The 55,909-nt window shown below is 70.0% G+C and carries 58 protein-coding genes and 2 pseudogenes (2 of these 60 only partly in view); 16 read left to right on the top strand and 44 right to left on the bottom strand.

The genetic code is table 11. The features are described from left to right. Positions 1 to 367, bottom strand: the 5' portion of a protein-coding gene (locus ACFFQA_RS18400; RefSeq protein WP_377853366.1) for a tartrate dehydrogenase. Its footprint begins 698 nt before the window's first position; 367 of the gene's 1,065 nt are visible here — the first part of the coding sequence; it begins with the start codon at positions 365 to 367; its stop codon lies off the left edge, out of view. Further along, positions 364 to 1,827, bottom strand: a complete 1,464-nt coding sequence (locus tag ACFFQA_RS18395) for an NAD-dependent succinate-semialdehyde dehydrogenase (RefSeq protein ID WP_377853364.1) — start codon at positions 1,825 to 1,827, stop codon at positions 364 to 366. Before ACFFQA_RS18395 ends, ACFFQA_RS18400 begins: the two co-directional genes overlap by 4 nt. Before the next feature lie 107 nt (positions 1,828 to 1,934). Here ACFFQA_RS18395 and ACFFQA_RS18390 point away from each other — a divergent pair, with 107 nt between their 5' ends. Beyond that, a complete protein-coding gene (locus tag ACFFQA_RS18390; RefSeq protein ID WP_377853362.1) occupies positions 1,935 to 3,191 on the top strand; it encodes an aspartate aminotransferase family protein in 1,257 nt (418 codons plus the stop codon). Positions 3,192 to 3,204: 13 nt separating this feature from the next. Next, positions 3,205 to 3,702, top strand: coding sequence for a DUF3830 family protein (locus tag ACFFQA_RS18385; protein WP_377853360.1), 498 nt, complete (start codon positions 3,205 to 3,207; stop codon positions 3,700 to 3,702). A 79-nt stretch (positions 3,703 to 3,781) separates the two neighbouring features. Here the strand turns inward: ACFFQA_RS18385 and ACFFQA_RS18380 are convergent, their stop codons facing one another. From ACFFQA_RS18380 to ACFFQA_RS18370, 3 genes are read right to left on the bottom strand one after another with little or no spacing between them, the layout of a single operon-like run. Then, on the bottom strand, positions 3,782 to 4,471 hold the full coding sequence (locus tag ACFFQA_RS18380; RefSeq protein WP_377853358.1) for a GntR family transcriptional regulator: 690 nt from the start codon (positions 4,469 to 4,471) through the stop codon (positions 3,782 to 3,784). Next, positions 4,471 to 5,190: a maleate cis-trans isomerase family protein gene (locus ACFFQA_RS18375; protein WP_377853356.1), complete on the bottom strand. Its 720-nt coding sequence runs from the start codon at positions 5,188 to 5,190 to the stop codon at positions 4,471 to 4,473. Before ACFFQA_RS18375 ends, ACFFQA_RS18380 begins: the two co-directional genes overlap by 1 nt. A gap of 42 nt (positions 5,191 to 5,232) precedes the next feature. Next, a complete protein-coding gene (locus ACFFQA_RS18370; protein WP_446681684.1) occupies positions 5,233 to 5,994 on the bottom strand; it encodes a maleate cis-trans isomerase family protein in 762 nt (253 codons plus the stop codon). Positions 5,995 to 6,116: 122 nt separating this feature from the next. Between ACFFQA_RS18370 and ACFFQA_RS18365 the strand changes: the two genes are divergently transcribed. Beyond that, positions 6,117 to 7,034: a D-2-hydroxyacid dehydrogenase gene (locus ACFFQA_RS18365; protein WP_377853426.1), complete on the top strand. Its 918-nt coding sequence runs from the start codon at positions 6,117 to 6,119 to the stop codon at positions 7,032 to 7,034. A gap of 8 nt (positions 7,035 to 7,042) precedes the next feature. Then, on the top strand, positions 7,043 to 8,428 hold the full coding sequence (locus tag ACFFQA_RS18360) for an amidase (protein WP_377853352.1): 1,386 nt from the start codon (positions 7,043 to 7,045) through the stop codon (positions 8,426 to 8,428). A gap of 2 nt (positions 8,429 to 8,430) precedes the next feature. Here ACFFQA_RS18360 and ACFFQA_RS18355 read toward each other — a convergent pair whose 3' ends face one another. Together ACFFQA_RS18355 and ACFFQA_RS18350 are read right to left on the bottom strand one after the other, a co-directional pair. Further along, positions 8,431 to 9,948 (bottom strand): succinic semialdehyde dehydrogenase, encoded by a 1,518-nt coding sequence (locus tag ACFFQA_RS18355; protein ID WP_377853350.1) that lies wholly within the window; start codon positions 9,946 to 9,948, stop codon positions 8,431 to 8,433. Positions 9,949 to 9,958: 10 nt separating this feature from the next. Continuing rightward, positions 9,959 to 10,732 carry an enoyl-CoA hydratase-related protein gene (locus tag ACFFQA_RS18350; RefSeq protein ID WP_377853348.1) on the bottom strand — a complete coding sequence of 258 codons (774 nt, stop codon included), beginning with the start codon at positions 10,730 to 10,732 and terminating at the stop codon, positions 9,959 to 9,961. Between the two features lie 69 nt (positions 10,733 to 10,801). Between ACFFQA_RS18350 and ACFFQA_RS18345 the strand changes: the two genes are divergently transcribed. Beyond that, entirely contained in the window at positions 10,802 to 11,398 is a 597-nt protein-coding gene (locus ACFFQA_RS18345; protein ID WP_377853346.1) for a LysE family translocator, read from the top strand. Positions 11,399 to 11,663: 265 nt separating this feature from the next. On the opposite strand, the gene ACFFQA_RS18340 is transcribed toward ACFFQA_RS18345, so the two are convergent. After that, a complete protein-coding gene (locus tag ACFFQA_RS18340; RefSeq protein ID WP_377853344.1) occupies positions 11,664 to 12,614 on the bottom strand; it encodes a GlxA family transcriptional regulator in 951 nt (316 codons plus the stop codon). Between the two features lie 71 nt (positions 12,615 to 12,685). Between ACFFQA_RS18340 and ACFFQA_RS18335 the strand changes: the two genes are divergently transcribed. Continuing rightward, positions 12,686 to 13,231, top strand: a complete 546-nt coding sequence (locus ACFFQA_RS18335; RefSeq protein ID WP_377853342.1) for a cysteine hydrolase family protein — start codon at positions 12,686 to 12,688, stop codon at positions 13,229 to 13,231. Between the two features lie 66 nt (positions 13,232 to 13,297). Here ACFFQA_RS18335 and ehuA read toward each other — a convergent pair whose 3' ends face one another. The 7 genes from ehuA to murA form a co-directional block, all read right to left on the bottom strand. Then, positions 13,298 to 14,113, bottom strand: a complete 816-nt coding sequence (gene ehuA / locus ACFFQA_RS18330) for an ectoine/hydroxyectoine ABC transporter ATP-binding protein EhuA (protein ID WP_377853340.1) — start codon at positions 14,111 to 14,113, stop codon at positions 13,298 to 13,300. A 28-nt stretch (positions 14,114 to 14,141) separates the two neighbouring features. Then, positions 14,142 to 14,807: an ectoine/hydroxyectoine ABC transporter permease subunit EhuD gene (ehuD, locus tag ACFFQA_RS18325; protein ID WP_377853339.1), complete on the bottom strand. Its 666-nt coding sequence runs from the start codon at positions 14,805 to 14,807 to the stop codon at positions 14,142 to 14,144. Beyond that, entirely contained in the window at positions 14,804 to 15,493 is a 690-nt protein-coding gene (gene ehuC, locus ACFFQA_RS18320) for an ectoine/hydroxyectoine ABC transporter permease subunit EhuC (protein ID WP_377853337.1), read from the bottom strand. Before ehuC ends, ehuD begins: the two co-directional genes overlap by 4 nt. A gap of 22 nt (positions 15,494 to 15,515) precedes the next feature. Next, entirely contained in the window at positions 15,516 to 16,421 is a 906-nt protein-coding gene (ehuB, locus tag ACFFQA_RS18315; RefSeq protein WP_377853335.1) for an ectoine/hydroxyectoine ABC transporter substrate-binding protein EhuB, read from the bottom strand. Between the two features lie 193 nt (positions 16,422 to 16,614). Next, the gene (locus tag ACFFQA_RS18310; RefSeq protein ID WP_377853333.1) at positions 16,615 to 18,639 is read right to left on the bottom strand and encodes an ethylmalonyl-CoA mutase; all 2,025 of its coding nucleotides are present in this window, start codon (positions 18,637 to 18,639) and stop codon (positions 16,615 to 16,617) included. A 128-nt stretch (positions 18,640 to 18,767) separates the two neighbouring features. Next, positions 18,768 to 19,517: a type 1 glutamine amidotransferase domain-containing protein gene (locus ACFFQA_RS18305; protein WP_377853331.1), complete on the bottom strand. Its 750-nt coding sequence runs from the start codon at positions 19,515 to 19,517 to the stop codon at positions 18,768 to 18,770. Positions 19,518 to 19,524: 7 nt separating this feature from the next. Continuing rightward, positions 19,525 to 20,802 (bottom strand): UDP-N-acetylglucosamine 1-carboxyvinyltransferase, encoded by a 1,278-nt coding sequence (gene murA / locus ACFFQA_RS18300; protein WP_377853329.1) that lies wholly within the window; start codon positions 20,800 to 20,802, stop codon positions 19,525 to 19,527. Positions 20,803 to 20,858: 56 nt separating this feature from the next. On the opposite strand from murA, the gene ACFFQA_RS18295 reads away from it, so the two are divergent. Beyond that, positions 20,859 to 21,458, top strand: a complete 600-nt coding sequence (locus tag ACFFQA_RS18295; RefSeq protein WP_377853327.1) for a cob(I)yrinic acid a,c-diamide adenosyltransferase — start codon at positions 20,859 to 20,861, stop codon at positions 21,456 to 21,458. 130 nt (positions 21,459 to 21,588) lie between these two features. Then, entirely contained in the window at positions 21,589 to 21,867 is a 279-nt protein-coding gene (locus ACFFQA_RS18290) for a hypothetical protein (protein WP_377853325.1), read from the top strand. Positions 21,868 to 21,885: 18 nt separating this feature from the next. On the opposite strand, the gene ACFFQA_RS18285 is transcribed toward ACFFQA_RS18290, so the two are convergent. From ACFFQA_RS18285 to ACFFQA_RS18270, 4 genes and pseudogenes are all read right to left on the bottom strand, one after another. Next, entirely contained in the window at positions 21,886 to 22,206 is a 321-nt protein-coding gene (locus ACFFQA_RS18285; RefSeq protein ID WP_377853323.1) for a DUF4143 domain-containing protein, read from the bottom strand. An 88-nt stretch (positions 22,207 to 22,294) separates the two neighbouring features. Next, a pseudogene (locus ACFFQA_RS18280) lies at positions 22,295 to 22,582 on the bottom strand (DUF8612 domain-containing protein); the annotation flags it as partial. Positions 22,583 to 22,670: 88 nt separating this feature from the next. Next, positions 22,671 to 23,099 carry a DUF2550 domain-containing protein gene (locus ACFFQA_RS18275; protein ID WP_377853321.1) on the bottom strand — a complete coding sequence of 143 codons (429 nt, stop codon included), beginning with the start codon at positions 23,097 to 23,099 and terminating at the stop codon, positions 22,671 to 22,673. A gap of 28 nt (positions 23,100 to 23,127) precedes the next feature. Next, positions 23,128 to 23,493 carry a F0F1 ATP synthase subunit epsilon gene (locus tag ACFFQA_RS18270; RefSeq protein WP_377853319.1) on the bottom strand — a complete coding sequence of 122 codons (366 nt, stop codon included), beginning with the start codon at positions 23,491 to 23,493 and terminating at the stop codon, positions 23,128 to 23,130. 113 nt (positions 23,494 to 23,606) lie between these two features. Between ACFFQA_RS18270 and ACFFQA_RS18265 the strand changes: the two genes are divergently transcribed. Then, positions 23,607 to 24,122, top strand: coding sequence for a SigE family RNA polymerase sigma factor (locus ACFFQA_RS18265; protein WP_377853317.1), 516 nt, complete (start codon positions 23,607 to 23,609; stop codon positions 24,120 to 24,122). Further along, a complete protein-coding gene (locus tag ACFFQA_RS18260) occupies positions 24,119 to 25,537 on the top strand; it encodes a hypothetical protein (protein WP_377853315.1) in 1,419 nt (472 codons plus the stop codon). Before ACFFQA_RS18265 ends, ACFFQA_RS18260 begins: the two co-directional genes overlap by 4 nt. A 95-nt stretch (positions 25,538 to 25,632) precedes the next feature. Here ACFFQA_RS18260 and atpD read toward each other — a convergent pair whose 3' ends face one another. From atpD to rpmE, 16 genes are all read right to left on the bottom strand, one after another. Continuing rightward, on the bottom strand, positions 25,633 to 27,066 hold the full coding sequence (gene atpD / locus ACFFQA_RS18255; protein WP_377853313.1) for a F0F1 ATP synthase subunit beta: 1,434 nt from the start codon (positions 27,064 to 27,066) through the stop codon (positions 25,633 to 25,635). Further along, positions 27,059 to 27,967, bottom strand: coding sequence for a F0F1 ATP synthase subunit gamma (locus ACFFQA_RS18250; protein WP_377853311.1), 909 nt, complete (start codon positions 27,965 to 27,967; stop codon positions 27,059 to 27,061). Before ACFFQA_RS18250 ends, atpD begins: the two co-directional genes overlap by 8 nt. Before the next feature lie 11 nt (positions 27,968 to 27,978). Continuing rightward, positions 27,979 to 29,625, bottom strand: coding sequence for a F0F1 ATP synthase subunit alpha (gene atpA / locus ACFFQA_RS18245; protein ID WP_377853309.1), 1,647 nt, complete (start codon positions 29,623 to 29,625; stop codon positions 27,979 to 27,981). A gap of 84 nt (positions 29,626 to 29,709) precedes the next feature. After that, positions 29,710 to 30,537 (bottom strand): F0F1 ATP synthase subunit delta, encoded by an 828-nt coding sequence (locus tag ACFFQA_RS18240; RefSeq protein ID WP_377853307.1) that lies wholly within the window; start codon positions 30,535 to 30,537, stop codon positions 29,710 to 29,712. An 8-nt stretch (positions 30,538 to 30,545) separates the two neighbouring features. Then, the gene (locus tag ACFFQA_RS18235; RefSeq protein WP_377853305.1) at positions 30,546 to 31,088 is read right to left on the bottom strand and encodes a F0F1 ATP synthase subunit B; all 543 of its coding nucleotides are present in this window, start codon (positions 31,086 to 31,088) and stop codon (positions 30,546 to 30,548) included. Positions 31,089 to 31,125: 37 nt separating this feature from the next. Then, complete coding sequence (atpE, locus tag ACFFQA_RS18230; protein ID WP_377853303.1) at positions 31,126 to 31,353, bottom strand: ATP synthase F0 subunit C; 228 nt, start codon at positions 31,351 to 31,353, stop codon at positions 31,126 to 31,128. A 69-nt stretch (positions 31,354 to 31,422) separates the two neighbouring features. Beyond that, positions 31,423 to 32,214 carry a F0F1 ATP synthase subunit A gene (gene atpB, locus ACFFQA_RS18225; protein WP_377853301.1) on the bottom strand — a complete coding sequence of 264 codons (792 nt, stop codon included), beginning with the start codon at positions 32,212 to 32,214 and terminating at the stop codon, positions 31,423 to 31,425. A gap of 36 nt (positions 32,215 to 32,250) precedes the next feature. Beyond that, entirely contained in the window at positions 32,251 to 32,460 is a 210-nt protein-coding gene (locus ACFFQA_RS18220) for an AtpZ/AtpI family protein (RefSeq protein WP_377853299.1), read from the bottom strand. 48 nt (positions 32,461 to 32,508) lie between these two features. Beyond that, complete coding sequence (locus ACFFQA_RS18215) at positions 32,509 to 32,970, bottom strand: Cg1360 family ATP-synthase-associated protein (RefSeq protein WP_377853297.1); 462 nt, start codon at positions 32,968 to 32,970, stop codon at positions 32,509 to 32,511. A 42-nt stretch (positions 32,971 to 33,012) separates the two neighbouring features. Then, entirely contained in the window at positions 33,013 to 34,176 is a 1,164-nt protein-coding gene (locus ACFFQA_RS18210) for a glycosyltransferase family 4 protein (protein WP_377853296.1), read from the bottom strand. 9 nt (positions 34,177 to 34,185) lie between these two features. Then, positions 34,186 to 35,466 (bottom strand): serine hydroxymethyltransferase, encoded by a 1,281-nt coding sequence (gene glyA, locus ACFFQA_RS18205; RefSeq protein ID WP_377853294.1) that lies wholly within the window; start codon positions 35,464 to 35,466, stop codon positions 34,186 to 34,188. A gap of 45 nt (positions 35,467 to 35,511) precedes the next feature. Next, positions 35,512 to 36,171, bottom strand: a complete 660-nt coding sequence (locus ACFFQA_RS18200; RefSeq protein ID WP_377853292.1) for an L-threonylcarbamoyladenylate synthase — start codon at positions 36,169 to 36,171, stop codon at positions 35,512 to 35,514. Between the two features lie 72 nt (positions 36,172 to 36,243). Then, the gene (locus tag ACFFQA_RS18195; protein WP_377853290.1) at positions 36,244 to 37,149 is read right to left on the bottom strand and encodes an endonuclease domain-containing protein; all 906 of its coding nucleotides are present in this window, start codon (positions 37,147 to 37,149) and stop codon (positions 36,244 to 36,246) included. 84 nt (positions 37,150 to 37,233) lie between these two features. Beyond that, the gene (gene prmC, locus ACFFQA_RS18190) at positions 37,234 to 38,094 is read right to left on the bottom strand and encodes a peptide chain release factor N(5)-glutamine methyltransferase (protein WP_377853424.1); all 861 of its coding nucleotides are present in this window, start codon (positions 38,092 to 38,094) and stop codon (positions 37,234 to 37,236) included. Between the two features lie 52 nt (positions 38,095 to 38,146). Beyond that, positions 38,147 to 39,223 (bottom strand): peptide chain release factor 1, encoded by a 1,077-nt coding sequence (prfA, locus tag ACFFQA_RS18185; protein ID WP_377853288.1) that lies wholly within the window; start codon positions 39,221 to 39,223, stop codon positions 38,147 to 38,149. 106 nt (positions 39,224 to 39,329) lie between these two features. Further along, positions 39,330 to 39,542, bottom strand: coding sequence for a 50S ribosomal protein L31 (gene rpmE / locus ACFFQA_RS18180; protein WP_377853286.1), 213 nt, complete (start codon positions 39,540 to 39,542; stop codon positions 39,330 to 39,332). Between the two features lie 232 nt (positions 39,543 to 39,774). Between rpmE and ACFFQA_RS18175 the strand changes: the two genes are divergently transcribed. Next, positions 39,775 to 40,176, top strand: a complete 402-nt coding sequence (locus tag ACFFQA_RS18175; protein ID WP_377853284.1) for a hypothetical protein — start codon at positions 39,775 to 39,777, stop codon at positions 40,174 to 40,176. Positions 40,177 to 40,433: 257 nt separating this feature from the next. On the opposite strand, the gene ACFFQA_RS18170 is transcribed toward ACFFQA_RS18175, so the two are convergent. The 8 genes from ACFFQA_RS18170 to argS form a co-directional block, all read right to left on the bottom strand. Beyond that, positions 40,434 to 41,135 carry a response regulator gene (locus tag ACFFQA_RS18170; RefSeq protein ID WP_377853282.1) on the bottom strand — a complete coding sequence of 234 codons (702 nt, stop codon included), beginning with the start codon at positions 41,133 to 41,135 and terminating at the stop codon, positions 40,434 to 40,436. Between the two features lie 12 nt (positions 41,136 to 41,147). Further along, a complete protein-coding gene (locus tag ACFFQA_RS18165; RefSeq protein ID WP_377853280.1) occupies positions 41,148 to 42,305 on the bottom strand; it encodes a sensor histidine kinase in 1,158 nt (385 codons plus the stop codon). Positions 42,306 to 42,636: 331 nt separating this feature from the next. Then, a complete protein-coding gene (gene rho, locus ACFFQA_RS18160) occupies positions 42,637 to 44,676 on the bottom strand; it encodes a transcription termination factor Rho (RefSeq protein WP_377853278.1) in 2,040 nt (679 codons plus the stop codon). Between the two features lie 427 nt (positions 44,677 to 45,103). Continuing rightward, positions 45,104 to 45,985 carry a homoserine kinase gene (thrB, locus tag ACFFQA_RS18155; protein ID WP_377853276.1) on the bottom strand — a complete coding sequence of 294 codons (882 nt, stop codon included), beginning with the start codon at positions 45,983 to 45,985 and terminating at the stop codon, positions 45,104 to 45,106. 5 nt (positions 45,986 to 45,990) lie between these two features. Next, on the bottom strand, positions 45,991 to 47,070 hold the full coding sequence (gene thrC, locus ACFFQA_RS18150) for a threonine synthase (RefSeq protein ID WP_377853274.1): 1,080 nt from the start codon (positions 47,068 to 47,070) through the stop codon (positions 45,991 to 45,993). Continuing rightward, a complete protein-coding gene (locus tag ACFFQA_RS18145; RefSeq protein WP_377853272.1) occupies positions 47,067 to 48,380 on the bottom strand; it encodes a homoserine dehydrogenase in 1,314 nt (437 codons plus the stop codon). Before ACFFQA_RS18145 ends, thrC begins: the two co-directional genes overlap by 4 nt. A 1-nt stretch (position 48,381) precedes the next feature. After that, positions 48,382 to 49,800 (bottom strand): diaminopimelate decarboxylase, encoded by a 1,419-nt coding sequence (gene lysA / locus ACFFQA_RS18140; RefSeq protein ID WP_377853270.1) that lies wholly within the window; start codon positions 49,798 to 49,800, stop codon positions 48,382 to 48,384. Continuing rightward, on the bottom strand, positions 49,797 to 51,458 hold the full coding sequence (gene argS, locus ACFFQA_RS18135) for an arginine--tRNA ligase (protein ID WP_377853268.1): 1,662 nt from the start codon (positions 51,456 to 51,458) through the stop codon (positions 49,797 to 49,799). Before argS ends, lysA begins: the two co-directional genes overlap by 4 nt. A 169-nt stretch (positions 51,459 to 51,627) precedes the next feature. Between argS and ACFFQA_RS18130 the strand changes: the two genes are divergently transcribed. From ACFFQA_RS18130 to rho (ACFFQA_RS18120), 3 genes and pseudogenes are all read left to right on the top strand, one after another. Further along, complete coding sequence (locus ACFFQA_RS18130) at positions 51,628 to 52,482, top strand: thioredoxin-like domain-containing protein (RefSeq protein ID WP_377853266.1); 855 nt, start codon at positions 51,628 to 51,630, stop codon at positions 52,480 to 52,482. Continuing rightward, positions 52,475 to 53,209 carry a DUF305 domain-containing protein gene (locus tag ACFFQA_RS18125; RefSeq protein WP_377853264.1) on the top strand — a complete coding sequence of 245 codons (735 nt, stop codon included), beginning with the start codon at positions 52,475 to 52,477 and terminating at the stop codon, positions 53,207 to 53,209. The genes ACFFQA_RS18130 and ACFFQA_RS18125 overlap by 8 nt, the downstream gene beginning before the upstream one ends. A 338-nt stretch (positions 53,210 to 53,547) precedes the next feature. Beyond that, positions 53,548 to 54,630, top strand: a pseudogene (rho, locus tag ACFFQA_RS18120) (transcription termination factor Rho); the annotation flags it as partial. 81 nt (positions 54,631 to 54,711) lie between these two features. Here rho (ACFFQA_RS18120) and ACFFQA_RS18115 read toward each other — a convergent pair. Beyond that, complete coding sequence (locus tag ACFFQA_RS18115) at positions 54,712 to 55,041, bottom strand: cupin domain-containing protein (RefSeq protein WP_377853262.1); 330 nt, start codon at positions 55,039 to 55,041, stop codon at positions 54,712 to 54,714. A gap of 109 nt (positions 55,042 to 55,150) precedes the next feature. Here ACFFQA_RS18115 and ACFFQA_RS18110 point away from each other — a divergent pair, with 109 nt between their 5' ends. Both ACFFQA_RS18110 and bcp read left to right on the top strand, forming a co-directional pair. Next, a complete protein-coding gene (locus tag ACFFQA_RS18110) occupies positions 55,151 to 55,570 on the top strand; it encodes a hypothetical protein (RefSeq protein WP_377853260.1) in 420 nt (139 codons plus the stop codon). 34 nt (positions 55,571 to 55,604) lie between these two features. Continuing rightward, on the top strand, positions 55,605 to 55,909 hold the 5' portion of the coding sequence (gene bcp, locus ACFFQA_RS18105) for a thioredoxin-dependent thiol peroxidase (protein ID WP_377853258.1). The gene runs 169 nt beyond the window's last position; the window shows 305 of its 474 coding nt (coding positions 1–305); its start codon is at positions 55,605 to 55,607; its stop codon lies beyond the right edge, outside the window.

The following is a 55,909-nucleotide window of genomic DNA, read 5'->3' as shown; positions in this document are numbered from 1 at the left end:
CGTCGGCACCGCGGCCGGACAGGACCGAGGTGGTTCCCGGCAGCAGCCGGACGGGGCGCAGGTTGACGTACTGCGCGAACGCCCTGCGGACCGGGATCAGCAGCCCCCACAGTGAGACGTGGTCCGGGACGCCGGGGAAGCCGACCGCGCCGAGCAGGATGCCGTCGAAGCGGGCGAGCTGGTCGATGCCGTCCTCCGGCATCATCCTGCCGGTCTGGGTGTAGCGCTCACAGCTCCAGTCGAACTCGGTCCACTGTAGACGGAAATCGAACAGTTCCGCGGCTCTGTCGAGGACTTTGCGCGCCTCGACCGTGACGTCGACGCCGATGCCGTCGCCGGGGATCGCGGCGATCTCGTAGGTGTTCACAGGCTCACCGCGATGTACTTGATCTCCAGGAACTCGTCGATGCCGACGGTTCCGCCCTCGCGGCCGAGCCCGGACTGCTTGATGCCGCCGAACGGCGCCGCCGGGTTGGACACGATGCCCTGGTTCAGGCCGATCATCCCCGCCTCAAGGCGCTCCGAGACGCGAAGCGCCCGCTTCACGTCGTTGGTGTAGAGGTAGGAAACCAGGCCGTACTCGGTGTTGTTGGCCGCGGCAACCGCCTCGTCCTCGGTGTCGAAGACCGAGATCGGTGCTACTGGGCCGAAAATCTCCTCCGAGGCCATCTTGGCGTTCAGCGGCACGTCGGTGAGCACGGTCGCCGGGTAGAAGTTGCCCGGCCCCTCCACCGCCACTCCGCCGGTGAGCACCTTCGCCCCGCGTTCGGTCGCGTCGAGGACCAGGCCGCTCACCTTCTCCACCGCCGCCGGGTCGATCAGCGGGCCGACCGTGACACCGTCCTCGGTCCCACGCCCCATCACCAGCGCGGACATGCGCTCCGTCAGACGGCGGGCGAACTCGTCGTAGACCCCGCGCTGCACGTAGAACCGGTTCGCGGCGGTGCAGGCCTCGCCGATGTTGCGCATCTTCGCCTGCATGGCGCCGTCGATCGCGGCGTCCAGGTCGGCGTCGTCGAAGACCAGGAACGGCGCGTTGCCACCGAGCTCCATCGAGGTGCGCAGGACCTTTTCCGCGCACTGCTCAAGGAGTGTGCGGCCAACAGCGGTCGATCCGGTGAAGGAGAGCTTGCGCGCGCGGCCGTCCCGGATCAGCGGCTCCATCACACCGCCCGCGTCGCTCGTGGTGACCACGTTGAGCACGCCGTCCGGCAGCCCCGCCTCGGCGAGGATCCCGGCCAGCGCGAGCATGGACAGCGGGGTCTGCTCGGCGGGCTTGATCACCGTCGTGCAGCCCGCCGCGATCGCCGGGCCGATCTTGCGGCCGCCCATCGCCATCGGGAAGTTCCACGGCGTGATCAACAGGGTCGGGCCGACCGGCTGCTTGGTGACCAGGAACCGGCCGCTTCCGTTGGGCGCCACCGCGTAGCCGCCGTCGATGCGCACGGCCTCCTCGGCGAACCAGCGGAAGAACTCCGCCGCGTACGCGACCTCGCCGCGCGCCTCGGCCAGCGGCTTGCCCATCTCCAGCGTCATCAGCAGCGCTAGCTCTTCGTTGCGCGCCAACAGAAGCTCGTAGGCGCGGCGGAGGATCTCACCGCGCTCACGCGGTGGCATCGCGGCGAAACCGGGCTGTGCCGCGACCGCCGCGTCCAGCGCGGCCTTGCCGTCGGCCGGAGACGCGTCCGCCACCTCGCACAGCAGCCCGCCGTTCGAGGGGTCGAGCACCGGAAAGGTCTTCCCTCCCGCCGCCGACGTCCACTTGCCGCCGATGAACAGTTCCTTGGTGACCGCGTTGACCACGCCGGTCTCGCTGATCTCGGACATCCCGCTCCTCGCAGATGGCGTTCATTGCGTCGGTCCGAACGCCATGCTACGAATATTGTTGACAATCTACAACACCCCTCGCTGCCCCTCAAAGGAGTGTCGTTGTCATGGCCCAGCTCTCCCCCTTGCTCAAGCAGGCCACCCCGGTCGTCGTCGAACGCGGCGAGGGCGTCTACCTCCACGACACCACCGGCAGGCGCAATCTCGACTTCACCGCCGGAATCGGCGTCACCAGCACCGGGCACTGCCACCCGCGCGTCGTCGCCGCCGCGCGGGAGCAGATCGGCAAGCTGATCCACGGCCAGTACACGACCGTGATGCACAAGCCGCTGCTCGACCTGACCGAGCGCCTCGGCGAAGTGCTGCCGCCCGGTCTGGACTCGCTGTTCTTCGCCAACTCCGGCAGCGAGGGCATCGAGGCCGCTCTGCGGCTGGCACGGCAGGCGACCGGTCGGCCGAATGTCGTTGTGTTCCAAGGCGGATTCCACGGCAGGACGGTCGCCGCGGCGACCATGACGACGTCGGGAACCCGGTTCAGCGCGGGCTTCTCACCGCTGATGGGCGGCGTGCACGTGGCGCCGTTCCCCAACGCCTACCGCTACGGCTGGGACGTCGAGACCGCGACGGAGTTCGCGCTGCGCGAGCTGGACTACCTCTTCGCCACCGTCACCGCGCCGAACGAGACCGCGGCGTTCTTCATCGAGCCGGTGCTCGGCGAAGGCGGCTACGTGCCCGCGAACACCGCCTTCTTCGCCGGGCTGCGCGAGCGCGCCGACCGGCACGGCATCCTGCTGGTGATCGACGAGGTGCAGACCGGGTTCGGCCGCACCGGGAAGTTCTGGGGGCACGACCACTTCGACGTGCGCCCGGACGTGGTCGTCATCGCGAAGGGCCTCGCCAGCGGCTTCCCGCTCTCCGGCATCGCGGCCTCGACCGAGCTGATGAGCAAGGCGTGGCCGGGCTCGCAGGGCGGGACCTACGGCGGCAACGCGGTCTCCTGCGCCGCCGCCGCGGAGACCCTCAGCGTGATCAAGGACGAGGGGCTCGTCGAGAACGCGGCGGCGCGGGGCGAGCAGCTGCTCGCAGGCGCCCGGCTCGTCGCCGACAAGACCCCGCGGATCGGGGACGTGCGCGGCCTGGGGCTGCTGGTCGGCTCCGAGTTCACCACCGAGGACGGCCAACCCGACAACGCGACCGCGCAGGCCGCGCAGAAGGCCGCCGCCGAGCGCGGGCTGCTGTTGCTGACCTGCGGAGCGCACATGAACGTGGTGCGGATGATCCCGCCGCTGATCGTCACCGCCGAGCAGGTCGACGAGGCCCTGGAGATCTGGGCCGACGCCGTCGCCTCCGTCACCAAGAACTGAGAGGGACCAGTCCGTGGCTCGCTACATCACCATCGCTCTGGACAAGCGCGGCGTGTCCTGCCGTGCCCGGCTGCTCGACGCGGAGGCCCCGCGCACCTGCGAAGCGGTGTGGGACGCACTGCCGCAGAGCGGATCGGCCTACCACGCCAAGTACGCACGCAACGAGGTCTACACGCTGGTCCCGCCGTTCGCGAACCCCAAGCCCGGCAGGGAGAACCCGACCGTCACACCGATCCCCGGCGACGTCGTCTACTTCGGCTTCGAGGCGTGGGAGATCGGCAACCCGGCCTACGGCTACGAGGACGACAGCGAGGCGCACAGCGACCAGGGCGCCACCGACCTGGCGATCTTCTACGGCCGCAACAACCTGCTGATCAACGGCGACGCGGGCTGGGTGCCGGGCAACGTCTTCGCCACCATCGAGGAGGGCCTGGCGGAGATGGCCGCCGCCGCACAGGACCTCTGGCTGCGCGGCGTCGAAGGCGAAACCCTCTCCTTCTCCCGCGCCTAACCCCTCCCTTTCCCGCCATTCGCGGGCTTATGGACCTTTTCGCGTCCCGCGAAGCGTCCATAAGCCCGCGAATGGCGGGTCAGACCGCGGGGGCGGCGCCGGTGTGGAGGCTGTTGCCGGGGGCCAGGCGCTGGACGGCGTCCTCCATGTGGGCTTCCAGGCGGGTCAGGGCCAGGTTCTCGTCGCCCGCGCGGATCGCCTCGATGATCTGGTTGTGCTCGACGACGCGCTCCTCCACCGCCTGGTAGGTGCGCTGGAGCTCGGCGAGGCACATCCGCGTCTCGATCAGCAGCGTCCGCGCCATCCGCACCAGGCGGGGACTGCCGGAGGCGGCGATCAGCGCCTCGTGGAACTTCAGGTCAGCCTCGGACAACGCCGTCGGGTCGTCGTCATCGGCGGCGGCCGCCATCGCGCGCACGGTCTCGTCCAGCACCCGCGCCACGGCCTCCCGGTCGCCGCGCATGATCCGGATGACCGCGGCGCGCTCGATCGCCGACCGCGCCGAGTAGATGTCGTAGACGTCGCCGGGGCCGAGGTCGATCACGAACAGCCCGCGGTGGCGCTCGGCGCGCAGCAGGCCTTCGGAGACCAGGCGCTGCATGGCCTCGCGCAGCGGTCCTCTGGAGACCTGGAACCGTGACGCCAGCTCGGTCTCGCCGAGCTGCGTGCCCGGCGGCAGCGAGCCGTACATGATCGCGTTGCGGAGCTGGCGCGCGATGATCTCGGCGGTGGACTCCCTGCTGACCGGCTCGATATCCGGCAGCGCCATCACGCACCTCCTGTGCGGAACAATGTGCCGAGCGTGTCGGTCGTGACCGGCGCGCCCGCCAGCCGCAGCCCCTCCCAGATCGTCACCTGGTTCGCGCTGAGCACCGGCTTGCCGAGCCGCGTCTCGATCTCGTTCAGCACGCCGAGCGTGCGCATCGCGGTGTCCGGCACCAGGACCGCCTCGGCGTCGGGGTGGTCGTGCGAGAGCGCCAGCTCGATCACGGCGTGCGCGGGGAGCCTGCCGACCTCGGCCGCGGTGTCGATGTCCTCACTGCCCATCGCGACGACCTGGACGCCACCGGCGCCGAGGAACTCCACGAAGTACTCGGCGACGTCGGCCGGGTAGCTCGCGGCGACGGCCACCCGGCCCACACCGAGCGCCCGCGCCGCGTTGACGAAGGCGAAAGACGTGCTGGATGCCGGTTTCCCCGCCGCTTCGGCGAGTTTCGCCGCCTGGTCCGTCGCGCCGTCCCAGCGGTAGACGAAGCTGCCGCTGGTGCACGCCCACACCACCGCGTCCGGCTCGTGCCCTGCCAGCAGCCGGGCGCCCTCGGCGAGCCGTTCCTCGCTGCCGAGGTCCAGCAGCTCGGGCACGGCGTGCAGGTCGGTGCCGTAGATGTGCGCGACCGGGAGCCGGATCCCGTCGCCGAGGAGGTTCGCCGCGAACGGGTACTCGTCTTCCGCCGCGTGGTCGGGGTAGATGAAGCCGATCGTCGGCATGACGGGTTCCTCCAGCAAGGGTTGTCGACAATCCTAGTGCACTCAGGAGACCTCTCGGAGCCAGCTGCCCGGCCCCACGATCGGCAGCCGCATCCGCTTGAGGCAGGCCCACATCGTCAGCTGGTTCGCGGTCAGCACGGGCTTGCCGAGCTTGCGCTCCAACGGCTCGATCAGGTCGTAGGTCGGCAGGTTGGTGCAGCTGACGAAGATCGCCTCGGCGTCGGGGTGGTCCGCGGCGAGGATGCGCTCGGCGATCGTGCGGTAGCTGACCTTCCAGATGCCGCCGCCGAGGCCGAGGTAGTCACTGGACACCGTCGTCACGCCGAGCTCGGCCAGGAACGCCTGGAGGCTCTTGGTCAGGTCCTCGTCGTACGGGGTGATCACCGAGACCGAGCGCAGGTCGAGCTGGTGCAGCACCTCGGCGAGCGCGCCGGAGGTGGTCACCGCGTCCGGGGCGCCCGCCGCGCAGATCGCCTTGCACAGCGAGCGCTCGTAGTCCACGCCGTTGACGAAGCTGCCCGAGGTGCAGAGGTAGGCGACGACCTCGGGCTCCACGTGCAGCACGTCCCTGGTCGCCGCGGCGAGGTGCGTGCTGTTGCTGACCAGCCTGGCCATCTCCATGCTGACCGGGACCGGCTCGTACGGCGTCCTGGCCAGGTGCAGCGAGACCTCCATCGGCACCCAGCGCCAGAGCTCGCGCTCCAGGGCCAGGTCGAACGGGGCGATCACGCCGATCCCGCGCTGCGCGAGCGGCCCGTCGAAGTCCAGAAGATCCAAATCCAAGGCTGGGCTCCCAGGGTTCATTAGGAGTGGCCTCCGGGGTGACTCCTCGGATTGTTGACAATCATACGAGCGACTCATAGCGTGTCAACGTGCCCGAAACCCCAGTGCTCACCGTCTTGCACGGCGACAAGATGCCGCCGGACATGCAAGGGATCGAGGCAACGGCGGTGGTTCGTTACACCCGCGAGGACGGCCTCGCGGAGGCACTGCGCGGCGCGGACGCGTTGTTCGTCTACGACTTCCTCTCCACCGCCGTACCTGGGGCTTGGCACGGCGCGGACCGCCTGCGCTGGCTGCACATCGCCAGCGCGGGAGTGGACCCCGTGCTCTTCCCGGAACTGCGGGCGAGCGAGGTGGTGCTGACCAACTCGCGCGGCGTTTTCGACCAGTCGATCGCGGAGTACGTGCTCGGCGTGCTCCTCGCCTTCGCCAAGGATTTCGCTCGATCGTCGCAACTTCAGAGCGAGAAACGTTGGCTGCACAGGGAAACTGAGCGGATTTCCGGCAAACGTGCCCTCGTGGTCGGCACCGGGCCGATCGGCAGGGCCATCGCAGCGCTGCTGCGCGCCGCCGGGCTGGACGTGGCCGGGGTCGGCCGCCGCGCGCGGGCGGACGACCCGGACTTCGGCACCGTGCACGCCTCGGACGAGCTGACCAGACATCTGCCGGATGCGGACTTCGTGGTCCTGGTGGCACCGCTGACCGAACAGACCAGGGGCATGTTCGACGCGCGGGCCTTCAACGCGATGCGGCCGAGCGCGCGGCTGGTCAACGTCGGCCGCGGCGAGCTGGTGATCACGTCGGACCTGGTCGAGGCCTTGCGGACCGGTCGCATCGCCGGAGCCGCCCTCGACGTCTTCGACACCGAGCCACTTCCCACCGACAGTCCACTGTGGACTATGGAGAACGTGCTTGTGTCACCGCACATGTCAGGCGATTTCGCCGGATGGCGCAACGCGCTCGTCGAAGTGTTCACGGACAACTTTCAGCGGTGGCGGTCCGGTCGCGAGCTTCGTAATGTCGTCGACAAGCAGCTGGGCTACGTGCCGAGCTCACGCTGAGGAGGGTCATGGCCCCGAACACGAGCACTCTGCTGACGGCAAGCGAACTGGCAGCCGCCTACTCCGCAGGCGAGCTGTCGCCGGTCGAGGCGACCAAGTCAGCCCTGGAAGCCATCGAAGGCAAGGACGAGGACTACAACGCCTACTGCCTCGTCGACGCGGACGCGGCGATGACCCAGGCGAAGGAGTCCGAGGCGCGCTGGCGGGACGGCCATCCGATCGGCTGGCTGGACGGCGTGCCGACCTCGGTCAAGGACATGTTCCTCAGCAAGGGCTGGCCGACGCTGCGCGGTTCGAAGTGCATCGAGGCCGACCAGCCGTGGGAGGTCGACAGCCCGGTCACCGCGCGGCTGCGCGAGAACGGCTTGGTGCTACTGGGAAAAACCACCACGCCGGAGCTGGGCTGGAAGGGCGTCACGGACAGCAGGCTGTGCGGGATCACCAGGAACCCCTGGAACGCGGCGCGGACGGCCGGCGGCTCCAGTGGCGGTAGCGCCGCCGCGGTGGCGGCGGGCATGGGCGCGCTGTCGGTGGGCACCGACGGCGGCGGCTCGGTGCGGATTCCCGCGTCGTTCTGCGGAATCGTCGGCTTCAAACCGACCCACGGCCGCATCCCGCTGTACCCGGCCAGCCCGTTCGGGGCGCTCTCGCACGCCGGTCCGATGGCGCTCTCGGTCGACGACGTCGCACTGCTGCTCGACGTGCTCGCGCTCCCCGACTTCCGTGACCCCAGCGCACTTCCGCAGCTGGTCGGCACCTACCGCGAGGCCGTCCGCCGCGACGTGCGCGGGCTGCGCGCGGCGTTCTCACCGACGCTCGGCTACGTCGACGTCGACCCCGAGGTCGCGCGGATCGTTGCGACGGCGGTGACCGCGCTCGACGAGGCGGGACTGCACGTCGAGCAGGCCGATCCGGGCTTCCAGGACCCGAAGGAAGCCTTCTGGGTGCTCTGGTCGACCGGCGCGGCGAAGTGGCTGGACAGCTTCCCGGCTGGCTCGGCCGACCTGCTCGACCCCGGGCTGCGGTTGCTGTGGGAGCAGGGCGGGACGTACACGGCCAGCGACTACCTCGGCGCGAACGCGGACCGGGCGGCGCTGGGCATCACGATGGGCGAGTTCCACTCCCGGTACGACGTGCTGATCACGCCGACCATGCCGATCCCCGCGTTCGAGGCCGGGGCGGACGTGCCCGCGGGCAGCGGGATGCAGAGCTGGCCGGACTGGACGCCGTTCACCTACCCGTTCAACATGACCCAGCAGCCCGCGATCAGCGTGCCGGTCGGCACGACCGCCGCGGGGCTGCCGGTCGGACTGCAGGTCGTCGGCCCGCGACACTCCGACGACCTGGTGCTCGCCGTTGCCAGGCTGGTGGAAGAGGTCGTTCCGGCACGCTGACCCTAAGAACGGCCCAGCGCCTTGAAAGCCCGCAGCAGCCCCGTATAACCACGCGCCAACGACCGGTACCCGGTCAGGGGCGGACGCCCGAGACCGACACCGCGCTGGCTGGCGATCGTCTGCGCCTCGGTGAAGCGGAGCAGTCCTTCGACACCGTGCCGCCGACCGATACCGGACTCGCCGACCCCGCCCATCGGCGCGTCCACGCTGCCGTAGCTCGCCCCGTAGCCCTCGTTGACGTTGACCGAACCGGAGTTCAGCCGCGCCGCGACCACCCGTCCACTCCGGGCGTTGCCGCTGAGCACGCTCGCGTTGAGCCCGTAGCGGGTGTCGTTGGCCCTGCGCACTGCTTCGTCCACTGTGGAGCATCGATAGACCGAGACCACCGGACCGAAGGTTTCCTCGGCGTAGCAGTCCATCTCCTCGGTCACCCCGGCGAGCACGGTCGGCTCGTAGCAGTACGGACCGACGTCGGGGCGCTTCCTGCCACCGACGAGCACCCGTGCGCCCTTGTCCACCGCGTCGCGCACGTGCTGGCTGACCGCGTCGAACTGGCGCTGCGAGGCCAGTGAACCCATGTCCGCCGACCAGTCGAGCCGAACGCCGAGGCGCATGTTCCTGACACGCCTCAGGAATCGCTCCATGAACTCGTCGTGGATCGCGTCGTGCACATACAACCGCTCGATGGAGACGCACAGCTGGCCTGCGGAGGTGAAGCACGCGCGGACCGCGATCTCCGCCGCCTTCTCCGGATCGGCGTCATCCAAGACCAGCAACGCGTTCTTGCCACCGAGCTCCAGTGAAGCGCCGACAAGCCGCTCGGCGGCGCGCTTGGCGACTTCGCGGCCCGTGCGCGTGGAACCGGTGAAGCAGACGTAGTCCGCGCCATCGACCACCGCACCGCCGATGGTCGGGCCGTCTCCGACGACGACCTGCCACAGGTCCTCCGGCAGACCGGCTTCGCGGAGCAGGCGGACTCCCCACAAAGCGGTCAACGCGCCTTGGACGTCCGGCTTGTGCACGACTCCGTTGCCCGCGACCACCGCGGCGAGCCCGTCGGACAGACCGAGTTCGAGCGGGTAGTTCCACGGAGAGATCACTCCGACGACCCCCTTGGGCCGCCGGACCTCATCCACCCTGATCACACCGGGCAGGAAGCCGGAGCGCCTGGTGGAGGCCAGCATCTTCTCCGCGCGCCTGCCGTAGTACCGCGCGCCGAGCGCGACCCCGCCGACCTCCTCGAAGGCGTGCCACCGCGTCTTGCCGGACTCCTTCTGGACGAGGTCGAGGATCTCCGACTGCCGCGACAGCAGCAGGTCGTGGAAGCGCAGCAGTACCTGTCCGCGCTCGCGCGGGCCCACGGTGCTCCACTCCTGCTGCGCGACGGCCGCGCGCCGGTACGCCTCGTCTACATCCTCCACAGTGGACACAGGAAGCATCGCGAGCGTCTCGCCGGTCAGCGGGGTGAACACCCGCGTCGTCTCACCAGAGGACGACAGAACTCCGTCAGTGCTGATCACCACGGCACTCCTAGTCGGGCCAAGACGGCTTGCGCTTCTCCAGGAAGGCCGCCATCCCCTCCTTGGCCCCCGGCGTCTGCGAAGCCGCGGCCATCGCTTCGAGCGCGATCTCGTACGCGTCGGCCTCCGGCCGGTCGAGCTGCGCGTACAGCGTGTGCTTCCCAGCCGCCTTGCTCGCCCGGCTCCCCCGCGTGGCGCGCGCCAGCAGGTCGTTCACGGCGTCGTCGAGCTCCTCGTCGGGCACGACGCGGTTCACCAGGCCCCACCGCTCGGCGGTGGCGGCGTCGATCGGATCACCGGTCAGCGCGAGCTCCATCAGGCGCTTGCGGCCGACGGCGCGGGCGACCGGGACGGCAGGCGTGTGGCAGAACCACCCGGCCTTGCCGCCCGGCAGCGCGAACCCGGCGGAGGCGGCGGCGACAGCGAGGTCGCAGGACGCGACGAGCTGGCACCCGGCGGCGGTGGCCAGCGCGTGCACCCGAGCGACCACCACCTGCGGGATCGACTGCACGGTGCGCATGACCTCGGTGCACAGCTCCAGCAGCTCCCGCACACCGTCGAGATCCCGCGCGGCCACATCGGCGAAGTCGTGACCGGCGGAGAAGACCTTGCCCTCCGCGGCGAGCACCACACCGGTCGCGTCGGAGTCCCCTGCCGCCCGCAACGCGGCCAGCAACTCGGCCAGGTGCTCGGCGGAGAGCGCGTTGCGGCGCTCCGGCCGATTCATCGTGATCCGGACGACGTCGCCCTCACGCGCGACGAGAAGATTCCGATACTCGACCATGGACTGACCGTAGTCCCGCGGAGTTAGCCTGACGAGGTGCCAGAGCTACTCATCCCCTTTTTGGCCGTCGTGGCTGTGTTGACGGTCACACCCGGCCCCGACATGGCCCTCGTGCTGCGCAACGGGGTGCGTGGTGGAACGGCGGCGGCACTGTGGACGGGCCTCGGCTGCTGCGCGGGCATCGCGGTCCACGCCCTCGCGGCGGTGATCGGCCTCTCCGCGCTGCTGGCCGCCTCGGCGACGGCGTTCACCGTGGTGAAGCTGATCGGCGCGGCCTACCTGGTGTGGCTCGGGGTGCAGGCGCTGTGGGCGGCCCGGCACGGGCTGCGCGGCCTCACCGCGTCGGCCGCCACGGTCGAGACCGAACCGGTCGCCCGCACGGCGGCCTTCCGCCAGGGCGTGCTGAGCAACGTCCTCAACCCCAAGATCGCCCTGCTGTTCCTGACCCTGCTGCCGCAGTTCGTGGCGGCGGGCGAGTCCCGCATGGCGACCTCGGCGGTCCTGGCCGCGATCTTCCTGGCGCTGGCGGTGCTGTGGTGGACGGTCTTCTCGTTCCTGGTGGGCAGGCTGGGCCGCCTGCTCAGCCTCCCCAAGGTCAAGCTCACCCTCGAACGCCTCACCGGAGCGGTGCTGGTCGCCCTCGGCCTCCGCGTCGCCCTCGAATAGGTCGTGTCCTGCAAGTGGCAACACCACCCCCCTTGGCGCCCTCACCACCCCGCTCGGCGCCCTCACCCACCCGCCCCTCCTTTCGCGTTTTGTCACCTTGATGCGAAATGGGAGCGCTCTTTCGCGCATCAAGGTGACAAAACGCGAAACACCCGGCCACGCCGGCTGGCTCACGCGGATACGGGGGCGCGGGGGTCCGGGACGCGGGGGCGGCTCGGGGGAGCGGGACGACTTGCAGGACAGGCCCTAGCCCCACCCGCGTCGTTCACGCCGTGTGGAAGGTGCGGCGGTACGTGCCGGGGGTGACTCCGAGGGCTGAGCGCATGCGGCGGCGGAGGTTGACCGCCGTGCCAAGACCGCAGCGCTGGGCCACGCGGTCGACCGAGAGGTCCGTCGTCTCCAGCAGCCGCTGCGCGTGGCGAATGCGCTGTGCCAGCAACCACTTTCCCGGCGTTGTCCCCATCGCCGCCGTGAACGCCCGCTGGAAGGACCGCTCGCTCATCCCCGCGTGCGCGGCCAGGTCACCCACCCCGAGCGGGGACTCCAGGCGGGCCGATGCCCAGTCCACTGTGGACCCGATGCCGACCTGGGCGGGACGTGCGGGCACGGGTGCCTCCACGAACTGGCGCTGGTCGCCCTCGCGCGCGGGCGGCATCACCAGGCGGCGGGCCAGCGCGGTCGCCACGGAGGCGCCCAGCGACCGCCGCACCAGGTGCAGGCAGAGGTCCACGCCGCCGACGACTCCCGCCGAGGTCAGGACCGTGCCGTCGTCGGTGAAGAGCACGTCGCCCCGGATCTCCGCGAGCGGGGCCGCCGAGGACAGCGCCGTGAGCAGCCGCCAGTGCGTCGTCGCCGGCCGCCCGTCGAGCAGCCCGGCCGCCGCAGCGGTGAACGCGCCCGAGCACAACGTCGCGATGACTCCGCCGGCTCGGTGGTAGTCGCGAAGCGCGTGGACCACCGGCTTCGGCACCGGCGCGAGGGGGTCGTAGCGACCCGGAAGCACGACCAGGTCGCAGTCCGCCAGTCCCTCAAGGCCGTGGGTCGGCGGCAGCAGCCCCACCGGGCGGAGGGCGACGGATGCCTTGCGGGGCGCGCAGATCCGGAGCTCGAAGGGGCCGATCCCGGAGTCCACGCGGTCGACGCACCACACCTCCGCCGTCACCGCGACGTCGAAGGAGCGGGTGTCCGGCAGGGCGAGGAGGCCGATCGTGCGCATGGCAGGAAAGTACTCCTTCGTGCCGGTTCTGCCACTCCCCTCCTCGGCAGCGAGACAGCAGGCTCGGTGGCATGACAGCTCTGATCGTGATCGACGTGCAGCGCGGCTTCGACGACGCGGCCTTCTGGGGCAGGCGCAACAACCCCGACGCCGAGGCCAACATCCGCGCCCTGCTCGAAGCCTGGCAGAGCTCGGGCGAGCCGATCGTCTTCGTGCGGCACAACTCCGACAAGCCCGGCTCGCCGCTGCGGCCGGGGACCGAGGGCAACGCGTTCAAGCCCGAGCTCGACGGGATCACGCCCGACCTCGTTGTCGACAAGCGGGTGCACTCCGCCTTCCACGGCGAGCAGGACCTGCACGCGTGGCTGACCGAGCGCGGCATCACCGACCTGGTCACCTGCGGCATCCAGACCAACCGTTGCGTGGAGACCACGACCCGGGTCGGCGGGGACCTCGGCTACCGCATCCGCTACGTGCTGGACGCGACGTTCACCTTCGACGAGACCGCGCGGGACGGCACGGTCGTCACCGCTGACGAGATCGCCAGGGTGGTCGCGGTGAACCTGCACGACAACTTCGCCGAGGTGACCAGCACGCAGGAGGTGCTGAAGGGCTGAGACGCCGAAGCGGGCGGCGTGGCCCGAACCACGCCGCCCGCTTCGTCCTGGGACGCCCCCGAGCGTTCAGGCCTCGTCGAGAACGGACTGCAGGAAGGACCTGGTCCGCTCGTGGTCGGGCGAGTCGAACATCTGCTCCGGCGGAGCGGCTTCGATGATCTTGCCCTCGCAGAACATCAGGACGCGGTGCGAGATGTCCCGCGCGAACTTCATCGCGTGGGTCACGCACAGCATCGTCACGTCGGTGGTCTTGGCGACGTCGCGCAGCACGTCGAGCACCCCGGCGGCCAGCTCCGGGTCCAGCGCCGAGGTCACCTCGTCCAGCAGCAGCACGTCCGGCCGCATCGCCAGGGCGCGGGCGATCGCCACCCGCTGCTGCTGACCGCCGGAGAGCTGCGACGGGTAGGAGTCGATCTTGTGGTCGAGACCCACCATCGCCAGCAGCCCGAGCGCTCGCTCCTCGGCCTCCTCTTTGGACAGTCCGAGCACGTGCACGGGCGCCTCGGTGACGTTGCGCAGCACCCGCATGTTCGGGAAGAGGTTGAAGGACTGGAAGACCATGGTGATGCGCTGGCGCACCTTGCGGATGTGCGCCTCGCTCGCGTCCACGAGGGACCCGTTGCGCTCCTCGTGGAAGAGGTAGTCGTCGCCGACTCTCACGGTCCCGGTGTCCGGCTTCATCAGCGTCATCAGCATGCGCAGGATGGTGGTCTTGCCGGAGCCACTCGGTCCGATCAGCGTGACGCGCTCGCCCGCGCCGACGGCGAAGGAGAGGTCGTCGAGCACCACGTTGTCGCCGAAGCGCTTGGAGACCTTGTCGAAGTGGATGAACTGGCCGTCCTTGCCGGAGGTCAGCGCTGCCTCGGTCGCCGCCTGACTCATGAGCAGAAGTCCTTTCCTAGCAAGGGGTTCACACCGGGCGCGGAGCGGGGACCATGCGCCGCTCCATCCGCCGCACCAGCCACGCGGTCGGCAGGCTCACCAGCAGGAAGAGCACGCCGATGAGGGTGACCGGCTCCAGGTAGCGGTAGTTCTCCGCGCCGAGCTGCCTGGCGACGGAGAGCAGCTCCATCACCGTGATCACGGTGAGCTGCGGGGTCTCCTTGAACATCGCGATCGCGTAGTTGCCCAGCGCCGGGATCGACGGCGGGACCGCCTGCGGCAGGATCACGCTCGTCCACACCCGCCTGCTGGGCAGGTTGAGCGCCTTGGCCGCCTCCCACTGCCCGGCGGGCACCCCCTCGATACCGGAGCGGTACACCTCCGAGGTGTAGGTGGCGTAGTGCAGGCCGAGCCCGATCACACCGGTCGCGAAGGCGGACAGCTGGACCCCGACCTCCGGCAGCACGAAGAACAGCACGAACAGCTGCACCAGCAACGGGGTCGAGCGGATGAACTCGACGAAGACCTCCGTGGGGATGGAGATCCACCGCGACGAGCTGCGCCGCATCAGGGTGAACACCAGGCCCAGCACCAGCGCGATCGCCGTTCCGGCCAGTGTCGCGAGCACGGTCACACCGAGCCCGTCGAGCAGCAGCGGCAGACTGTCCCAGGCGTAGTCCCAGTCCCACGTCACGCTCTCACTCCCTTCAGGCGCGCGAAGAATCCCGGAGTAGGCGCCCTGCCAAGGGATTTCGCCACCCGGCGTTCGATCAGCCGGACGATGGTCGTGAAGAACACCGCGAGGATCGCGTAGAGGATCAGCAGCGCGGTGAACACCGAGGCGGAGTCACCGGTGGCGTTGCGGACGATCTGGCCGGCGAAGGTCAGTTCGGGGATCAGCACGATGTACGCGACCGCCGTGCCCTTCAGCAGCTCGATGAGCAGGTTGCCGAACGGCGGCAGCATGCGCGCGATCGCTTGCGGCAGAACGACGAGCCGCATCCGCTGGGCCCTGGTGAGGTTCAGCGCGACGGCGGCCTCGATCTGCGCGACCGGGACCGCGACGATGCCGCCGCGCACGACCTCCGCGCCGTAGGCGCCGATGTTCAGCGCCAGCGCGAGGATGCCTGCCCACATCGGGTCGAGCTGCCAGCCGGCGTAGGGGAGCGCGAAGACGAACCAGAACAGCAGCACCAGTGCGGAGATGCCGCGGAAGAGCTCGATGTAGAACCGGCCGACGCCGCGCAGCACGATGTTCGGGCTGCAGGTCGCGATGCCGGCGGCGAAGGAGAACACCAGGCCGAGCGCCGCCGCGCCGACGGTCAGCTGCAACGTGGTCAGCAGACCTTCGAGCAGGTACGAGAGAAGCTGGGGGGACATGATCACCTCGACTCGGGAGGACTCAGGAGCTGGTGTCCGTGCACAGCTCGGCCACGGTCAGCTTGGTCATCTCGGACTCGGTGAACCCGAACGGGCGCACCGTGGCGAGCAGCTCCCCGTTGGCGCGCATGCGGTTGAGCTCGGCGTTGAAGGCGTCACGGAAGACCCGTTGGTCCCGGCGGAAACCGAAGGCCCCGCAGCCCAGCTTCTGCTCGCCCTCGATGATCGGGACGTACGCCGGGGTCAGCTCCAACGGCGCGTCCGGACGCTTGGAAACCGCGTCCCGCAAGGAGATCGTGGTCAGCGCGAACGCGTCCGCGCGGTTGGCGAGGATGCCGTCCAGTCCGCTGAAGACGCTGTCGAAGATGACCGACCGGTCCTTGAGACCGAGCGCGTCGGCATAGGTGGTCTCCGCGCTGCCGGTGAGCAGTCCGACGCGCACGTCCTTCTTGGCCACGATGTCGTCGAGTGTGTTGACGCCCTTGGGATTTCCCTTCGGCACCAACAGGGTCTGCGGAGCCTGGTACTCCGGGTCGGAGAACAGGATCTGCTTGCAGCGGGCGGGCGTGATGAACATCCCGGCCGCGATCACGTCGAACACGCCCACCTGGAGCGCGGGGATCAGCGAGCCGAAGTCGGTGACCCTCGGGTTCATCCGCTCGACACCCAGGCGCTGGAAGATGATCCGCGCCAGCTCCGGTGCCTCGCCGGTGATCCGTCCGGCGCTGTCCACGAAGCCGTAGGGCGACTCGTTGGCGATGCCGATGTTGACCTCGCCCCGGTCGCGGATCCGGCTCAGCAGGTCCCCTCCCGCGTCCTGCGCGGTCAGATCGACTGGGGCGCAAGCGGAAACGCCGATGGCGACCGCGAGCGCGCCTCCCGCCGTGCCCCTCAGAAAGTTCCGTCGGGTGACGTGCTCGGCACACACGAGGGGCGACTCCTTGCTTCCGGGTCAGGACCTCACCGGTCGGCCGTCGCGGCGTGCACCGCTGCGGCCCGGTCCGGCGAACGGTAGGGGCGTCCCTCCACTGAGGTCAAAGAACCCGAGCCGGAGAAGCACCTTTCGCTACCGCGGGTGTACCCGCTTTTCCCCCGGTCAAACCAGTGCTCTTGTGCAAAGGTCACGATTCGGTCAAGCCGTGTGCTTTCCGGATGACCGTGACGATCTCGTCCATGATCTCGGTCAGCTCGTAGTCCTTCGGCGTGAAAACCCTTGCCACGCCGCGCTTCAGCAACTCGGCCGCATCCGACGGCGGGATGATTCCGCCCAGCACAACGGGAACGTCGGTGACACCGGCCGCCTTGAGCCCCTCGACGACGGCGGGCACGACCTCCAGGTGCGAGCCGGACAGAACCGACAGCCCGACGACGTGCACGCCCTCCTGCACCGCCGCCGCGACGATCTGCGACGGCGTGAGCCGGATGCCCTGGTAGACGACCTCGAAGCCGACGTCCCTCGCCCGAACGGCAACCTGCTCGGCGCCGTTGGAGTGGCCGTCGAGACCGGGCTTGCCGACGAGGATGCGCAGCCGCTCGCCGAGGTCCTCCCCCGCCTTCGCCACGCGCTCGCGCACCCCGGCGAGCGCTGCGCCCGCAGCACCCGCGGCCGAGGCGCCGGAGACACCGGTCGGCGCACGGTACTCGCCGAAGACTTCGCGCAGGGCCGAAGCCCACTCGCCGGTGGTCACCCCGGCCCTGGCGCAGGAAACCGTTGCGGTGACGAGGTTCGCGCCGGTCTTGGCCGCCTCGCGCAACCCGCGCAGCGACTCGTCCACTGTGGAGGCGTCCCGGTTGGCGCGCCAGGCGCGGACGGCCTCGCTGGCCTCGCGCTCCACCCGCGGGTCGATCGTCTCGATCGCCTTGGCGCCCTCGGCCTGCAACGGGCTCGGCTCGGTGGTGTCGAACTTGTTCAGCCCCACAACGACGTCCTCGCCCGCCTCGACCCTGCGGCGGCGCTCGGCCAGCGAGGAGACCATCTGCGACTTCATGTAGCCGCTCTCCACCGCGGCGACCGCGCCGCCCATCGCCTGCACGCGGTCGATCTCCGCCCGCGCGCCGTTGACGATCTCGTCCACCTTGGCCTGGATCACCGGAGATCCGTCGAAAAGGTCTTCGTACTCAAGCAGATCCGTCTCGTAGGCGAGGACCTGCTGCATCCGCAGCGCCCACTGCTGGTCCCACGGGCGCGGCAGACCGAGCGCCTCGTTCCACGCGGGGAGCTGGATCGCGCGGGCGCGGGCGTTGCGGGACAAGGACACCGCGAGCATCTCCAGCACGATGCGCTGGACGTTGTTCTCCGGCTGCTGCTCGGTCAGCCCGAGCGAGTTGACCTGCACGCCGTAGCGGAACCGCCGCTGCTTGGGGTTCTCGATGCCGTAGCGGTCGCGGGTGATCTCCTCCCACAGCACGCCGAAGGCGCGCATCTTGCACATCTCCTCGATGAAGCGCACACCCGCGTTGACGAAGAAGGAGATCCGCCCGACCACCTCGCCGAAGCGGTCGTCCGGCAGCTGCCCGGAGTCGCGGACCGCGTCGAGCACCGAGATCGCGGTGCACATCGCGTAGGCGACCTCCTGCACCGGGGACGCGCCGACCTCCTGCAGGTGGTAGCTGCAGATGTTGATCGGGTTCCACTTGGGCACGTGCTGCACGGCCCAGGCCACCATGTCGGTGATCAGCCGCAGGCTCGGCCCCGGCGGGAACACGTAGGTGCCCCGCGACAGGTACTCCTTGATGATGTCGTTCTGCGTGGTGCCGGCGAGCTTCGCCAGCATCTCGTCGCGGTCGAGGCCCTTCTCCTCGGCCTGCTCCTCCGCGACGCTCACGTAGAGCGCGAGCAGCCACATGGCCGTCGCGTTGATCGTCATGGAGGTGTTGGCCTCGGCGAGCGGGATGCCGTCGAAGAGCTGGCGCATGTCGCCGATGTGGCTGATGGGCACGCCGACCTTGCCGACCTCACCGCGCGAGAGCTCGTGGTCCGGGTCGTACCCGGTCTGCGTCGGCAGGTCGAAGGCGACCGAGAGCCCGGTCTGCCCCTTGGCCAGGTTGCGGCGGTAGAGCGCGTTCGATGCCGCCGCCGAGGAATGGCCCGCGTAGGTCCGCATCACCCACGGGCGATCGCGTTCACGGTCGGACGGGTACGGCACTGTCCACCTCCGCCTGCGGCCTCGGATTTCGCCGAACCTCAGCGTACTGGCGAGTAACCAACGCTCTACGTGCGATTACTCACAGGGATGAACAGAACCGGTTCAGTGATCGACCGGCTGTCAATCGCTCAGCGGCGGTCGAGCAGAGCGCGAAAACGCCTCGCGAACAGGTACGCGTCCCCCGGCCAGCGCGCCGACACATAGCGTCCGTCCTCGACCACGAAGGCCGATGTGTCGTCCGTCGCAGTTCCGCGAGCGGACAGGGTTCGCGGGCCGCGGACGAAGTCGCCGGGCGTCGCGAGCGCGGCGCGCACCTCGTCCTCCACATAGGCCGGATAGGTGCGGTAGTAGCGACCGAGCTTCCACGCGGTGAGGAAGTAGGCGGTCCGCTCCATGTACTTCGGCAGACACGTGGTGCGCCGCCCGTGCAGCACACTGCGGCCGGTGCCGGGGTCGATCGTGCGTGCCAGCACGAGCACGCCGTGGCAGATCGCCCCGACCGGCCGGTCGAGCTTCCAGAACTCCGCGACCTTGGCGCGCAGCGACGACGACGCGAGGTACTGCCGCATCCCCGGCGCGTGCCCACCCGGCAGCAGCAGGCCGTCGTAGTCGGCGGGAACGACCTCCGCCCACGCGGTGCTCTCGCGGAACCCCCGGCTCCGCGTCATCTCGCGGTAGAGCCGCTTGGGCTCGGGCTCCGCACCGAGCTGACCGAAGATCACCCCGTCCAGCAGCCGCCGGTCGGCGGCGGCCACGGTCCCGGCCCGCTCGGTGGCGAAGACGACCTCGTGCCCCGCTTCGGTGAGCACGTGCCACGGCACCGCCACCTCGGTCACGTCGAAGTCGGTGTCCGGCAGCGGGAGCAGCACGCGCGCCATCGGGGCGTCAGCGCTCCGGCGGCGCGGAGACCCGCTGCACGTCGGCGCCGAGCCGCTGGAGGTTCTCGATGAACTGCGGGTAGCCGCGGTCGATGTGGAAGACGTCCCACACCTCGGTGACCCCCTCGGCGCACAGACCCGCGAGCACCAGGCCCGCACCCGCGCGGATGTCGGAGGCCCACACCGGGGCGCCGGAGAGCTTCTCCACGCCGCGGACCACGCAGTGGTGGCCGTCGGTGCGCGCGTCGGCGCCCATCCGCATCATCTCCTCGACGAAGCGGAACCGGGCCTCGAAGACGTTCTCCGTGATCATCGAGGTGCCCTCGGCCACGGCGGCGAGCGCGACCGCGAAGGGCTGGTTGTCGGTGGCGAAGCCGGGGTAGGGCAGCGTCACGAAGTCCACGGCCTTGGGCCGCCCGTCCATCACCACGCGGAAGCCCTGCCGCGGCTGTTCGACCGTGGTGACCTCGGCGCCCGCCGTGCGCAGCTTCTCCAGCACCAGGTTCAGGTGGCCGGGGTCGACGCCCAGCACCGTGATGTCGCCGCGCGTCATGGCGGCGGCCAGCGCCCAGGTGGCGCCGACGATGCGGTCGCCGATGACCCGGTGCTCGGTGGGCTGCAACGACTGCACACCGTGCACGGTCAGCGTCGAGGTGCCCGCGCCCTCGATCTTCGCGCCCATCTGCTGGAGCATCACGCAGATGTCGATGATCTCCGGCTCGCGCGCGGCGTTGTCGATGACGGTGGTCCCGTCGGCCAGCACGGCGGCCATCAGGATGTTCTCGGTCGCGCCGACGCTGGGGAAGTCCAGCCAGATCTGCGCGCCGGTCAGGTTCTCCGCCTCGGCGACGACACAACCGTGCTCGATCCCGGTGGTCGCGCCGAGCTGGCGCAGGCCGTTCTGGTGCATGTCCAGCGGCCGCGAACCGATGGCGTCGCCACCGGGCAGCGCGACGACGGCCTTGCGGCAGCGGGCGACCAGCGGCCCGAGGACGCAGACCGACGCGCGCAGCTTGCTCATCGACGCGAAGTCCGCGCGGTGGTTGGGCATCGCGGGCGAGACGATGGTGACCTCGTCGTGGTCGATGGAGACCTCGCAGCCAAGACCCCGCAGCACGTCCGCCATCAGCGGGACGTCCAGGATCTCCGGGCAGTTGGTCAGTGTTGTCGTGCCCTCGGCCAGCAGCGCCGCCGCCATCAGCTTCAGGACGCTGTTCTTCGCTCCGACGACGGAGACCTCACCGACGAGGCGTGCGCCACCCTGGACCCGGAAATGCTCGCTCACGACTAGCCATCGTATGGGTCAAGCGAAATCGTCTTGTGACCCGTAGGGTCGCTGCCATGTCTGTCCGCATCAACCGCGTGTACACGCGGGTCGGTGACAACGGCACCACCGCCCTCGGTGACGGCTCCCGGGTGCCCAAGACCAGCACCAGGATCGCCGCCTACGCCGACGTGGACGAGCTCAACTCGGTCATCGGCGTCGCGCTCGCGCTGGGCGGCCCGGCCGCCGACGTCGCTGAGGTCCTCAAGGCGGTCCAGAACGATCTCTTCGACGTCGGAGCGGACCTCTGCACGCCGATCGTCCCGGACCCGCCCTACCCACCGCTGCGGGTCACCGAGACCTACGTGGAGCGCCTCGAAGGCTGGTGCGACGAGTTCAACGAGCGCGTCGGCAAGCTGGAGTCGTTCATCCTGCCCGGCGGCACCCCGGCGGCGGCGCTGCTGCACCAGGCCCGCACGGTCGCCCGCCGCGCGGAGCGCAACGCGTGGGCGCTGATCGAGGACCCCGCCGAAGGGGCGGGGGACTCCGGAGGCCCGGAGCGCACCAACCCCCTGGCCGCCAAGTACCTGAACCGCCTGTCGGACCTGCTGTTCATCCTCGCCCGCGTGGCGAACCCGGACGGCGACGTCCTCTGGAAGCCCGGCGCCAACGGCTGAACGGTTCACCGCGCCGAACCTGACTTTGGGCATTTACATCAACAGTGGTGCGTTTTCGGCGCATATTCCCGAATAGCCCTTACATATCCTCACTAACGGCCCAAAAAATCGTGAGTGAGGAGCACGCGTAGTGGACGGTACAGGCATCTCGGTCGACTTCGATGGCCGGCTGCTCGTGGTCCAACCCACCAACGCGACCTCCAAGGAGGAGCTGGGCACCAGCAGGTTGTCGCTGTCCATCAGCGACATCTCCCGGCTGTCCCTGAAGGGTGCCGGGATGCTCCGTGGTGGCCGCCTCAGCCTGACCATGCACGACGGCAGCCGATACCAGCTGCCGTTCAACCGTGAGCAGCAACACACATTCGCCCAGTTGTACAAGGCGCTGCGCTCAGCGAAGTCCAACATTTGAGATGATTCGAAAAGCCTTTCACGGCAAGTGCCAGAGAACTGATACCGGAAGTGAGACGAGCCGGTCCCCGAAGCTGATGGCGCCCTGTCTTCCCGTGGGGAAGACGACGCCCATGGTGAACTCGTCCCCCGTCAGGTCGCGCAACGCCGCCAGCCCTCGGAAGTCGTCCGCGGTGACGGTGTCCCTGGCCTTCGCCTCGACACCGACGACCTGACCGTCGTCCCGTTCCAGGACGACGTCGACCTCCGCGCCCCCGCTGACCCGCCAAAGGTGCAGGCGAACCTGGGTCTCGCTCCAGGTCGCCTGCTTGGCCAGCTCGTTGACGATGACCGTCTCCACGAGCGGGGGCGACGGGCTTGGCGAGGGACTCGGGCGAGACGCCCAGCAACGAGGCGGCCAGCCCGGTGTCGGTGAGGTGCAGCTTGGGGTGCTTCACCACCCGCGCGGCCAAGTTCCTGGACCAGGCAGGAAGCCGGTGGATGAGGAACACGGCTTCGAGCAGCTCCAGGTAGCGGGTGACCGTCGCACGATGCAACCCCAGCTTGCTGGAGGTGTTGCTGACGTTGTGCTCCTGGGCGGTGATCGAGGCGAGGTGCACCGGCAACGAGGTGATGCTGCCCGGCTCGTTGACCCTGGCCATCTCCCTGATGTCACGCTCGGCGACGGCCTGGACACAGCTGCGGAACCACGCTCGCCTGGCACGGGGGCTCGCCATCAGGGCGAGCTCGGGGAACCCACCGCGCGCTGCCGGCCGAGACGACAGAGCGCGACCGGACTACCGATCGCGCTCGGGGGACACCAGGTCAGGAGGCCCAGGGAACAGAACGTCCTGGCGGAGTGGACTCCAGCCAGGACAGGAAACCGGTCAACGCACCGGGTGGCATGGCGAGCTCGAAGTCGCCGTCGGCGCTCTGACAGCGCAGGACGGTCGAGCCGGACGGGACCATGTAGGTCTCCGGGCCGGTGGGCTCGCGCCGAGAGTCGATCTCCAGGCCGACCCGGCTGATGACCTGGTCGGGGCCGGAGCGCAGGCCGAGGGCGCGGAACCAGGTGAACTCGTCGCCCCGGTAGCGGCCGACGCCGATGTGCCAGCGGCCGCCCTTGTCGGCGGCGTAGCGCACGGCCACGTCGATGCCACCCTGCCGGAGCAGGCGCAGGCGGCGCCAGACCACCAGCACGATCGTGGCCGCGGCCACGAGCAGGACCAGAAGAAGGATCTCGATGATGCCCATGGCCCGGCCCTACTCGCTCAGCCGCGCGTCAGGCCGACTGCCCAGCCGCCTTCAGGCGGGCTGCCGCCCGTGCCCTGGCATCGGTGTCCTCGTGGTCCAGGCGCGCCCGCGCGCGCTCCACGTCGATCTCGTGGGACAGCTCGGCGCTCTCGGCGAGCACACTGACCCCGTCACCGGTCACGGACAGGAAGCCGCCGTGCACCGCGGCCGTGACGACCTCGTCGTCGGTGGTGGTGATCCGAACGACACCACCCTCGGTCAGCTGGCCGAGCATGGGCTCGTGACCGGGCAGGATGCCGATCTCGCCCTCGGTCGTCTGGGCCACAACCATGGAGCCGGTACCGGACCACAGGCGGCGCTCAACGGCGACCAGCTGGACGGACATCTCAGCCACTGGCATCTCCTTCACACGCTCGTCCCGGTCAGTCTAGACGGTCGCCTGGCAACCATTTCCACCCGACCGGTGTCCTCACGGGTGACCGCCCGACAATCCGACCCGAGGGTTGTATGACTAGCACCGACGAGCCGTTCGCGGAGTTCGTCCGCGAACGCTCTCCCGCGCTGCTCAGGACCTCGTTCCTGCTCTGCGCGGGCGACCGGGGCGCAGCGGAGGACCTGCTCCAGGACGTCCTGGAGAGGATGTTCTGCCGCTGGCGCCGCATCGAGGGACCACCGGAGCCCTACGCGCGCAAGGCGCTGGCCAACGCCGCGGCCAACCGGTGGCGCACGCGCTCCCGGCGGGTCGCCGAGGCACCTTTGGACGACGTCCTCGGGCCGAGCGAGCCGGGACCGGAGGACGGCGTCATCGCCCGCTCCGAGCTGATGCGAGCCCTGGCCCAGCTGCCGCCGAAGATGCGTACCGTCATCGTGCTGCGCTTCTTCGAGGACTACACCGAGGAACAGACGGCGCTCGCCCTCGGCTGCGGCAAGGGCACGGTGAAGAGCCAGACCTCCCGAGGGCTCACGCGGCTGCGCGAGCTGATCTCCCCTGACCTGCCGGAACTCCTGGAGGGCCTGCGATGACGCCGGACACCGAGCTGCTCGAACGCTCCCTGCGCCATGCAGTGTCCGATGTGGACACTCGGGAGGGCTTCGCGGAACGCGTGCTCAAGGGCGGGCGCCGCAGGCGGCTCCGCCGCCGCGTCGGCGTGGTCACCGCCGCCACCGTCTTCACCGCCGTCGTCGGCGGCATCACCGCGAGCACCCCGGCCTGGCTGGCCTCGGACGACCAGCTCCCGCCCGCCGTCGACTCCAGGATGCACTCGCCGACCGGCGGCGACCTCGCCGACGACACCGCGTTCCTCCAGCGGGTCGGCCAGACCTGGACCGCAGAGGTGAGCAGCCACCTCAGCGGCGGCACCACCGGCGAGCAGTGCACGCGGGTGGAGGGCAAGCCCCGTGTGTTCTGGGCGGGTCACACCCCGGCCGGAGCGGCGGCGGTCGTCATGCAGGCCGCCCGTCTCGTCCAGGCCAAGGGCTGCCCGTTCCCCGAGCGGGAGCTCACGGCGATCGGCCTCGTCGGCGTGGACGCGTACAGCGGGCACCGCTTCCGCGTCCTGGCCGCGAGTACCTCCGGTGGGCCAGGGAGCCCCGTCGGGCGCGAGGCGTTCGCGTTCGGCCCCGACGAGCGGACACTGCTCGTGCTGGAGAACAGCCGCGCGAAGGCCTACTCGACCGCGCCGATCATCGACGAGAGCGGCAAGGTCGAACGGAAGTACGAGCGACTGGACTACCGGGACGGGGTGGCCCTCGCCCAACTGCCGCAGAAGGGCTACGACGAGTCCAACGTCGTCCTGATCGGCGACGGGGACAAGCGGGGGCCGTCCCCGCTCTGGGAGGTCGCCGTGGCTCCGCACGACGTCTTCTGGGCCAACGGCGGCAAGCCGGAAGCCAACGGCAAGGGGATCACGTACCGGACCTGGCCGTACAAGGACTGGACGCTGGAGAAGCTCGGCAACAACGCTACGCAGGCATGGTTCCGGGGAGTGGAGCGCACGGGCTTCGACGATCCGGCGCGAACGGACGTGCGGGTCGTCCAGCGCGACTTCGAGGTCACTGGCGGATGGCGCATCCACCTCCCGCTCCCTGGGAACAAGTACGTTCTCGTCGGCGAACGGATCACCGGCGGCGGCGACATCGGCCACGCCTACGCCGTGGTGGGCAGCGGTGCCCCGGGAGACCTCGCTGAGGACAAGACGCTGCCGGACACCGTCGTCCACGCCACCTTCGACAAGACCAGTGCCCTGCCGATCAGGATCCGCCTGCCCGGCGACCTCGGCTGGGTGATCGGCAGCCCCGGCGCGAGTTTGTCCTGGTGGACGGGCTCGGGCGACTGGACCGCTCTGGACGAGGACGCGGCCGTGATCCCGGCGAACGCCACCGAGGTTCACGTCATGCCGCCAGGAGGTCACCGGGAGACCGTGCGGCTGGCCCCGTGACAGCGACAACGACCGCGACAACGACCGCGGGTACGACGAAGGCCGGGCCTCCCTGACGGGAGACCCGGCCTTCACGCCGTGCCGAGAACCTCAGCTCACTTGCCGCTGAGCTTCTTGTAGTTGGCCTCAAGGTCGTCGACGCCGCCGCACATGTAGAACGCCTGCTCCGGCATGTGGTCGAAGTCGCCCTTGGTCAGGCGGTCGAACGCCTCGACGGTCTCCTTGACCGGGACCGTGGAGCCCTCCTGGCCGGTGAACTGCTCCGCCGCGTACATGTTCTGCGACAGGAACCGCTCGATGCGACGCGCGCGCTGGACGAGCACCTTGTCCTCTTCGGACAGCTCGTCCATACCGAGGATGGCGATGATGTCCTGCAGGTCCTTGTACTTCTGCAGGATCCGGATGACCTCCTGGGCGACGCGGTAGTGCTCGTCGCCGACGATCGAGGGGTGCAGGATCGTCGAGCTGGAGGCCAGCGGGTCCACCGCCGGGAAGATGCCCTTGGAGAACACCGCGCGGGAGAGCTCGGTGGTCGCGTCCAGGTGGGCGAAGGTGGTCGCCGGGGCCGGGTCGGTGTAGTCGTCCGCGGGGACGTAGATCGCCTGCATCGAGGTGATCGACCGACCACGGGTGGAGGTGATCCGCTCCTGCAGCTCACCCATCTCGTCGGCCAGCGTCGGCTGGTAACCCACGGCCGACGGCATCCGGCCCAGCAGGGTGGAGACCTCGGAACCGGCCTGGGTGAACCGGAAGATGTTGTCGATGAACAGCAGCACGTCCTGGTTCTGGACGTCGCGGAAGTACTCCGCCATGGTCAGCGCGGACAGCGCGACCCGCATACGGGTGCCCGGCGGCTCGTCCATCTGCCCGAACACCAGTGCGGTGTCCTTCATGACGTTGGACTCGGTCAGCTCCGCGATGAGGTCGTTGCCCTCACGGGTGCGCTCACCGACACCGGCGAAGACCGAGGTACCACCGAAGTTGCGGGCGATACGGGTGATCATCTCCTGGATGAGCACCGTCTTGCCGACACCGGCACCACCGAACAGACCGATCTTGCCGCCCTTGACGTACGGGGTCAGCAGGTCGACGACCTTGAGGCCGGTCTCCAGCACCTCGGTGCGGGGCTCCAGCTGGTCGAAGGTCGGCGGCTTACGGTGGATGCCCCAGTGCTCGGCGTCGGCGCCGTAGCCGGGCTGGTCCATGCACTCGCCGAGCGCGTTGAACACGTGGCCCTTGACCAGGTCACCGACCGGAACGGAGATCGGCTTGCCGGTGTCGCGGACCTCGGTGCCGCGGACGAGGCCGTCCTGCGGCTGCATGGAGATCGTCCGGACCAGGTTGTCGCCGAGGTGCTTGGCGACCTCCAGGGTCACGGTCTTGGCCATCGCCTCGTGGGTGATCTCGACCTTGAGGGCGTTGAACAGGTCCGGCACGGAGTCGCGGGGGAACTCAACGTCCACGACCGGGCCGTTGACCCGGACCACACGGCCGATACCGGCAGCAGTAGCTGTCGTCATCTCACTCATCACTTCCTGCGGTAGCCAGTGCGTCGGCGCCACCGACGATCTCGCTGATCTCCTGGGTGATCTGGGCCTGGCGGGCCTGGTTCGCCTCTCGGGTGAGAGCGCGGATCATCTCGCTGGCGTTGTCGGTGGCCGCCTTCATGGCGCGCTGGCGGTTGGCCAGCTCGGAAGCCGCCGACTCCAGCAGCGCCGAGTACAGCCGGGTCTTGATGTACTTCGGCAGCAGCGCGTCAAGCAGCGTCTCGGGGTCCGGCTCGAAGTCGTAGCCGGGCAGGACGGTGCTCTCACCCTCCCCCGCGTACTCGACCTCCAGCGGCACCACGCGCTTGGCGATCGGCTGCTGGGTCATCATCGACTTGAACTCGGTGTAGACGACGTGCACCTCGTCGAAGGCGACCGCGCCGGACTCGGCGTCGGCGAGGAAGCCCTCGACCAGCGCGTCACCGGCCGCCACGATGTCGGAGTAGGTCGGCTTCTCGGAGAAGCCGGTCCACGAGTCAACGACATCGCGCTGACGGAAGCGGTAGTAGCCCGCGCCCTTGCGCCCGATGACGTAGAGGAACGGCTCCTTGCCCTCCTGGCGCAGCCGGGTCTGGAGCTCCTCCGCCGCCTTGATCACGCTGGAGTTGTAGCCACCGCACATGCCCTTGTCACTGGTCACGACCAGGACGGCGGCACGCGTGGGGTTCTCGTGCGCCACCAGGAGCGGGTGGCTGAGCGTGGAGGCCGTCGCCAGCGAGGAGAGCACGTTGGTGATCTCCTCGGCGTAGGGCCGCGACGCCGCGACCCTGGCCTGCGCCTTGCCGATGCGCGAGGTGGCGATGAGTTCCATGGCCCGCGTGATCTTCTTGATCGCTTGGGTGGACTTGACCCTCTGCTTGAGGACGCGAAGTTCAGCAGCCATGCGTCACCACATCACTTCTTGGCCGGAGCCGGACGGTTCACCTTGACGGACTCCTGGCCCAGCTTGGAGTCGTCGATCGCGTCCGCGGCCGGCTCGTTGACCACCCGAGAGCCGTCGGAGGCGGTGAACTGCTGCTTGAAGGTGTCGATCAGCTCGCCGACCCGCTCCTCGTTCTCCTTGGAGAGGTCCTTGGTGTCGCGGATCTCGGCCAGCACGCCCTCGTGGTTGCGGCGCACCCAGTCCAGCAGCTCCGACTCGAAGCGGCGGACGTCGCCCACCGGCACCGAGTCCAGGTAGCCACGGGTACCGGCGAAGATCGAGACGACCTGCTCCTCGACCGGGAACGGCGCGTACTGGGACTGCTTGAGCAGCTCCACCAGGCGCGCACCGCGCTCCAGCTGGGCCTTGGACGCGGCGTCCAGGTCCGAGGCCAGTGCCGCGAAGGCCTCGAGCTCGCGGTACTGCGACAGGTCGAGACGCAGCGAGCCAGCGACCTTGCGCATCGCCCTGACCTGCGCGGATCCACCGACACGGGAGACCGAGATACCGACGTTCACCGCGGGGCGCACGCCCTGGTTGAACAGGTCGGACTCCAGGAAGCACTGGCCGTCGGTGATGGAGATGACGTTGGTCGGGATGTACGCCGAGACGTCGTTGGCCTTGGTCTCGATGACCGGCAGACCCGTCATCGAACCGGCGCCCAGGTCGTCGGAGAGCTTCGCGCAGCGCTCCAGCAGGCGCGAGTGCAAGTAGAAGACGTCACCCGGGTAGGCCTCGCGGCCCGGCGGGCGGCGCAGCAGCAGCGAGATCGCGCGGTAGGCCTCGGCCTGCTTCGTCAGGTCGTCGAAGACGATCAGGACGTGCTTGCCCTGGTACATCCAGTGCTGGCCGATGGCCGAGCCGGTGTACGGGGCCAGCCACTTGAAGCCCGCGGAGTCGGAGGCGGGGGCGGCGATGATGGTGGTGTACTCCATCGCACCGCGGTCCTCCAGCGCCTTCTTCACCGCGGCGATGGTGGAGCCCTTCTGGCCGACCGCGACGTAGATGCAGCGAACCTGCTGGTTCGGGTCGCCGGTCTCCCAGTTGGCCTTCTGGTTCAGGATGGTGTCCACGCAGACCGCGGTCTTGCCGGTCTTGCGGTCACCGATGATCAGCTGGCGCTGGCCGCGGCCGATCGGGGTCTGCGAGTCGATCGCCTTGATGCCGGTCTGCAGCGGCTCCTTGACCGACTGGCGCTGGACCACGGTCGCGGCCTGCAGCTCCAGCGCGCGGCGCTCCTCGGCGACGATCTCGCCGAGACCGTCCACCGGCTCGCCGAGCGGGTTGACCACGCGGCCGAGGTAGGCGTCGCCGACCGGCACGGACAGCACCTGCCCGGTCCGCTTGACCTCCTGGCCCTCTTCAATCGACTCGTAGTTGCCGAGGATGGCAACACCGAGCTCACGCACGTCCAGGTTCAGCGCGACGCCCAGGACGCCGCCGGGGAACTCCAGCAGCTCGTTGGCCATCGCCGAGGGCAGGCCCTCGACATAGGCGATGCCGTCACCGGTGACGGTGACTGTGCCGACCTCTTCCCGGTTGACCTCCGGGGAGTAGCTGGAGACGTAGTTCTCGATCGCACTGCGGATCTCGTCCGACGAGATCGTCAGCTCCGCCATGTCGTTCCTGCTCTCGGTTCTTCTCTCGACCAGTGTGGTCGTCGTTTAGGGGGCCCGTGGTCGGTACTGCCGTGGGCGTCGTTGTTAACCAGCGAGCTCGCGGCGGAGGGCCTCCAAGCGGCCAGCCGCACTTCCGTCGATGACCTCGTCGCCGACGCGGATCACCAAACCGCCTCGCAGCGCCGCGTCGACCTCGATGTGCAGGGCGATGGGCCGCGAGTAGACACGCTGCAACAGAGCTGACAACCGGTCCTGCTGCGCTTCGCTGAGCGGGACGACCGACCGCACGTGGGCGACCGAGCGCTCCCGGCGCTTGGCGGCCAGGCCGGCGAGTTGCTCCAGCCCGGTCACCACCCCGAGGCCACGCGGCTCGGTGACCAGCTGCTCGGCGAGAACCTGCGTGACCGGCTCGACCTTGCCCGCGATCAGCGAGCGCAGCAGCTCGACCTTGCCCGCGGCCTCGCGGGTCTGGTCGGAGAGGACCCGGTCCAGGTCGGGCTGGGCGGAGATGATGCGGCCGAGCCGGAACAGCTCGTCCTCCACCGCGTCCAGCCTGCCGGCCTGCTCGGCGCGCACCAGGGAGACGGTGCGCGTGAGCAGCTCGATGCCGTCGACCAGCTCGCGCGGGCTCGACCACCTCGCGGTGACCACGGTGGCGAGCAGATCGACCGTCCGCTCGCCCACCTTGCCCGCCAGCAGGCCACGCACCAGCGCCTCGCGACCCGCGGGGTCGCTCGACGCGTCTGCGACGGCCCGGCGAAGGCCGATCTCCTTGTTCAGCAGGGAGGTGACGGCGAACAGCTCCTCGGCGAGCGTGCCGAGGCCGTCACCGTCCACCCCGCTGGTGATCTCCTGCAACCGCGCTTCCGCGCTCGCGAGCGCCTCGCGGCTGGCGGCGTGCATCGCACTCATGACTGCGCTCACTTACCAGCCGGCGCCGAGACGGCGTCCAGCTCGTCGAGGAAGCGGTCCACGGTGCCGCGCTTGCGGGACTCGTCCTCAAGGGACTCGCCGACGACGCGACCGGCCAGGTCCACAGCCATCCGCCCCAGGTCCCCGCGCAGCTCCGCGACGATCTGGGCGCGCTGGGCGGCAAGCTGGTTGTTGCCCTGCGCGATGATGCGAGCGGCCTCGGCCTGGGCCTTGGCGTAGAGCTCTTCCTTGATCTTCTCCGCCTCGGCCCGAGCGTCGTCCCGGATCCGGGCGGCCTCGGCACGGGCCTCGGCCAGCTGCGCCTGGTACTGCTCCAGGGCCTGCTGTGCCTGTGCCTGGGCCTGCTCCGCCTTGGCGATGCCGCCCTCGATCTTCTCGGTGCGATCGGCCAGCACCTTCTGGAAGGTCGGAAGCACCTTCTTCCAGAAGACGAAGCCGATGATCGCCAAGCAGACCGCGGACCAAACGATGTCGTACACCGCCGGAATCAGGGGATTCTGCGCGGCGGCGGCTAGCACTGTGGTCGTCACGGTGTCACCGAATCCTTAGTCAGAGGACCCTTGCGGATCAGAGGCCGCCGAACATGATGCCCGCGACGAGGCCGAGCAGACCCAGGGCCTCGGAGAACGCGATACCGAGGATCATGGTGGTACGCAGCTGGCCGGAGAGCTCCGGCTGACGGGCCATGGCCTCGACGGTCTTACCGGCCACGATGCCGACGCCGATACCAGGACCAATGGCGGCAAGGCCGTAGCCGATGCTTGCGACGTTGCCAGCGACCTCAGCGAGGTTCATTGTGTTCGTTCCCTTTCAGGTTGGCCCCGACCGATTGAGCACGGGCGGGGTCGTACCAATCCCTGTTCGTCAGTGCTCAGCGTGCAACGCGCCGTCGATGTACACGGCCGTGAGCAACGTGAACACGTAGGCCTGAAGGGCCTGCACCATCAACTCGAACAGGGTGAAAATGAATCCGGCCGCGAAGGACAGCGCGCCCACCGGGGCGAGCAACAGGCTTCCGGCCTGGAAGAGCAGGAACCACGCGGCGCCGAAGAACAGCACCAGCGTCATGTGCCCGGCGATCATGTTCGCCATCAACCGCACGGTCAGGGTGAACGGCCGCACGATGAAGGTCGAGACGAACTCGATCGGCGTCACCAGCACGTAGGCCCACTTGGGCACACCGGGCGGGAACAGGTTGGACTTCATGTACGGACCGAAGCCCTGTGCCTTGATGCCCGCGTAGTTGAAGACGAAGTAGGTGACCAGCGCCAGCACAAGCGGCGCGCCGATCTTCGCGGTGCTCGGCATGTTCAGGAACGGGATGACCCCGGAGAGGTTCAGTGCCCAGATCATGAAGAAGTACGTGGTCAGCAGCGGCAGGAAGCGCCTGCCGTTGACCTTGCCGAGAATTTCCTCGGCGATCGAGACGCGGACGAAGTCCAGCCCCATCTCGGCGAGGTTCTGCACGCCGCGCGGCACGATCTTCGGCCGGCGCATGGCGATCAGGAAGAACCCGATGAGCAGTACGGTCATCAGGACGCGGATCAGCATGATCCGATCGATCTGGAACGGCGTTCCCTCGAACAGCAGAGCCGGTGGGAAGAACTCGTCGATCGAGGGCGGGTGGTACCCGCTGTCCGAGGCCAGCACCATCATCGAGCGCGGTCTCCCTGCTATGGCGGCCGACACTGTTCAGCTCCGGCCGTGGCGTACGTAGACGATGTAGAAGCTCGCGACAAAGCCGATCAGCAGACCCAAGATCATCCAGGTCTTGCCGCCGACGGCTTGGTCGATGAGGTACCCCACGCCACCCCAGAGTGCGGGACCAGCAAGCAGGGTACTGATCAGCGACCAGACGTCCGCCTTACCCGATTGGGTGTCTTTGTCCGTCTTGTCGCTCATCCCAGCAGCACCTTACCAACCGTTTGGACAGAGCTTGTGAACCGGGGGTCAATCTTCAATGCGCTGGCCAGAGCCGGTATGAGGCGCCGGGTCCACATACGGCGCGCGCGCTTTGATCACAGCGAGTGACTCTGTGACAAGCACTACCACGATCGAGAAAGCCGTGACGAAGAAGAACGTCGGTTTTGAGTAGAAATCCAGCGGGCGCAGCACCAGCAGCAGTCCGAAGACCAAGACCATTTTCACCAGCCAGGAGCCCATCACGACCCCCAAAGTGGTAGCCGGGGCCGCCTTCATGGTCGCCAGCACGACACCGGTGGTGACGAGCAGGAACGCCCCGGCGAGCGCGGCGCCCAGCACCGCTCCCCACAGGCCCGGCTCGCCCGCGACCAGCCACGCGACCACGCCGGCGACCACCACGAAGGCGCCCAGCACGACCGCGGACTGGATGAGGGCTCTGCGCAGGACGGCGCTCGCGTTGGACACGACCGTCGACTTCACCTGGTTCACGTCCGAATTGTCCCTGACGTGCTCAGATGATCATCGCCAGGGTCAGGAACGGCGTGATTCCCGCAGGCGGGGGATGGCCGAGGCGAACAGCGCGAGCAGCAGCCCCACGCCCACGACCCAGATCACCGTGCGCACGTCGAACAGCGTCAGCGACACCGCGCCGAAGGCCAGCACCGAGGCCCACAGGTAGATCAGCAGCACCGCGCGGCGCTGGGAGTGGCCGATCTCCAGCAGGCGGTGGTGCAGGTGCATCTTGTCCGGCGCGAACGGGCTCCGACCGGCCCGCGTCCTGCGCAGCACGGCCATCACCAGGTCCAGCAGCGGTACGAACAGCACCGCGGCCACCACCAGCAGCGGCGAGAGCAGCGCGAGGGTGCTCTTGCCGCCGTAGCTGGCGAAGTTGAGCTGGCCGGACGCGGACGTGCTCGCCGCGGCCAGCATCAACCCGATCAGCATCGAGCCCGAGTCGCCCATGAAGATCCGCGAGGGCTGGAAGTTGTGCGGCAGGAACCCGACGCACGCGCCGGCGAGGGTGGCCGCGATCAGGGCGGCCGGATAGGCGTTGGCGTCGCCGCCCTTGCCCGCGATCAGCACCATGGTGAAGGCGCAGGTGGCCACCGCCGCGATCATCCCGATGCCCGCGGCGAGCCCGTCAAGCCCGTCGACGAAGTTCATCGCGTTGATCATCGTGACCGCGAGCAGCACCGTGAACAGGGCGCCCTGGTCACCGTCGAGGATGATCAGCTGCCCCATGCTCTCCTTGGAGCCGCCCCAGGGCACCCAGAACAGGAACCACTGGACGCCGAAGAGCACCAGCAGGCCGGCCGAGGTGACCTGGCCTGCCAGCTTCGTCAGCGAGTCCAGCTCGAAGCGGTCGTCCAGCGCTCCCACCAGCACGATCACCGCACCGGCGATGGCGACGCCGATGACCTCGGAGGAGAAGGTGAAGGAGTTGCGCAGCACCGGCAGGTGCAGCGCGAGGAGCATGCCGGAGAGCACCCCGCCGAAGATGGCGACGCCGCCCATCCTCGGCTTGGGCTGCGCGTGCACGTCCCGTTTTCGCGGGTACGCGACCGCCCCGACCCGGAAGGCGAGCTGCCGTACCAGGCCGGTGAGCAGGAAGGTCACCGCTGCGGAGACCAAGAGGACGAGAAGGAACTCTCTCACCGGCAGACCAGCGGGAGTGAAGGCAGGCGTCGGGCCCACGGTGGACGATTAACCTCGCGGATAGGCAGGGTTCGCGGCGACCAGCTCGGAGACGGCACCCGCGACGGCGGCCAGTTCGGCGTCCCCGCTGTCGGTGCCGCGTTCGGCGCGGACGGCACGGCCGATCAGGCGTGCGATCTCCGCCATCTCCGGCTCGGTCATCCCCTGCGTGGTTACTGCCGGCGAACCGATCCGGATACCGGACGCGGTCATCGGCGGGGCCGGGTCGTACGGAATAGCGTTCTTGTTCAAAGTGATCTTGGCAGCACCCGTGCGGGCCTCCGCCTCCGCCCCCGTCACACCGACGGGGCGCAGGTCGATCAGCGCCAGGTGGGTGTCGGTGCCGCCGGAGACCGGGCGCATGCCCTCGGACTCCAGGCCCTTGGCCAGCGCGACGGCGTTGGCGACGACCTGGGCGGCGTAGGCCTGGTACTCCGGGGAGGCGGCTTCCTTGAGCGCCACGGCCTTGGCCGCGACGTTGTGCATCAGCGGACCGCCCTGGCTGAACGGGAAGACCGCCTTGTCCAGCGCCTTGGCGTGCTCGGCGCGGGAGACGATCATGCCGCCGCGCGGGCCGCGCAGGACCTTGTGGGTGGTGAAGGAGACGACGTCGGCGTAGGGCACCGGCGACGGGATCGCCTTGCCCGCGACGAGGCCGATGAAGTGCGCGGCGTCGACCCACAGGATCGCGCCGACCTCGTCGGCGATCTCGCGGAAGGCGGCGAAGTCGAACAGCCTCGGGTAGGCGGTGGCGCCCGCGACGATCATCTTCGGCCGGTGCTCCAGCGCGAGCTCGCGCACCTGGTCGTAGTCGATCAGCTCGGTGTCCTCGCTGACCCCGTAGGGCACCGGGTTGAACCACTTGCCGGAGAAGCTGACCTTGGAGCCGTGGGTGAGGTGGCCGCCCTGCTTGAGGTCCATGGCGAGCACGGTGTCGCCCGGCTTGCAGAACGCCGCGTACACGGCGAGGTTGGCGCTGGCGCCGGAGTGCGGCTGGAGGTTGGCGTGCTCGGCGCCGAAGAGCTCCTTGGCGCGGGCGATACCGATCTCCTCGGCCTTGTCGACCTCCTCGCACCCGCCGTAGTAGCGACGGCCGGGGTAGCCCTCGGCGTACTTGTTCGACAGCGTCGAACCGATCGCCGCCAGCACCGCGGGGCTGGTCAGGTTCTCGCTCGCGATGAGTTGGAGCCCGCCGCGCAGCCGGTCCAGCTCGCCGAGAACGACGTCGGCGATCTCCGGGTCGGTGGACTGCAGGGCGTTGAAGTCGGGGCCCCAGAACGGCGTGGTCACTGCGGTTGCTCCTGTCGTAGGGCGGCGCGAATCGCGTTTCGTACGCTACCGCGCCAACTCGACCTCGGTGCCTACGACCTCGGCCACATCGGCAAGGCTCACCGCGCCTTCACGCAGCACCAACGGATGCGGACCGGTGAGGTCCACGATCGTGGAGGCGACGGGGTCTCCGGACGGCCCTCCGTCCAGATAGACGGGTACGGAGTCGCCAAGTTGCTCCAGAGCCTGCTGCGCCGTCGTCGCGGGCGGGTGACCCGAGCGGTTGGCGCTGGAGACGGCCATCGGGCCGACCTCGCGCAGCAGGTCGATCGCGACGGGGTGCAACGGCATCCGCACCATCACGGTCCCCCTGGTGTCGCCAAGGTCCCAGTTCAGCGACGGCGCGTGCGGCAGCACGATCGACAGCCCGCCGGGCCAGAACGCCTCGATCAGCAGCCGCGCCTGGTGCGGGACGGACAGCACCAGACCGTCCACAGTGGACCACGACCCGACCAGGACCGGCAGCGGCATGTCCCGCCCGCGCCCCTTGGCGTCGAGCAGGCTCTGCACCGCCGCGGCGTCGAACGCGTCGCACCCCAGCCCGTAGACGGTGTCCGTGGGCAGCACCACCAGCTGCCCGCTCCGCACCGCCCCCGCGGCAGCGGCCAGCCCAGCCTCGCGCTCAGCCGCCGCACTCTCACCACTGCACCTGTAAACCGTGCTCACACCCGCACCCTATCCCCGCCCTCCCCCACTCCCCTCCCGGCCATTCGCGGGCTTATGGACGTGTTCGCGCCGCTAGAACGGTCCATAAGCCCGCGAATGGCGCGCTCGGGCCAGGAGGAGGGCGCCGCGAACCTCGGCGATCACCCCTTCGGGGGCCGCGCGGAGGCGGTCAGCGGTGACGAAGACGATGCGCCAGCCCGCCGACTGGAGCCGGTTCACGCGGGTGCGGTCCCTGGACAGCTGCAGCGGGTCGGAGTGCCAGGCGCCGTCGTACTCCACGGCGACCTTCTCCTCGGGAAATGCCAGGTCAACGCGCGCGACGAAATCTTCTTCGTCGAAGATCTCGTGCTGCGTGACCGGCGCGAGCCCGGCGCGCACCAGCACCAGCCTGAGTCGGCTCTCCTGCCGGGACTCGGCACCCGCGTCGGCTACGGCGAGCGCCGCCCTCGCCCACGAGACACCTCTTTCGTGGGTGCTGTCGAGGTAGTCCAGCAAGCTGTCCCGGTCGATGAGGCCGATGTGCAGCGCCGCGTCAAGATCGGCGACGGCCTCCATCCGGTCCCGCCGGATCGCGAGGTCGAACCCCATCCGTTCCACACTCGCCAGCGACAGCCCGCCGACAGGGCACATCGGCCCCGGACCGCGAAGCACGCGCCGGACCGCGACACCGCGAACCGGCCCGAAATGCCCCTTCTCGTCGACCGCGACCTCGACCGGGTCCCACGTAGCCGCAAGGGGAAGCCCCCGCACGGTCGCGGCCGACCTACCCGTGATGAGCGCACCGGGCGGGACGATCAGTGAAACGGCCTGGCACCGCAGTTCGTGCGTGACCGGTAGCCCGGGAGTCGCGTAGACGCCTCGGACGAGACGCACGAACCTGAGCGACCGCAGTTGTCTCCAGGTGACGAGTCCTTCGGCGACGGCCGTCGCCGCGTGCAGAATCCCCTCGCCCAGCATGTACTCCGACGTCGAATCCATGCCCCGAGCGTCGCGCTACCCCGCCCCACCCGGCCCCCACTTTCCCGAACCTGTGGACAACTCGGCCATTCGCGGGCTTATGGACTATCTCGGCGCGCTGAACCCGTCCATAAGCCCGCGAATGGCGGTGGTGAAGCGGGGGCGGCCGGTGAGGTCGGGGTGGGGGGTGACGGAGGTGAGGACCTTGCGGGTGGAGAGGAGGTCGGGAACCGCCGTGCCGTGGGTGTCGTCGTGCTCGATCGCCACACCTCCGCCCGGGCGGAGGAGGCGGGCCGCCGCCGTCACCACGTGGCGGATCACCGCCAGGCCCTCGTCGTCGGCGAAGACCGCGCGGTGCGGGTCGTAGTCCGCCACCTCCGGCGGGACCGGCGTGCCCTCGGGGACGTAGGGCGGGTTGCACAGGACCAGGTGGACCGTGCCGTCCAGCTCCGTCAGCAGGCGCGGGTCGGTCACGTCGCCGGAGTGCAGGCGGATCGGGGTGTCGCCGTTCTGCGCCCGGGCATCGGCGTTGTGGCGGGCCCAGGCCAGCGCCCTCTGGTCCAGCTCGACCGCGTGCACCACCGCGTCGGGGCGTTCGTGGGCGAAGCCGAGTGCCAGCGCTCCCGAGCCGGTGCACAGGTCCACCACCACCGGCTTCGGCACGTCGGCCAGCAGCCGCAGGCCCCACTCCAGCAGCAGCTCGGTCTCCGGGCGCGGGATGAACACGCCGGGGCCCACGTCCAGGGGCACCCGGCCCATGACCGACCAGCCGAGGATGTGCTGCAGCGGCTCCCTGGTGGCGCGGCGGCGGACGAGCTTGTGCAGCTGCTCGATCGAGGCCGGGTCGACCAGGGGGATCAGCGGCAGACGTCCGCGCTCGACGCCGAGCACGTGGGCGGCGAGCAGTTCCGCGTCCACCCTGGGACTGGCCACCCCCGCGGTGGCGAGGATGCGCTCGGCGTCCATGACGGCGAGGCGCAGGGGCTGTCGGTTGTTCACGCTGGGCACCCGGTCATGATCACCCCTGCTGTCCGAGCCGCTCCGCGCGGTCGGCCTCGGCCAGCGCCTTGAGCACGCCGTCCAGGTCCCCGTCGAGCACCTGGTCGAGGTTGTAGGCCTTGTAGTTCACCCGGTGGTCGGAGATCCGGTTCTCCGGGAAGTTGTACGTGCGGATGCGCTCGGAGCGGTCCACGGTGCGGATCTGGCTGCGCCGGGCGTCGGAGGCGTTCTGCGCCGCCTGCTCCTCGGCGATCGCCTGCAACCGCGACCGCAGCACCTGCATGGCGCGGGCCTTGTTCTGCAGCTGCGAGCGCTCGTTCTGGCACGACACCACGACACCGGTCGGCAGGTGGGTGATCCGGACCGCCGAGTCGGTGGTGTTGACGCTCTGACCGCCCTTGCCCGAGGAGCGGAACACGTCGACGCGCAGGTCCTTCTCGTCGATCTCGACCTCGACGTCCTCGGCCTCCGGGTAGACAAGGACACCGGCGGCGGAGGTGTGGATGCGGCCCTGCGACTCGGTCACCGGCACCCGCTGCACGCGGTGCACGCCGCCCTCGAACTTCAGCTTCGCCCACACGCCGTCCGGCCCCTCGCCGCGGCCCTTGATCGCCACGGTGGCGTCCTTGTGGCCGTTGAGGTCGGAGCGGACCTCGTCGAGCAGCTCGGTGCGCCAGCCCTGCCGCTCGGCGAAGCGCAGGTACATGCGCAGCAGGTCGCCGGCGAACAGCGCCGACTCCTCGCCGCCCTCGCCGGACTTGATCTCCATGACCACGTCGGCGGAGTCGTGCGGGTCGCGCGGCAGCAGCAGCTCGGTGAGCTTGGCCTCCACCGAGGGGATGCGGGCGGCCAGCTCGTCGGCCTCCTCGGCGAAGGAGGAGTCCTCCTTGGCCAGCTCCTTGGCGGCGGCCAGGTCGGAGCGCAGGCCGTCCAGCTCCCTCGCGGTCAGCGCGATGGGGGCCAACTCGGCGTAGCGCCTGCCGAGCTTGCGCGCGGCGACCGGGTCGGAGTGCACGTCGGGATCGGCGAGGCGACCCTCCAGTTCGGCGTGCTCGGCCAGCAACGCGTCGAGGGATTCGGCCACGGATCGAGTCACGGGTGCTCCGGAGGTTGAGGGTCGGCCAAGTGTGACAAGTGCCCGCGCAGACACGCGAAGCGCCCGTCCGGATCAGCTCCGGACGGGCGCGTCAGCGTGGTGGGGCCTACTTCGAGCGCTTGCCGTAGCGCGCCTCGAAGCGAGCCACGCGGCCGCCGGTGTCCAGGATCTTCTGCTTGCCCGTGTAGAACGGGTGGCAGTTGGAGCAGACCTCGACGTGGATCGCACCGGACTTCTTGGTGCTGTGCGTCGTGAAGCTGTTGCCACAGCCGCAGGTCACGTTGGTGACCACGTAGTCCGGGTGGATGTTGCTCTTCACCTGTGTGTCCTCTTCTCTCGACGGCCGCCGGGTCCCCGCGTGCGGAGCTTCGGGGTGAACCGGTGCCAGACTTCGACCTAACAGTGTGCCAGACGCCCGCGGACGTCGGCATTTGCCCAACACCCACCCGCCGGTCGGCCCGAACGGGCCTTCCGCCGCACCCCAGCGACCACCCGGCGCGACCGGAACGTGAACATCTTCCCCTTCTCACGCTGGGCAGCAAACTGACCACGTGGAGTGCTCAGCGGGACGTCGCATCTCCCTGGCCGGCTGGCTGGGGCTGCCGCTGCTGTTCGTCGGCATGGTCGCGGGCTTGAACGGGCTGTTGTTGCTGGTCAGCGGGTCACCAGTGGAGCTGAGCAGCGCACTTTTCGGTGCCGCCGCCGCGCTCGCCGTCGCCACCGGCGGCGAGGTCGAGTGGCGCGCCACCTGGCAGCGGCACTGGCTGCGCTGGCCATGGGCGACAACGCTGCTCGTCGGCGGGATATTCCTGGACGGGACCCTGGTCCCGGCGCTGCCGTCGGCCGCGGTCGGCGTGCTGGCCACCGGGGTGCTGGCGATCGGGCTGCACCGGCTCCACCGGCGCGAGCGGGAGTCCCAGGAGGACGAGGACCAGCTCGTCATGGGCACCTGACCTCCCGCCTCCGGGAAGGCGAGTGCCCTTCGCTTCGCGTTTTGTCACCTTGACGCGAATTGAGAACGCTCTCTCGCGCAACAAGGTGACAAAACGCGCAAACCCGGGGCGCGCGCGGCGCCGGATCGGCCCGCCACCTCGGGCATCGGGACGACTCACCGGACACGCCCCGCACGTCCTCCCTGGCCAGCGCCGAACCCCGGACGCACCGACGCGGGTCATCTCGCCGCGTGGACCGCACCGCAGCGGGGCACCGCTCAGTCGCTGGACAGCTTCGCCAGGCCGACCTTCAGCGCGAAGATCGCCAGCTGCACCCGGTTGTCCAGCCCCAGCTTGGCGAGGACCTTGGTCACCCGGTTCTTCACCGACGGCTCGCTCAGGCCGAGCTCCTGGGCGATCCCGGCGTTGGACAACCCCGCCGCGACCAGCCGGACCACGTCCACATCGCGCCTGGTGAGCATCTCGGTGCTGACCGGGTCCAGCCGCTCCGGCTCGACCAGCCGCCGCACGGTGTGCTCGATGAGCCTGCTGGTCACCCCCGGGCTGAGCATGCCGTCCCCGGCCGCGACCACCCGGACCGCGTGGGCGATCTCGTCCGGCGAGGCGTCCTTGCGCAGGAAGCCGCTCGCCCCCGCCTGCAACGCGGAGTGCACGTACTCGTCGGAGTCGAAGGTGCTCAGCATCAGCACCCTCGGCCTCGGCTCGGGCGTGGTCCAGTCGGCGAGCAGCCGCCGCGTCGCGGTGATCCCGTCCATCACCGGCATCCGGACGTCCATCACCAGCACGTGCGGCCGCAGGCTGAGCGCGGCACCCAACGCGGAGAGCCCGTCGGCGGCCTCGCCGACGACCTCGATCGGCGGGCGCCGCGCCAACAACGCCGCCAGCCCGGTGCGCACGACGACGTCGTCGTCGGCGAGCAGCACCCGAATCGGATCCGTCGATCCGAACACCCCAGTCACTCAATCCACCTACTACGAGCAGCAGCACGATCCGCGGTCTACGACGCTCTCGACCTCGCGGTTGGCGTCCAACGGGATCATGGCCCGCACGCGGTACCCGCCCCCGGCGACCCTGCCCGCCTCAAGGCGGCCGCCGAGGCGTCGCACCCGCTCCCGCATCCCGCGCACGCCGAACCCGGTCCCGGGGAACAGGCGTCGCGGCCGGTCGGTGCGACACCGGTCGTTGGCGACGGTCACCCGCAGCACTCCGCCGACGGCTCCGAGCTGGACGACCACCCTCGTCGGCGAGGAGTGCTTGACCACATTCGTCAGCGCCTCACGCAGTACCCGGTAGGTCTCCACCCCAACCTCGGCGGGCAGGGTCTCCGGCATTTCCCCAAATCGCAGTTCGACATCGTTGCCCGCGACGCCCGCCGCGCGGACGAGCTCGGGAATCCCGTCGACGCCGTGCCGAGGGGCTCCGATTTCGGAGCGCAGCTCCGCGACCAGGTCGCCGAGCTCGGTGACCGCCCGCCTGCCGCTCTCCCGGATGCCACTGGCCGCGCGTGCGAGCTCCGGCTGCTGACCGCGAGCGAGATCGTCGAGCAGGTACGTCTGCACGCTGATCGCGCTGAGGTGGTGGCCGACGACATCGTGCAGGTCAGCCGCGATCCGGGTGCGTTCATCAGCCAGCTCCCGCGCCCGCCTGCCCCGTTGCTCGCGCAGCGACCGGCGCAGGAGCTCCGAGTACCGCCGGTGCTCCGCGCCGACCAGGCAGGCTCCTGCCACGGCGACCCCCGTCAGCAACCAGCCACTCGGCCCGGTCGAACCGGACAGCGCGCAGGCGACCGCGACCACTCCCGCGAGAGCGGCGATCGGGAAACGATGTTGTTGCGGGGCAACGGTTCCGAGCGCGTGCGCTGCCAACAGCAGCGGTAGCTCCGCGGTCAGGTTGGGCACGTCGAGCAGGCTCCGCCCGATGACCCCGGCCGCCACCAGGACAGCGACTGCGACCGGCCACCGGCGGCGCTGGACGAGCGGACCGTGCACGAGGAACGCGAACGCGACGGCCGCCACCGCCTCCCGCGCATCAGCGGAGAGAGCGCTCGCGGCACCCGCGTCGGCGATGAGGAGGACGACGACCGCGCCGATGTCGAACCAGCGCTTGTCACCACGAAGTCGCGCCCGCACGCGCCGATGCCTCCCGCCCCGGATCTGCCGTGATCCCCACGTAGTTGCTTACCTGGCAGCCACCGGTTGGACCAGGTCCGGACCATCCTGTCACCGCAATGGCCCAATCGCGGAGCGTCGTTGATCTCAGTGTTTTTCGAGATCGACCGCTCTTCGAAGTAACGGGTTACAACCACCAGTCGGCTCCCCTTGCGTCAAGGAGCAACCATTCACGGAATTCAGTGCGCACAATCCCGACAAGGATTCTCGTTCATCGGACAGAACTCCGGTGTCGAACGCGCGACGGCCCCCGCCGGGAAGTGGCGGGGGCCGTCGTGGCGGGAGCGAGGACTCAGTCGTCGTTGCTTCCGCCGGGGCTGTTCTTCGCGACCTGCATCAGGAACTCGATGTTGGTGCGCGACTTGCGCAGCTGGGTGAGCAGCAGGTCGATCGCCTGCTGGTCGTCCAGTGCCGAGAGCACGCGACGCAGCTTGTGCGTGACCGCGAGCTCGTCCGGCGAGAGCAGCAGCTCCTCCTTGCGGGTACCGGACGCGTCCACGTCCACCGCGGGGAAGGTGCGCTTGTCGGCGATCTTGCGGTCCAGCTTGAGCTCCGCGTTGCCGGTGCCCTTGAACTCCTCGAAGATGACCGTGTCCATGGTGGAACCGGTCTCCACCAGCGCGGTGGCGAAGATGGTCAGCGAACCGCCACCCTCGATGTTGCGCGCCGCGCCGAGGAAGCGCTTGGGCGGGTAGAGCGCCGTGGAGTCCACACCACCGGAGAGGATCCGGCCGGACGCCGGGGCCGCCAGGTTGTAGGCGCGGCCGAGGCGGGTGATGGAGTCCAGCAGCACGACCACGTCGTGACCGGCCTCGACCAGGCGCTTGGCCCGCTCGATGGACAGCTCGGCGACGGTGGTGTGGTCGGCGGGCGGGCGGTCGAAGGTGGAGGCGATGACCTCACCCTTGACCGAGCGCTGCATGTCGGTGACCTCTTCGGGCCGCTCGTCCACCAGCACGACCATCAGGTAGCACTCGGGGTTGTTCTTGGTGATCGCGTTGGCGATCGCCTGCAGCACCGAGGTCTTACCGGCCTTCGGCGGGGACACGATCAGCGCGCGCTGCCCCTTGCCGATCGGCATCACCAGGTCGATGACGCGGGTGGTGAGGATGTGCGGCTCGGTCTCCAGGCGGAGCCGGTCGTTCGGGTACAGCGGCGTCAGCTTGGTGAACTCGGGGCGGTTGCGCGCCGCCTCCGGCTCCAGGCCGTTGATGGTGTCCACCCGGACCAGCGGGTTGAACTTCTGCCGCTGCTGCTCACCGTCGCGGGGCTGGCGCACCGCACCGGTGATCGCGTCGCCCCGGCGCAGGCCGTGGCGGCGCACCAGGGACAGCGAGACGTAGACGTCGTTCGGCCCGGAGAGGTAGCCCGAGGTGCGGACGAACGCGTAGTTGTCCAGCACGTCGAGGATGCCAGCGACCGGCAGCAGGACGTCGTCCTCGCGGACCTCGGTCTCGCGGTCACCACCGGAGGAGCCGGAGCCACGGCCGCCGTCCTCGCCACGGCCGCGGTTGCGGCGGCGGTCGCGGAAGCGCCGGCCACGCCTGCGGCCGCCGTCCTCGTCATCCTCGTCGTCGCGGACCTGCTCGCGCTCGCGCTGCTGGCCCCGGTCACCGCGGTCACCCCGGTCGTCCCGGTTGCGGCCACGGCCACCGCGCTCGTTGCGCTCGCCACGGTCGCCACGGTCGCCGCGCTCGCCGCGGTCACCACGCTCGCCACGCTCGGACCGGTCGCCGCGCTCGCTCTGCTCACCACGGTCGCCGCGCTCGGCGCGGTCGCCACCGCGCTCGTTGCGACGCTCGTTGCGGTCACCGCGGCCGGAGTCGGACTTGTCCTGGCGCTGGGCCTTCTCGTGCTGCTGCGCCTCGGACTTCTCCGCCGGCTTGTCGTCGACGACGGCCGGGGCGGACTGGGCGTCGGAGTCGGCGCGCTCGCCGTCCGGGCTGCCCGCGGGGCGGCTGACCGCGCGGCGCCTGCGGCTGCGGCGGGCGTCGCCGCCAGCGGCGTCGGGCTCGGCGGCCGGGGTGGCCTTGCGCTCCGACGGCGCGGCCTTGGCCTTGGCAGGAGCGCTCTCGGCCTCGGGCAGCGGAAGCTGCGCCGCCTGCGGCTTGCGCGCTCCGGACCCCCCGCCCTGGCGCTCCTTGATGGCAGCGATCAGGTCGCCCTTGCGCATCCCGCTGGTGTTGCCGATCCCCAACTCTCCCGCGAGTTGGCGGAGCTCGGCCAGCACCATCCCGGAGAGGCCGCCGCGCCGCTTGGGCGCGGCCCCGTTGGCCGCAGGGGTGGCCTCAGCGCCGGCGGCGCCGCTGCTCAACAGTTCTGTGTCGCTCACACATGTCCTTCCTGACCGGAACGCGCCTCCTACGCGGACCAGCGGAGCGCCGCCACCGCGGGACGCGGGAACAGCGCATCAGTCCAGTCTCGGCGGGCCTTGCGGAACCTTGGGGTATCGCAGGCAAACTGGGCCACCGATACAGAACTTCTCAGTCACTACGGCGGTCAGGTACCCGAGCGTGCCGACCCTGTGTCGTGGTTGGGCCACAAGGTCAACTCTCAACGGGAGATGCGACCCGGAGACATGGAGTCCGGGAACTGCACCGGCGACCGTGCGCGCGGTGACTGATGCTGCAAAGCGTAGACCCCGCCGCAGACCGGTGCAACAACCGGGCACCTCCGACGCGCCGCGAACGGCCTTGTCTACCTGTGCTTTAGCGCATCCGGGTGAGGAAGATCGACTCATTCGGCCTTGCTCGACCCGATCAGCGCAACGGCTCGGCCCGCACGCCCTCGGTGTCCACCGGCAGCCGGTGCGCGGTGAACCCGCTCAGCGGCAGGCCCTCCGGCAGCGCGCCACCGGCGGGCAGCGCGAGCACCGTGGGCCCCGCCCCGGAGATCGCGGCCGCGATTCCCGCTTCCCGCAAGGCATCCACCAATCGCATCGACTCCGGCCACGCGGGCCGGCGGTACTCCTGGTGCAACCGGTCCGCGGTCGCGTCCAGCAGCAGGTCAGGTCGGGTGGTGATGGCGTGCACGGCCAGCGCGGCCCGGCCCGAGGCGAAGGCGGCGTCGCGGTGCGGCACCCGCTCCGGCAGCAGCCCGCGCGTCGTCGCGGTCGACGATGTGACCTGGGGCACGAACGCCACGGGCGCCACCCCCGGATGCGGTTCGACGCGCACGGCGCGGTGTTTGAGCCCGTCGTGCCAGGCGATCACCGCTCCGCCGTGGAAGCTGGCCGCCGCGTTGTCGGCGTGTCCTTCGAAGTCGGCGGCCAGGTGCAGCGCGTCGTCATCGAGCTTGTGCCCGGCGAGTGCGTAGCCCGCCGCGACGCCCGCGACCACGGCCGCCGCCGAGGACCCGAGGCCCCGCGCGTGCGGGATCACGTTATGACATCGAAGCCGCAGACCGGGCGCGTCGAAGCCGCACGCGTCGAACGCGGCCCGCACCGCGCGGACCACCAGGTGCGACTCGTCGGCCGGGACCTGGCCAGCGCCCTCGCCGACGACCTCGACCCGCAGGCCGTCGTCGGCGAGCTCCACCTCCACCACGTCGTGCATGGCCAGAGCCATGCCGAGCGCGTCGAAGCCAGAACCCAGGTTCGCCGTCGACGCGGGGACCCTGACCCGGACACCCGTGCTCTCCAAAGAACTCACCCCAGACTGAGCGCGGAGGCGATGACGCCGGGCTCCACCGGGAGCGCCTCCACCTCGGGCATGTCGCGCAGCGCCGTGTCGGGGTCCTTCAAGCCGTTGCCGGTCACCGTGCACACCACGAGCGCGTCCTTCGGCAGCCGCCCGTCGGCCGAGGTGAGCAGCAGACCGGCGACGCTGGCCGCCGACGCCGGCTCGACGAAGACGCCCTCGCGCGCGGAGAGCAGCCGGTACGCGTCGAGGATCTGCTCGTCGGTCACCGCGTCGATCAGGCCGTTGGAGTCGGTTTTCGCCGTGATGGCGCCGTTCCACGACGCGGGGCTGCCGATCCTGATCGCCGTCGCGATGGTCTCCGGGTTGGGGATCGGAGCGCCGTGCACCAGCGGAGCCGCGCCCGCGGCCTGGAAACCGAACATCCTCGGCGCGGCCTCGACGACGCCGTCGGCCGCGTACTCCGAGTACCCCTTCCAGTACGCGGTGATGTTGCCCGCGTTGCCGACGGGGAGGCAGTGGACGTCCGGCGCGCGGCCGAGCACGTCGCAGATCTCGAACGCCGCGGTCTTCTGCCCCTCGATGCGCACCGGGTTGAGCGAGTTGACCAGCGCGATGGGGTACTCCGCCGCGGTTTTCCGAGCCAGCTCAAGGCAGTCGTCGAAGTTGCCGTCCACCTGGAGGATGCGCGCGCCGTGCGCGACCGCCTGGGCCAGCTTGCCGAGCGCGATCTTGCCGCGCGGCACGAGCACCGCGCTGGTGAGGCCCGCCCTGGTGGCGTAGGCCGCCGCCGACGCCGAGGTGTTGCCGGTGGAGGCGCAGATGACCGCCTTGCTTCCCTCGGCGAGGGCGTGGGTCATGGCCACGGTCATGCCCCGGTCCTTGAAGGAGCCCGTGGGGTTGAGCCCCTCCACCTTGAGCAGCACGCGGCAGCCGACGAGCTCCGACAGGTGCGGAGCCTCCAGCAGCGGGGTCCCACCCTCGTGCAGCGTGACGATCCGCGCGCCGTCCGGGACGGCGACGCGGTCCCGGTAGGCGTTGATGATCCCCGGCCAGCCCGCGCTGACCGGGTTGTGCGTTGTGGTCACTGTTCCTCGCCCTCGACACGCATCACGCTGACCACCTCGCGCACGACGGGCAGTCCCGCGACCTTGTCCACTGTGGACCGAAGGGCGGCGTCGGGGGCGGCGTGGGTGACCACCACCAGGCTCGCGGAGGGCTCGTTGTCGCGGCCCTCCTGCCGCACGGCCGCGATGCTCACGCCGTGCTCGGCGAAGACCGCTGCCACCTGCGTCAACACGCCCGGTTGGTCGGCGACGTCAAGGCTGATGTGGTAGGCCGTGCCGGTCTGGCCCATCGGCCGGACGGGCAGCTCGGCGTAGGCCGACTCGCGCGGCCCCCTGCCGCTGGCCACCCGGTTGCGGGCCACCGCGACCAGGTCGCCGAGCACGGCGCTCGCGGTCGGCGCGCCACCGGCGCCCTGCCCGTAGAACATGAGCTGCCCCGCTGCGTCGGCCTCGACGAAGACCGCGTTGAACGCGCCGCCGACCCCGGCGAGGGGGTGCGAGCGCGGGATCATCGCGGGGTGCACGCGGACCGAGACGGACTCGGTTCCCGCGTCGTCGGTGACCCGCTCGCAGATCGCCAGCAGCTTCACGGTGCGGCCGAGCGAACGGGCGGCGGCGATGTCGGCCGCGGTCACCGAGGAGATGCCCTCGCGGTGCACGTCGGCGGCGGTGACCCTGGTGTGGAAGGCGATCGAGGCCAGGATGGCCGCCTTGGCCGCGGCGTCGAACCCGTCGACGTCCGCGGTCGGGTCGGCCTCGGCGTAGCCGAGCCTGCTGGCCTCCTCCAGCGCCTCGGCGTAGCCCGCCCCGGTCGCGTCCATCGCGGAGAGGATGTAGTTGGTGGTGCCGTTGACGATGCCCATCACGCGCGTGATGCGGTCTCCGGCGAGGGACTCCCGCAGCGGGCGCAGCAGCGGGATGGCACCGGCGACGGCGGCCTCGAAGTAGAGGTCGGCGCCCGAGGCGTCGGCGGCGGTGAACAGCTCGCCGCCGTTCTCCGCGAGCAGCGCCTTGTTCGCGGTCACGACGGACTTGCCGGAGGACAGCGCGTCGACCAGCAGCGTGCGCACGGGCTCGATGCCGCCGATCACCTCGACGACGACGTCGACGTCGTCCCTGGCGACCAGCGCGGTCGCGTCGGTGGTGAGCAGCTCGGCGGGCACGTCGCGGTGCTTGTTGGGGCGGCGGACCGCGATCCCGGTCAGCTCGACCGGAGCCCCGACGCGCGCCGCCAGGTCGTCGGCCTGCTCGTGCAGCAGGCGCACCACCTCGGTGCCGACCGTGCCGCAGCCGAGCAGCGCGACTTTGATCGGCTCAACCGGTGTGCTCAACTCAGGCCTCCAGGCGGAAGAGGTCTTCCTCGGTCTCACGCCGCAGCAGCACCCGGGCCTTGCCGTCGCTCACCGCGACGACAGCGGGCCTGACCAGCCGGTTGTAGCTGTTGGCCATGGCGTAGCAGTAGGCACCGGTCGCGGCCACCGCGAGCAGGTCACCGGGCGCGATGTCACCCGGCAACCAGCAGTCTCGCACCAGAACGTCCCCGGACTCACAATGCTTGCCCACTACTCGGGACAGCACCGGCTCCGCCTCGGCGGGGCGGGAGACCAGGCGGCAGTCGTACTCGGCGTCGTAGAGCGCGGTGCGGATGTTGTCGCTCATCCCGCCGTCGACGCTGACATAGCGCCGCTGCGTGCCGCCGCCGAGCTCCAGGTCCTTGATCGTGCCGACCTCGTAGAGCGTGACGGTGCCCGGCCCGACGATCGCGCGTCCTGGCTCGACCGCCACCTTGGGAACCGGGATGCCGGCCTGCGCGCACTCACGCTCCACAATGGACAGCAGCTGCTCGGCGAGCTTGGCGGGCGGCGGCGGGTTGTCCGTTGGCAGGTAAGCGATACCGAGTCCGCCTCCGAGGTCCACAGTGGACAGGTCGGCGAGCGCATCGGCGCCGTGGGTGGCACGCAGCTGCGCGAGCAGCCCGATCACCCGGTGCGCGGCGATCTCGAAGCCGTCCGCGTCGTAGATCTGCGAGCCGATGTGGCTGTGCAGGCCGACCAGGGACAGGCCCTCCGCCTTGATCACCCGCGCCGCGGCGTCGGCCGCGTCACCGGAGGCGAGGGAGAAGCCGAACTTCTGGTCCTCGTGCGCGGTGGCGATGAACTCGTGGGTATGCGCCTCGACGCCGACTGTGACGCGGATCATGACCGGCTGCACCACACCGCGCTCGCGGGCGAGCTGGTCCAGCCTGGCGATCTCCAGGAACGAGTCGACGACGACAACGCCGATCCGCGCGTCCAGCGCGGCCGACAGCTCGGCGACGGACTTGTTGTTGCCGTGCAACGCGATCCGCTCGCGCGGGAAGTCCGCGCGCAGCGCGATGGCCAGCTCACCACCGCTGCACACGTCGATGCCGAGGCCCTCCTGGGCGACCCAGCGGGCGATCTCCACCGACAGGAACGCCTTGGAGGCGTAGTGCACCAGCGCGGGGTCGCCGAAGGCCTCGGCGTGCTCCCGGCAGCGGGCGCGGAAGTCGGCCTCGTCCATCACGAACAGCGGCGTGCCGTACTGCTCGGCGAGGTCGCGGACGTCCACGCCCGCGAGCTCGACGGCGCCCTGACGGGTGCGCCTGGCGTTGCGCGGCCAGACGTTGGCGTGCAGCTCGTCCTGCTCCGGGAAGGAGATCGGACGAGGTCCCGCGGTGTTGGCCGGGACGATGACATCGGCGTGCCGGGGACCGGCGGGATGGGCTCTCACATTCGCTCCGGTGCGCTCACGCCCAGCAGGGCAAGTCCGTTGGCCAGCACCTGGCGGGCCGCCGCGCACAGGTGCAGGCGGGGCACGGTCACCGGGCTGATCTCCTCATCACCGCGCGGCAGGACCCGGCAGGTGTCGTAGAACTTGTGGTACGCCGCGGCCAGCTCCTCCAGGTAGCGGGCGACGCGGTGCGGCTCGCGCAGGTCGGCGGCCGAGGACAGCACGCGCGGGAACTCACCGAGCGTGCGGATCAGGTCACCCTCGCGCTCGTGCGTGAGCAGCGAGAGGTCCGCGTCGGCGACGTCGCCCACCTCGACACCGAGGTCGGCGGCCGAGCGGCCGAGCGAGGCCAGCCTGGCGTGCGCGTACTGCACGTAGAAGACCGGGTTGTCGCTGGTGCGCTTGCTCCAGGTGTCCAGGTCGATGTCGAGCGTGGAGTCCACGGACGCCCGGATCATGGCGTAGCGGGTGGCGTCGACCCCGATCGCGTCGACGACGTCGTCCATGGTCACCACGGTGCCCGCGCGTTTGCTCATCCGCACCGGTTTACCGTCGCGGACCAGGCTGACGAGCTGGCCGATCAGCACCTCGACGGCGGCCGGGTCGTCACCGGTCGCCGCCGCGGCCGCCTTCAGGCGGGCGATGTAGCCGTGGTGGTCCGCGCCGAGCATGTAGATGCACAGGTCGAAGCCGCGGGCGCGCTTGTCCTGGAAGTAGGCGATGTCACCGGCGATGTAGGCGGTGTTGCCGTCGCTCTTGATGACGACGCGGTCCTTGTCGTCGCCGTAGTCGGAGGACCGCAGCCACCAGGCGCCGTCCTTCTCGTAGAGGCTGCCGGATGCCTTCAGCGACTCGGTGACCTTCTCCACCGCGCCGGAAAGGTGCAGCGAGTTCTCGTGGAAGTAGACGTCGAAGTCGGTGCCGAACTCGTGCAGGCTCTTCTTGATCTGCTCGAACATCAGGTTGACGCCGACCCGGCGGAAGGTCTCGTCGCGCTCGGCCTCCGGCAGCTCCAGCGCGCCCGGCTCGGCCGCGACGACCTGGCCTGCGATCTCGCCGATGTACTCGCCGCCGTAGCCGTCCTCCGGCGCCTGCTCGCCCTTGGCAGCCGCGACCAGCGACTTCACGAAGCGGTCGATCTGCGCCCCTGCGTCGTTGAAGTAGTACTCGCGCGTGACGTCGGCGCCCTGGGCGCTGAGCACCCGGCCGAGCGCGTCGCCGACGGCCGCCCAGCGGGTGCCGCCGAGGTGGATCGGGCCGGTCGGGTTGGCGGAGACGAACTCCAGGTTGATCCTGCGGCCGGCCAGCGCCTCGCCCTTGCCGTAGTCGTCACCGGCGGTCAGCACGGCCCGCACCAGCCCCGCGGTGGCGTCGGCGGCGAGCCGCAGGTTCACGAAGCCCGGCCCGGCGACCTCGGCGGTCTCGACGGCGTCCTGGGCGCCGAGGGCGGTGGCGAGCTCCCCGGCCAGCTCCCGCGGGTTGACCCCGAGTTTCTTGGCGATCTGCATGACCAGGTTGGTGGCGTAGTCGCCGTGGTCGGGGTTGCGCGGTCGCTCGACGGTCACCTGACCCGGCAGGACGGCGGTGTCCAGACCGCGGGCGGTCAGGACGTCGACGGCAACGGATCGGACCAGTTCGGCGAGGGCAGCGGGGGTCACCCGACAAAGTCTAGGGATACCCGGACGGAGCAGCGAACACCCTTCCCCCCGCTCCCGCGCCCTGGGCGACGAATCCTCCATTGGGCTGACCACGACTTGACGCGGCGTCCTTACACTGACGCGCGGCAGAGGGTCGCGACAGGCGTTCACGAGACGAGGACCGACGGGCATGGCCAGCGGCAAGAACAGCAAACAGGCACGGCGGTCCGCCAGCGCACGGGCTTCAGCGGCGATCAAGAAGCCCAAGCCCTGGGGCTTGGTGGCCGCGATCGTGGTCGTCGTCCTGTTCGCGGGCGGCGTCTTCGGCTTCGCCTACTTCCAGTACGCGGACAAGCAGTCCAAGCTGGACGCGCTCGCGCCGTTCACCCCGTCCCAGTCCAACCAGGACCCCTCGAAGCAGATCGAGGGCGTCGTCACCAAGGACTACAAGCCGCAGAGCCACGTCTCCCCCGCCGACCGGGTCGCCTACGACCAGTCCCCGGCCTTCGGCGGCCCGCACGACGGCTACTGGGCGGCCTGCATGGGCAACGTCTACCCGAACCCGGTGCGCACGGAGAACATGGTCCACTCGCTGGAGCACGGCGCGGTGTGGATCGCCTACCACCCGGACAAGGTCCAGGGCGCGGCGCTGGAGGCGCTGAAGAAGAAGGTCGTCAACCAGCAGTTCATCATGATGTCGCCGTACCCGACGCTGGACCGCCCGATCTCGCTGCAGTCGTGGGGCCGCCAGCTGAAGGTCGACAGCGCGGACGACCCGCGCATCGACCAGTTCATCCACGCGCTGCGCCGCAACCAGTACACCTACCCGGAGCTGAACGCCTCCTGCGACGCGCTCGGCCCCGGCGCGTTCGACCCGGACAACCCGCCGCCGTTCGACGCGACCCCGCCCGGCCCTGACGCCAAGCCGATGAACTACGAGCCGCCCGCGCAGCCGGAGCAGCCCGGCCAGCCGGGTGGCACGCAGCCGGGCCAGCCCGGTGGTCAGCCGGGTCAGCCCCAGCCGCAGCCCGGCACCGGTGGCTGACGAGACGGCGCCCGACCCCGCCGACGAGATCGGCGGGGACCGGGACGAACAGAGCCAGCGGACCTCGACCGGCATGCGCGTGCTGGTCGCCACGGTGGCGGTGGTGGCCATCCTGTTGCTGGGCGCGGCGGCGGGCCTGCTGCTCGGCCTGCCCGGCGGCCAGGGCGTCCCGGCGAGCAACTCGGTCGACGTGGGCTTCGCCCAGGACATGAGCGTGCACCACCGCCAGGCGGTGCAGATGGCGGGCTGGGCGCGCGACCACAGCACGGACAACGCCGTCCGCCAGATCGCCTTCGACATCGAGACCAGCCAGCTGGGCCAGGTCGGCCGCATGGAGGGCTGGCTCGGCCTGTGGGACAAGCCCGAGCTGCCGACCTCCGGCAAGTACATGACGTGGATGACCGGCCCCGAGGCGGCGGCGCACGGCCACGGGGCGACCAACCCCAACGACCCGGGCGTGGTCACGATGCCGGGCATGTACACCCAGCAGGAGTGGCAGCGCCTGCGCTCCCTCTCCGGCCGCGAGCTGGACGTGATGTTCCTCCAGCTGATGCTGCGCCACCACCAGGGCGGCGTGCAGATGATGGAGTACGCGGCGAAGTACGCGACCAACCCCCAGGTGAAGAACCTGGCGCAGAGCATGCTGCTGTCCCAGGGCAAGGAGACCGAGACCCTCCGCCGCCTGCTCACCGCCCGAGGCGGGCAACCGCTCCCGCCCCCGACCTAGTCCCTCCACTGTGGACGTCTCGGCAACGCCCCCCACCGGCACGGTGGGGGGCGTTGCCCGTTCCAGGCCCCCTCCTCCGGGGCGCTTCGTCGAGGCCCGGACCACTGGCGCTTGCCAGCGTCCTGACGGCGAGGTACCGTGACAGCGTCTGCTCTTGCCGGATGCCAGCGGATTCACCCGCTCCCCCAAGAGATCTGATGACTCCCCACTCCACGTGAAGGCACGTGTCGATCCGGAGTCGCTTCCCCAGAAGGCCGAAGTCCCGTCGCGTTCTGCCGTGCGCAGCCGACCGCCTCCGGCCGCGATCAACGCTGTCCGGAAGGACCACCATGAACACCATCACCGGAATCCTTGACGTACAAGGAAACTCCGCGTCACTGCACACCTCGGACGGGGAGCGCCTCGCCGTCCCCATGTCGCTCGTCCGCAAGCACGAGCTGCGCCGCGGCGACACGCTCACCGGAACACTCCTCGCACAGCAGGGGAACAGGCGCGCCGCACTGTCCGAAGTGGACAGTGTCAACGGCCGGAGCCCGGAGAACGCCCGCGACCGCGCGCGGTTCACCGACCTCACCCCGCTGTTCCCGGACGAGCGACTGCGCCTGGAGACCGAACCGCACCGGCTCACCGCCCGGGTCATCGACCTCGTCATGCCGGTCGGCAAGGGCCAGCGCGCGCTGATCGTCGCGCCGCCGAAGGCGGGCAAAACCACTGTGCTGCAAGACATCGCGCACGGGATCAGCAAGAACCACCCGGAGTGCCACCTGATGGCCGTCCTCGTCGGCGAGCGCCCCGAGGAGGTCACCGACATCCAGCGCTCCATGCCCGGCGAGGTCATCGCCGCCACCTTCGACCGCCCGCCGTCGGAGCACATCACCGTGGCGGAGCTGGCCATCGAACGCGCGAAGCGCCTGGTGGAGACCGGCCGCGACGTCGTCGTGCTGCTGGACTCGCTGACGAGGCTCGCCCGCGCGTACAACCTCGCCGCCCCCGGATCCGGCCGCATCCTCAGCGGCGGCGTCGACGTCAGCGCGCTGCACCCGCCGAAGCGGTTCCTCGGCGCCGCGAGGAACATCGAGAACGGCGGCTCGCTCACGATCTTCGCGACCGCGCTCGTCGAGACCGGCTCCGTCGGCGACGGCGTGACCTACGAGGAGTTCAAGGGCACCGGCAACGCCGAGCTGAAGCTGGACCGCAGGACCGCGGGCAGGCGTGTCTTCCCGGCGGTCGACGTCGAACAGTCCAGCACCCGCCGTGACGACCTGCTGCTCACCCCCGAGGAGCGCGTGGTGACCCGAACGCTGCGCAGGGCGCTGAGCTCCCGCGAGCACAACGGGATCGACCAGCTGCTCGACGGCCTGCGCAAGACGCCGACCAACGCCGAGTTCCTCATGCAGCTCGCCGCCCACCAGCCCCGCTGACGCCGGGCCGAACCACCGCGGTTCTCCCGAATGCGGCGACTTCTTCAGTCACATCACCGCGTTCACATCACCGCGTTCCCGCTACGCCAACGGGATCGTGGGCGGGGACTTGAACTCCAGCCAGGTGCTCTCCGCGACCGCCTCCACCGAGTGCGGCACTCCGCGCGGGTGCACCACCACTTCACCCGCGCGCAGCTCCACCGGCTCTCCGTCGAGCGTGCCGACGACATGGCCGCGCATCAGGTACACGTGACTGTCGTGGTCGTGGACGTGGACCGGACTGGCCACCCCCGCCGGATAGGTGATCTCCAGCAGCACTCCGTGCTCGCTCCGCCCGCGCACGCGGTAGCGGCCTTCGCCGCCGATCATGGCCTGGCCCTCCACCGCCCGCAGTGGCGTCCACTCCGTCATGACCGGTTCAACCCGCACGCGCCGGGCGCATTCCCGCGCTTGACAAAACCATCCGTAACGGTGTTTTATAACAGCGTTCTCAAACGTAGCGCCGACCACGGAGACCGCCATGCACAGCCTCCAGTTGAGCCCGCAGTCTCAGGTGATCGCGGGTGCCGTCCTGCTGTCGATCGTGACCATCGAGGTCGGCGGCTGGTTCCTCACCAGGATCGCGCGCGGCGCCGTGCCGATGACGCGGTTCCAGAAGGACTTCGCCAGGGCCGGGCACGCGCACGCCGGAGTGCTCGTCACGCTGGGCCTGGTCTGCCTCGTGCTGGCCGACGCGACCTCGTTGGACGGCGTGCTCGGCTACGCCGCCCGGGTCGGGGTCCCGCTGGCCGCCATCCTGATGTCCGCGGGGTTCTTCGCCTCCTCGATGGGGCGGGGCGAGGTCACCCGGCCGAACAGGCTCTTCGCCCTCGTGTGGCTCGGGGCGCTGTCGCTGGCCGTTGGCGTCGTCACGCTCGGGCTCGGGCTGCTGACCACCTGAGCCGATGTCGGGGGCACCCTCTAGCGTCTCCACCATGAGCGAGCAGAAGCGCCTGGCCCCCGGCGATCCCGCGCCGGAGTTCACCCTCCCCGACGCCGACGAGAAGCCGGTGTCGCTTGCCGAGTTCCGCGGCAAGCACGTGGTCGTCTACTTCTACCCTGCGGCCAGCACCCCCGGCTGCACGAAGCAGGCGTGCGACTTCCGCGACAGCCTCGCCGAGCTCAACGACGCCGACTTCGTGGTGCTCGGCGTCTCCCCCGACAAGCCGGCGAAGCTGGCCAAGTTCCGCGACGCCGAGGGGCTGACCTTCCCGCTGCTGTCCGATGTGGACAAGGCCGT

This window comes from Allokutzneria oryzae (assembly GCF_042429765.1).
Lineage (GTDB): Bacteria > Actinomycetota > Actinomycetes > Mycobacteriales > Pseudonocardiaceae > Allokutzneria > Allokutzneria oryzae.
The sequence above is the reverse complement of the archived record's forward strand: the minus strand, read 5'-3'. Positions and strand labels throughout refer to the sequence as shown.

Coding starts and splice junctions, on each gene's coding strand:
- ACFFQA_RS18375 (WP_377853356.1), bottom strand. CDS start 5,190: ATGCCGACGATCGGCTTCATCTACCCCGACCACGCGGCGGAAGACGAG.
- atpA (WP_377853309.1), bottom strand. CDS start 29,625: ATGGCGGAGCTGACGATCTCGTCGGACGAGATCCGCAGTGCGATCGAG.
- ACFFQA_RS18370 (WP_446681684.1), bottom strand. CDS start 5,994: ATGAACCCTGGGAGCCCAGCCTTGGATTTGGATCTTCTGGACTTCGAC.
- ACFFQA_RS18220 (WP_377853299.1), bottom strand. CDS start 32,460: ATGAGCGACAAGACGGACAAAGACACCCAATCGGGTAAGGCGGACGTC.
- prmC (WP_377853424.1), bottom strand. CDS start 38,094: ATGGACGCCGAGCGCATCCTCGCCACCGCGGGGGTGGCCAGTCCCAGG.
- ACFFQA_RS18360 (WP_377853352.1), top strand. CDS start 7,043: ATGGCCCCGAACACGAGCACTCTGCTGACGGCAAGCGAACTGGCAGCC.
- ACFFQA_RS18260 (WP_377853315.1), top strand. CDS start 24,119: ATGACGCCGGACACCGAGCTGCTCGAACGCTCCCTGCGCCATGCAGTG.
- ACFFQA_RS18250 (WP_377853311.1), bottom strand. CDS start 27,967: ATGGCTGCTGAACTTCGCGTCCTCAAGCAGAGGGTCAAGTCCACCCAA.
- ACFFQA_RS18305 (WP_377853331.1), bottom strand. CDS start 19,517: ATGGCGCGCGTGCTGCTCCCGCTGCCGGACACCGACTTCGACGTGACC.
- ACFFQA_RS18380 (WP_377853358.1), bottom strand. CDS start 4,471: ATGGCGCTGCCGGATATCGAGCCGGTCAGCAGGGAGTCCACCGCCGAG.
- atpB (WP_377853301.1), bottom strand. CDS start 32,214: ATGATGGTGCTGGCCTCGGACAGCGGGTACCACCCGCCCTCGATCGAC.
- ACFFQA_RS18340 (WP_377853344.1), bottom strand. CDS start 12,614: ATGCGCACGATCGGCCTCCTCGCCCTGCCGGACACCCGCTCCTTCGAC.
- ACFFQA_RS18110 (WP_377853260.1), top strand. CDS start 55,151: ATGCACAGCCTCCAGTTGAGCCCGCAGTCTCAGGTGATCGCGGGTGCC.
- ACFFQA_RS18195 (WP_377853290.1), bottom strand. CDS start 37,149: ATGGATTCGACGTCGGAGTACATGCTGGGCGAGGGGATTCTGCACGCG.
- atpD (WP_377853313.1), bottom strand. CDS start 27,066: ATGAGTGAGATGACGACAGCTACTGCTGCCGGTATCGGCCGTGTGGTC.
- ACFFQA_RS18275 (WP_377853321.1), bottom strand. CDS start 23,099: ATGGGCATCATCGAGATCCTTCTTCTGGTCCTGCTCGTGGCCGCGGCC.
- ACFFQA_RS18115 (WP_377853262.1), bottom strand. CDS start 55,041: ATGACGGAGTGGACGCCACTGCGGGCGGTGGAGGGCCAGGCCATGATC.
- ACFFQA_RS18350 (WP_377853348.1), bottom strand. CDS start 10,732: ATGGTCGAGTATCGGAATCTTCTCGTCGCGCGTGAGGGCGACGTCGTC.
- ehuC (WP_377853337.1), bottom strand. CDS start 15,493: ATGTCCCCCCAGCTTCTCTCGTACCTGCTCGAAGGTCTGCTGACCACG.
- ACFFQA_RS18240 (WP_377853307.1), bottom strand. CDS start 30,537: ATGAGTGCGATGCACGCCGCCAGCCGCGAGGCGCTCGCGAGCGCGGAA.
- ACFFQA_RS18130 (WP_377853266.1), top strand. CDS start 51,628: ATGGCCAGCGGCAAGAACAGCAAACAGGCACGGCGGTCCGCCAGCGCA.
- ACFFQA_RS18390 (WP_377853362.1), top strand. CDS start 1,935: ATGGCCCAGCTCTCCCCCTTGCTCAAGCAGGCCACCCCGGTCGTCGTC.
- ACFFQA_RS18365 (WP_377853426.1), top strand. CDS start 6,117: ATGCAAGGGATCGAGGCAACGGCGGTGGTTCGTTACACCCGCGAGGAC.
- ehuA (WP_377853340.1), bottom strand. CDS start 14,113: ATGAGTCAGGCGGCGACCGAGGCAGCGCTGACCTCCGGCAAGGACGGC.
- ACFFQA_RS18295 (WP_377853327.1), top strand. CDS start 20,859: ATGTCTGTCCGCATCAACCGCGTGTACACGCGGGTCGGTGACAACGGC.
- ACFFQA_RS18265 (WP_377853317.1), top strand. CDS start 23,607: ATGACTAGCACCGACGAGCCGTTCGCGGAGTTCGTCCGCGAACGCTCT.
- ACFFQA_RS18395 (WP_377853364.1), bottom strand. CDS start 1,827: ATGTCCGAGATCAGCGAGACCGGCGTGGTCAACGCGGTCACCAAGGAA.
- atpE (WP_377853303.1), bottom strand. CDS start 31,353: ATGAACCTCGCTGAGGTCGCTGGCAACGTCGCAAGCATCGGCTACGGC.
- ACFFQA_RS18335 (WP_377853342.1), top strand. CDS start 12,686: ATGACAGCTCTGATCGTGATCGACGTGCAGCGCGGCTTCGACGACGCG.